We start from the raw sequence: 57,671 nt of genomic DNA, 5'->3' as shown, positions 1-57,671 counted from the left end.
CATTCCATATCACGGGCAGATCGGATGATGTCATTAATACAGCAGGTAAACGCATTGGTCCAGCTGAAATTGAATCCATTCTTACCTGGCATCCAGCCGTACATGAGGCTGCTGTGATTGGAGTAAAGGATGAGGTGAAGGGAGAAGCACTAGTTTGTTTCATTGTGGCCAGTTCACAGACTTTTGAAGAAGCAGCACTCATTCAAGAGCTCAAAATACATGTTGGTTCATATGCGGGAAAAGCGCTCACACCAAAGGAAATTCATCTCATTTCAGCTTTACCGAAAACAAGAAACGGAAAAATCGTCCGGCGTTTATTAAAAGGAGCTTATGAACAGCAGCCTTCACCAGATCTTTCGTCTCTAGATAATCCTGATGTGTATAACAGCATTTGCGAATACTTGAAAAGAAAACAAAGTCCATAAAAAAAGACAGGAGAGCGTCCTGTCTTTTTTATTGCACATGAAAATTCGTGCCATCTGTTGTTTCTTTTACAATACCTGCCCGAATCACAAAATCACCGAAATGTTCATGTTCCGCGCGTTCTTTTGCATAGCGGGGGAGTAGAGAGCCAAGCTCGTTTAAAATGTCTTCTTCTCCTACATTTTCTCGGTACAGTTTACTTAATCTGCTGCCATCAAACGCAGCGCCAAGATACATGTTGTATTTACCAGGTGATTTCCCGATAAAGCCAATTTCACCAAGCGCATGTCGGGCGCATCCATTTGGACATCCAGTCATACGAATCGTGATTTCTTTATCACTTAAGCCATTTTCTTCGACAATCTCTTCAATTTTGTCAATTAAGCGCGGGAGGTAGCGTTCTGCCTCTGCCATCGCTAAGCCGCATGTCGGAAGAGCAACACAGGCCATTGAACTGCGGCGCAGTGCAGAGTGCTGCTGTCCATCTGACAAACCAAACTCCTGAATGAGCTGCTCGATTTGTTTCTTTTTATGAGATGTGACGTTTCCAATGATCAAATTTTGATTCGCTGTTAAGCGGAAGTCACCTGTATGAATCTTTGCGATTTCACGAATGCCTGTCATCAGCGGATAATCATCGTAATCCGTGATACGTCCGCCTTCTACAAACATTGTATAATGCCATCTGCCATTGATTCCTTTTACCCAGCCATAGCGGTCACCGTTATGATCGAAGTGATAATCTCTTGCGTCTAATAGGGTAAATCCAAGGCGGCGCTCAAGCTCTTCTTTTACATTCTCAAGACCGAGGCGGTCCACTGTATATTTAAAGCGGGCATTTTTTCTCACCGAACGGTTTCCGTAGTCCCGCTGGATGGTGATCACTTGTTTGGCAATCTCTACAACTTGTTCCGGTGTACAAAAGCCAATTACTTTTGCAAGCTGTGGATAGGTCGCTGTATCACCATGAGTCATGCCCATTCCACCGCCAATCGCGACATTAAAACCGACTAATTGATCATTTTCAATAATCGCAATGAAGCCTAAATCCTGCGAAAAAACATCAATATCGTTAGCAGGAGGGACCGCCACACCAATCTTGAATTTTCTTGGCAAATAAAGTGGACCATACATCGGCTCAACCTCTGTATCAGGCGTTGCTGCTACCTTTTCCTCATCAAGCCAAATTTCATGATACGCTCTTGTTTGCGGAAGCAGGTCATCACTTAATTTTTTGGCGAGCTCGTATACATCATGGTGTACTTCTGATTGATAAGGATTTGACGTACACATGACATTACGGTTCACATCGCCGCAAGCAGCGATCGTATCAAGCATAGTAGAATGAATGTCTTGAATGGTCTTTTTCATGTTCCATTTTAAAATACCGTGAAGCTGAAAGGTTTCACGAGTTGTCAGCTTTAACGTACCGTTTCCATATTTATGAGCAAGCTCATCCATCACAAGCCACTGTTTGGATGTAGCGATTCCGCCAGGCAAGCGGACGCGCAGCATAAATTGATAGGCAGGCTCAAGCTTTTGTTTTTGCCGTTCATTTCTCAGGTCACGATCATCCTGTAAATAACTGCCGTGATGCTTCATCAGGCGGTTGTCATCATCAGGAATACCCGCTGAAATCGGATCAAGCATCACTTCTTTTAATGTACCCCGTAAATAATCACTTTTTTCTTTGATTTCCTCTACGTCGCTCGGAGGTCCATCCGGCGCTGTTAATGCTGTCTTCACCATGTAAGTAAAAGCTCCTTTCTTTCAAGCATTCAATCAATATACGTCACGCTGATAGCGTTTTTGCTGCTGCAAGTTGGCTACATAGCTTTCAGCTTTCTCTTTGCTCATCGCACCTTCTTCTTGGATGATTGATAGAAGGGTATCATGAACATCATGCGCCATATGTTTTTCATCTCCGCAGACATATACATAGGCACCTTGCTCCAGCCATTCGAATAATTCTTTACTTTGTTTCTTCATTTGATGTTGGACATATACTTTTTCCTCTGAATCTCTTGAAAAAGCCACATCCATTTTTGTTAACACACCATCTTTTAACCACTTTTGCCATTCGGTTTGATATAAGAAATCCGTCACAAAGTGCTGATCACCGAAGAACAACCATGACTTTCCATCTGCACCGACTTCCTCACGCTCCTGCATAAAGGAACGGAAAGGGGCGATGCCTGTGCCTGGTCCTACCATAATGATCGGTGCATCAGGGTTTTCAGGAAGCTTAAAGTTTTGATTGTGCTGAATATAAACAGGCAGCTTATCACCTGGTTCTAAGCGCTCCGCACATAAGATTGAGCAGACACCTTGACGTTCTCTTCCGTGAGCATCATATCTCACAGCACCGATCGTCAAATGAACTTCTTCTTCATTTGCTTTCAGGCTGCTTGCAATGGAATAAAGGCGAGCCGGAATTTTTCTTAAAATGGCAGTGAAGTCTGCCGCTGTTCCTTCAAAAGGACCGAAATCACGAGCAGCATCTACTAAATCTCTTCCTGCTATATATGCTTTTAACTTTTCTTCGTTTCCTTCTTCTAAAAGGACCTGCAAGGCTTCGCTCTTTGTAAAGGACGCCATCTTTTGAAGAAGAGGTTTTGTTAAGACGGTAATCTCAAAATGAGAGGTGAGTGCTTCCTTTAAAGGAAGCGTGTCGCCGTTTTTATGAACGGTTACGGCTTCCTCTGCATTCCATCCGCAGGCTGTAATCAATTCATCAACAAGCGCTGGATCATTTGTTGGATAAATACCAAGGCTGTCACCCGGCTCATAAACAAGCCCTGATCCTTCAAGAGAAAGCTCCAAATGACGGGTTTCTTTGTTAGAACCGCGGCCATTTAGGTTGATATTTTCAAGCACTTCAGCATAAAAAGGATTTGTTCTTGAGTATTCAGATGCAGTCGTTTGAGTGTTTGCTACCGCTGATTCCTGCGGGGCTGCTGCGGCTCCGCCTTCGCTAAGTGAAGATGCCACCCCTTGAAGCCATTCAGAAAACGGCTCATCATAATCAAGATCACAGTCCACTCGATCGAAAAGACGCGTTCCGCCAAGCTCTTTTAAACGCTCATCAAATTCTTTACCTGTTTGACAGAAGAATTCGTAGGAGCTGTCACCAAGTGATAGGACAGAAAAGCTTAAATGATCAAGCTTTGGTGCACGTCTGCCGTGAACATATTCATGGAAAGAAAGGGCATTATCAGGCGGATCTCCCTCGCCATGTGTGCTGACGATGATCAGTAAATTGTTTATTTTTTTCAGACTATTTGGTTTAAAATCTGACATAGAAGAGAGCGTCACTTGAAAACCTTTCTCTTCAAGATGCTGCGCTGTCTTTTTTGCTAACCCTTCAGAATTGCCTGTTTGTGAGCCATAAAGTACGGTCACATCTTTGCTGACAGGCTGCGCTGGTGCTGCGGCAGAAGGAGAAGGGGCTAGGGCAGTATTTTCTGATCCGGCTAAAGCTGCCTGTGCTGATAAATAACCGGTAAGCCAAATTTTTTGCTGATCTGTTAAAGTCGGAAGCAGCTGATTAAGCAGTTCTGCCTGCTGCTGACTAAACGGACTGTTCAATACATGAAGTTGCAACGATATCCACCTCACAAGGAATATAAACATAGATTAATTCGATAGGAATTATATATATAGGTTCAATTTGAACTTTACCGAAAGTTTGCCATTAAGTAAAATATATAATATTGATTGTCATGATTAAGATTTCTAATACCTTTGCAAGGTGAAATTACTTTATTCAGTCAAGGAGGTAATATGAGTATTATTAGAGATTTGGAAGATCCAAAAGTTAAGTTTAAATTAATAAAAAATGTATCTATCCAAAGACAGGAACTAGAAAAATTAAATCTGAGACAAATTGCAGATCTTCGAATTTATGCCAAAGATAAATACGAGAGAGCTGCCAACTTTTCCACAAAAGCTTCTATTATAACAATAACAATTGTGCCAGCATTTTTATTTTTGAACTCTTACTTTAATTCATATTTTAACTATGGATTAGATGTTATTACTAAAAAGCACAAAACTAACGATTCGAAATTGCAAAATGCTTTCGATGAAATTTCAATAAATATAATGGATACTTATCTGAATATCGCTTTAAGTATATTGTTATGTGTTTTTATTGTTCTTCTCAGTAGAAGAATTGATGTTTCCAAAACAAATAAACTTTTCAATTTAATTGATGAAGTATATGACATGAAATTAAAACGAGAGGAAAAATTTCAAGAGGATTATAAACAAATGCAAAAGAGAAGAGCTATGAATTGGAAGGTAATTTCTTGTGTTCATTATTCTGACCGTTTCGAGATTTTAATGAAATCTCCAAATCGAAAAGAAGCTGAATTTTTTATGTTCTATGAATTAGATCATATTAAAGAGGTTGAAGTAATTTTTGGGATTAGTGGAAAAGTGAGTTCACGATCATTATTATAGGCACCACTTTAAACCACAATGACTTTTTTATGTTCTGATTTAACAAAAGTAGATTCTAAAAAGCTGTCACAGGGTCAAACGATTGAGGTTTGGTTTGATGAGTTACAAGAATCGTTTCCTCCTAAAGCAACGGTCGAAAAATATCACATCATGATGGATAAGTAGGGAGCAGGTGGCAGATTCTTTCTATCATGAAAAAGGAGAAAAACCTCAAGGTTTTTCTCCTTTCCCAAATTATGCTGTTGGAAGTCCCATCACAGCTTTCACTTCTAAATATTCCTCGATTCCGAAGTCTCCCCATTCTCTTCCGATACCAGATTGCTTAAAGCCGCCAAATGGGGCAAAGTAATCTGTTTCGGCGTTGTTAATGGTAATTTGACCGGCACGAATATGTTCAGCTACATATTTTAATGTTTTTTCATCTTTTCCAACCACATAGCCAGCAAGACCGTACACTGTATCATTGGCAATTTCAAGGGCATGATCCAGGTCCTTATATGTGATTACACTCATGACGGGTCCGAATATTTCCTCTTGCGCAATGGTCATATCATTTTTCACATTTGTGAAAATAGTATGCTTAGCGAAATAGCCCTTGTCTAGTCCGTCCGGCTTCCCAGTTCCCCCAGCAAGCAGGTGAGCACCTTCTTCAATTCCTTTTTCAATATAAGACTGTACGGTATCCCATTGCTTTTTGGAGACAAGCGGGCCAGTGGCGTGATCTTCTCGCGGATCACCAACTGTAAACTTCGGCAGGGCATTCAGCAGCGCTTTTTCAAATGTGTCTTTCATTGATTCAGGAATCAGCACACGTGTAGCTGCGGAACACACTTGACCTGTATTCATCGCAATATGATGAACGGCTGTTTCGGCTGCCTCATCCACATCTGCATCATCTAAGACGATAAGAGGGGATTTCCCGCCAAGCTCAAGAGCCACTTTCTTAATATTGTCTGCAGCATTTTCCATTATTTTAGAGCCGACAGCACCTGATCCCGTAAATGAAACAAAGTCAATATCAGGGTGTGAGCTAATGCCGTCACCAATGACATCACCAGTTCCGTTTACTAGGTTGAAGACGCCTTTCGGTACGCCTGCTTCATCAATGATGTCTGCAAGAATCATTGCGGCAAAAGGTGTAATTTCCGCAGGCTTTAAGACAACTGGTGAGCCTGCTGCAATGGCACCCGCGATTTTAAGTGATGTTTGATTCGTTGGGAAATTCCAAGGTGTAATCAATCCACTGACACCAATCGCTTCTTTTATAATGGTATGCCCGCCGCGATTCTCAGTAAATGTATACGATTTAAGTGCTTCCGCTGCTTTAGAAAAATGTTCATGTCCCATTTTGTAATGAACCTCTTCTGATACTTTCAGCGGTGCACCAAGCTCTTGTGTCATGACTTCTATTAGTTCATCCTTACGCTTTTCGTAGCCGCGCACAATGTTTTCCAGCATCTTTATGCGTTCATTTCGAGATGTTTTTGAGAAAGAAGGAAAGGCGGCACGAGCGGCTTTAACTGCCTTATCTAAATCTTCTTTTGTACCTAAGCTAATGGTGCCAATGACTTCCTCTGTAGCAGGATTGATGACCTCCGTCGTTTCGTTTCCTGTTGATGCGATCCATTCTCCGTTAATAAAATGTTTCTCTTGTTTTCTCATTCTGACATGTCTCCTTTTTATATGTGATTCCAATCAATATTCTGTTTTCAGGTGATATAAAACTGTACCCACTGTGAAAAATCTAAAACGATGAAACTGCAAAAGAAAAAGTTTCTGATATAATACGCAAAGTGGGACATATGTCCTTTTCAACATGAGGGCATCTATCTTTTAATGGAACTAGACTGAAAAAAGAAGGAGCATTTGAACGAATGAAAGGTGTTATTTTCGCTTTATTAGGAGGCGCTTGTATTACACTGCAAGGCGTAGCAAACGCAAGAATCAGCCAGGATATCGGGACATGGCAGGCGGCAACCATCACGCAGCTGACCGGTTTTATTATTGCACTGATCATTTTACTGATTGTACGTGAAGGACACTTCAGGGAATATCGAAAGGTGCAGCCGCTTTATTTAGTAGGCGGTGCATTTGCAGCCATTATTATTTTCAATGAAGTGACTGCGATTCAAATGATCGGTGTCACACTGACCATTGCTGCTTTGCTCATTGCACAGCTTGCTTTCACCTTTGCAATTGATGCAAAAGGATGGTTTGGTGTACAGAAAAAGAAAATGAAATGGCCGCATTATGCAGGAATTCTATTGATGATCGCAGGCGTCATCATTTTAAAGCTATAAAGGAGGACGTCAGATGGAGGAGCTCCATGATGAATCTCTATTTTCCTCTTATCTCAAGGCACATGAATTAGAAAACGTCTTTCATCAGAAACTCATATCACACGTCAGCTTATGGCGCTATGAGCAAGGTGAGCTGATTTGTTCAAAGGGAGATCAGAGGGAGCACTTGTACTTGTTAGTAAAAGGAAAATTAAAGATTTTCACCACCACAAAAGAAGGGAAGACCTTTATTCTTTGTTTTAAACATCCTCTTGAAGCGATTGGAGATATTGAATACGTTCAGCAGACAGATATGGTCAATACAGTGGAGGCTGTCACAGAAGTACATATGCTAAGGATTTCTCATCAAGCGCTCATGCGCCATGCGAAGGATGACCCCCGCGTGTTAACCTTTTTACTAAAGGGCATCACAAACAAATTTTATACGAAATCAAACGATTTGAGCTTCCATCTTTTATATCCTGTAGAGGTCAGGCTTGCAAGCTACTTATTGTCTGTGTTAACAGGGAATAACAGCGCGAGCGCACTTCGTCTTACTGATGCGGCGAGCTTAATTGGTACAAGCTACCGTCATATTAACCGGGTGATTCAGCAATTTTGTAAAAAAAGGCTGATAGAGAGGCGAAGAGGGAAAATTACGATTCTTGACCGGGAAGGACTCTTAGAAATAGCGGAGCGAAACATTTATGAATAGAAGAAATGAAGGGATTCAGACATGATCATAGGAATAGGATTAGCCATTACGGCTGGCGCACTCGTCAGCTTACAAACCATTTTTAACAGTAAGGTCAATGAGCAGACAGGCTCTTGGTCAACGACCACTCTCGTTCTAGGTATGGGCTTTATTGCTTCACTTTTGATGGGTCTTTTGCTAGAAGGAACCGGCATGTTTCAATTAAGACATATGGAAGCGTGGTACTGGATGAGCGGAGCCATTGGAGTAGGGGTGGTCATCTGCCTCGTTCAAAGCATCAAACGTCTCGGTCCAACTTATGGAATCTCGATTGTCCTGATTTCACAGCTCGGCTCTGCGCTTTTGTTCGATTCGCTTGGCTGGCTTGGGTTAGAGAAAGTGGAATTTTCTCCCGCAAAACTATTAGGAGTCATTGTGATTGTTGCGGGGATATTGGTATTTAAATTGACCAAATTGGAGTCAGCAGAAGAGGATCAATCAGAAGAAAAAGGGCTGCCACAAGAGTAGCTGCCCTTTAGATCAACCGCCGCCATAGAACGGTTATCGCGGATAGCCCATTTAAAAGGAGCCTTTTCATCAAAGGCTTTTTTTTCTGCCCATAGGACGCCGCTTTATAGGCTGCTTTGTCCTTTGCGACGAGAATACTATAGGCTATTTTACGTTCTATTGCCTGAGTAAGTGATAGCGCAAACGGGGCACTATCAATGACCAAAATCGACTCTGTATTTAAAAAACTAGACCTCGCATCTAAATTATATGTCCCGATAATACTTAAATAATCATCAACGACCATTGATTTCGCGTGAATAGAATATGGACCTTCATATTCATATAAATGAACACCAGTTTTCATCAGTTCCTTTTTCGTGCTTAAATATCCTGCAAAAGCTAACGGATTTGGCGTCGCTGTAAGAGAATTCGTAACAACTGTCGTTTGAATCTCGCTAGCTAATGGAGTGAGGCCGTCTTTCATGGGTCGTGTCGGGATAATATAAGGCGTCTGTATGAGCACAGAACGCTTTGCTCGGTGAGCAAGATCGTTTAGTTTTTTGAGCACAAGAGGACGCTTATTGAAGCGCTCCACAGGATTAGTAAAAAATGCAATCTGCTTTACTGAGGTGCCATCTGCTGCCCAATTAAAGGACGACATCACAAAAGGTTCTTTCGCATGCACTGCCTCCTGATAGGATCTAAGCAGGTTCTTTCTTAGTTTTAAGCCTTTCTTTGCTTTTTGTTTGGAGAACACAGCTTTTGTTCTTTTCGTAAAGTCATGATTCCATAAATAAACGAAGTATTGCTCCATTTCATCTAATACTTTTCCTTTTTTGTTGTTATAAAGCAGCACATCGCGGTCAAATGCAAAATCTTTTGGGGGCTGATCTGCAAAGTATTTATCACCGATATTTCTTCCACCCATCACAGCCACTCTGCCATCTACCAGCAGCAGCTTATCATGAAGGCGGTTATGCCACGTCCATGGCTTAAATAACCGAAAGGGCTCATAAAAACGAATGGCCATGTTCGGGTGATTTGCCACGGCATACTGTAAATGCTTCAGCGGTCCACGCAAACTGTGGCAGATGCCGTCTAAAAGCAGCTGAACCTTTACCCCTCGATCAGCTGCTTCAATTAATGCACCTAGTACCCATTCGGCTGTTTTTCCCTTTTGAATGGAATAATAACTTAGGCGGATCATTCTCTTTGCCTCACGAATCATTTGAATTCTGGCCTGGCCAGACTCAAATCCATCATCAAGAAGCATCACTTGATTTATGCCTTGATCGTCGCCTGAGATCGAAGAGGCTTTATAGATACAATGTTCTTTGCATGTTTTTTGGATCGGTAAATAAAACAAAACAAATGCGGTCAAAAAGACATAAACGACATAGAGAAGGATCAGAAAAAACAAAAGATGAAGCATTCGGATCAGCTCCTTTCACATAGACACCACTTTTCCTTAGTTTATGTCAAAAATAAAATTTCACTCATTTTCGCCTTTCATCTAAATACATGACAAAAGAATCATCTTGTTTTTATTGGGCATTTAATTATAGTATGAAATGAATAAGGGGGAATCGAATTGAATGAATCATTATTTAACATCCCAAGTGATGTATATCAAACGTTAAGTGAAACAGAACGATATTTACTCAATTATATTCACCAGCATTTAGAGGATATCTCCACCTTATCCATTGTCACTTTAAGCGAAAGAGCGAATGTATCGACTGCCACAATAGTCAGACTGATGAAAAAAATTGGTTATAACGGCTATACATCCTTTAAATATCGATTAAAACAAGAAAAGAAAATGACAGATGCAAGCGACCAGCTCAAAAATATTGATGAAGACATCAAACTAGCAATTCGGAAAAATGAAGAAGAGGTTTTAAAAACGATACAGCTGCAAAGTATTGGACAAATTGAAGATGCCGTTCAAAAAATACATAATGCAGACAAAATTTATATTTTCGGCAGGGGCTTCTCAGAGATGATCGCCAAAGAGATGACCATCAAATTACAGCTCATCGGGAAAACATGTGAAGTACACGACGATCCGAATATCATTCGGCTGAAATCGCGAGACATTGAAAAAAGTGAGCTTGCCATCTTTGTTTCATTAAATGGCGAAACAGCTGAGCTTGTTGAAGCGTGTCAAAACCTCAGTATGAAGCAAGTCACAACTATTACAGTTACAACAAGAATAGATTCTACATTAAGCAAAATATCAGATATGACACTAGTCGGATATAAAGGGGAACAATCTTTCTTCCCAGATTATGAAGTCAGATCCCGCCTGTCTCTTCATGTCATTGCCCGCATTTTACTTGATGCTTATGTGATCCGAATGAAATAACCAATAAAAAAGCCTTCGAGACTTTGATCTGGAAGGCTTTTTCTCATGAAAACCTTTACACATTCTGAAAACATTTTCACTGAATCGTATGAGATACTTTCTTTAGAGAAAAGAAAGAAGGTGAAACCAATTGATTTATACCTGCACCTTAAATCCTGCTATTGACCTATATATTGCATTAAAAGAAATGCGGGCAAATGCAGTCAATCGCACAGAAGATGAAGATTATCAGCCGAATGGAAAAGGCGTGAACGTGTCGATTATGCTAAAGAAATATGGCTTCACCAGCACTGCATTAGGATTTATTGCTGGGTTTTCAGGGTCTTATATTGAACAATCCTTAAAGGATCTCTCCATTCAGACCGATTTTATCTCGGTTGAAGGAATCACACGCATTAATGTTTTTATCAATACGACAGAAGAATACAAGCTCGTGAACCAGGGCCCTGCAATTGAAGAAAAAGCGCTTCACGCCTTTCGTGAGAAAATTGCGGCTATCCCGCAGGGAGGCACCCTCATCATGTCAGGCAGTCTGCCAAAAGGCGTTCCTGTCAGCATTTTTTCAGAAGTAGCAGCTATTTGCGATCAACAGAAGGTCAAGTTCATTTTAGACACAAGCTCCGCAGCGGTTCTTGAGACGCTTCAATACAAACCTTATTTATTAAAACCGAATGAAGAAGAAATCGCTGCTTTTTTCGGCAAAACACATCCTTTGTCAGAAAAAGAACTCATTCAATCAGGAGAAAAGCTCATTGAGATGGGTGCAGAGCAAGTGCTTATTTCCCGAGGCGAGGAAGGGGCTTTATTTATTACGAAGGACGCAGCGTTTAAAGGAAACGCACCAACAGGCACTGTCGTAAACACAGCTTGTTCTGGAGATGCGATGCTCGCAGCTTTTCTTAGTAAACACCTTGAAGGACACTCACCTGAAGAGTGCTTACGCTACGGCATTGCAACGGGGGCCTCTACTGCGTTTTCAAAAGGCTTAAGTGATTTACATGATATTGATTCATTGATTGAGCAAGTACACATTCAGAAGATATAAGGGGGAATAACACATGAGCCGCAAAAAAATTGTCGCTGCAACCGGCTGTCCAACAGGCATTGCACACACATTCATGGCAGCTGAAGCATTAAAAATCGCTGCTGAGCAGCTAGGGGTCGACATTAAAGTCGAAACGCATGGTCAAGTAGGAATTGAAAACGCTTTAACTGATCAAGACATTATGGAGGCAGATGGGGTCATTGTGGCAGCCGATAAAGATGTGCATACAGACCGTTTTCATGGCAAACCACTTATTGAAGTGCCTGTAGCCAAAGGTATTCGCACACCTACTGAGCTGATTCAGAGCATTATAAATGGAGATGCTCCCGTTCATCAAGTGAAAGGAAGAGCTTCTGGAACAGAGAAACCATCTGCTCCTTCATCCTCTCAACAAAAGTCGGCAAATAAATGGATACACACCATTTATAAGCACTTAATGAACGGTGTATCACACATGCTGCCATTTGTCGTTGGAGGCGGGGTCTTAATTGCCCTTTCTTTCTTATTTGGTATCTACTCTGCTGATCCTAAGCACGAAACGTATCATCCGTTTGCTGCCTATTTGAAAAGCATTGGCGGACTTGGCTTCAGCTTAATGGTACCAATTTTAGCAGCATTTATCGCTGATTCGATCGCTAGACGCCCAGGGATGGTCGTCGGATTTATAGGTGGTCTCCTTGCAAATGATGGAGGTGCTGGTTTCTTAGGCGGTATTATCGCAGGTTTTGCAGCAGGATATATCATTTTATTGCTTCAATTCTTGCTTCAAAAATTACCAGCATCACTTGATGGATTAAAATCGATCTTCATCTATCCTGTCATCGGTATTTTCTTAATTGGGGCTGTCATGACCCCGTTGTTAGTTCCAATCACAGGGCTAAATAATTCCTTAATGGACTTTCTTTCATCTGTACAATCCACAAATCCGCTGCTTTTAGGCTTAATTGTTGGAGCAATGTGTGGATTTGATATGGGCGGACCCTTTAACAAAGCAGCCTATGTCACAGGAACGGCTTTACTTGCAGAAGGTAACCTTTACTTCATGGCAGGTGTATCAGCAGCATGTATCACACCGCCGCTTATCATTGCGATTGCCACAACGATTTTCCGAAAACATTTCACGCCACAAGAACGAAATGCAGGGGCAATTAACTATATTCTAGGGGCGACACATATTACAGAAGGAGCCATTCCATTTGCGGCCAAAAACCCGGTCGTTGTCCTGCCAATTATCATGTTGGGCTCGGCCATCTCTGCTATATTGACATATTTGTTTGGCGTACAGGTTCCAGCTCCGCACGGTGGATTCCTAGTTCTGCCGGTCGTCACAGGCGCATTCCAATGGGTGCTTTCCATACTAATCGGCTCACTCGTAGGTGCGATTCTCTACGGACTTTACCGTAAAAAAATAGACAAACCAGCAGTTTAAAAGGGAGGAAGAGAAATGATGGAACATATCTATATGAATCTTCACGAAACAGCTTCTTCACAGGCTGGCGTGTTCGCAGCCATTGCAGACATTGCCTATAAAGCAGGTATTTGCACCTCACCAGAGGATGTCAAAAAAGGCTTAGCGGAAAGGGAAGCACTTAGTACAACCGGATTTCAAGATGGATTTGCCATTCCGCATACACAAACAGAAGCCATCACGAAACCAGCACTTGTGATCGTCCGCACGGAAACAGGAATTGAATGGGACGCTTTTGATGGGAAGCCTTGCTTTTTCTTCTTATCCTTACTGATCCCTAAAAGTGAAGCAGGGACGACTCATTTAAAAGCTCTTTCAGCCCTTTCACGAGGCTTAATGGATGAAACGAAACGTCAAAAACTGCTGGAAACAAGAACAAATGAAGACATGCTTGCTGTATTAGAAACGGATATTTTAACTAGAGAGGATGTTTGATCATGCCTTTACTTTCAACAACACCGATGCTTGAGGCTGCGAAAAAAGAACAATACGGAATTGTGGCATTCAATGTACACTCCTTTGACAGTATCTATTGGGTGCTCGAAACTGCTGCAGAATTAAAGTCACCTGTGATTTTGCAAACAACAGTTGGAACGGTTCAATCTCTTGGAGCAAAAGCGATTGCAGATACAGTGAAGGCGGCGGCTGATCAATATCAAATCCCAATCGGTCTTCACCTGGATCACTGCACAGACTTTGATGTGATTCTCACCTGTATCAGGGCCGGGTATACATCCGTTATGATTGATGCATCCATGCACTCATATGAAGAAAATGTACGCCGGACAAAAGAAGTCGTGGATCTTGCCTTAAAAGTAGGTGTAAATGTCGAAGCAGAGCTGGGCAAGGTAGGCGGCGTAGAAGATGATATCGTCGTCGACGAAAAGGATGCTGAAAAAGCCGTTCCATCAGAATGCCGCCAATTTGTAGAAGAAACTGGGGTGCCTACTTTAGCGCCTGCGATTGGTACTGCCCATGGCATTTATAAAGGGGTGCCGGATATTGACTTTGCCCGCATTGAACAAATTGCAGCGCTGGTTGATGTACCACTTGTCCTGCACGGTGGTTCCGCTGTACCAGATGAGGATGTCAAGCGATGCGTTGCACTTGGTATGGCAAAGGTGAATGTCTCAACTGAACTGAAAAATGCGTATTCCGAAGCAATACGTGATCATTTCTCAAACGAACCTGAAAGCTTAGATCCGCGTATGTATTTACAAAAAGCAAAACAAGCAGCAAAAGACATGGTCCAATCGAAAATACGAATCGTGGGCAGTGAGGGCAAAGCCCATCCGTTATATCAATAAGAAAAAAAGCAGAGCCGCTATCGCTCTGCTTTTTCACATTATTCGTTTTCTTTCATTTCATTAGATGTGCGTACCCGTGCATTTCCCATAAATACGACCGTAATCGCCGCAAGTGCAATCGGGAATAATGCAAGCAAAAATACGTACGTAATACTTTGTGACATGGCATCGATGACTTTATTTAAAATATCAGTCGGAATTTGTGAGCGAGCACCTTCTTGGAAAATAGCCTGTGGATCGCTTATTTGAGAAGGGGCTCCTTTCATGCCGCTAAAGGCATCAGCTAAACGATTTGTCAGAACATTGGTTTGAATCGTTCCGAAAATTGTTACACCGAGCGTCATCCCAAGTGATCTCATAAATGAATTGGTCGAGTTTGCACTGCCTCGGTAGCGCGGCTCAAGATCATTCATTGAAGCTGACGGCAGAAGGGAGAAGCTGAAGCCAACGCCAAAGCCTGATATCATCATAAAGAGTGTGAGCCACAGTCTTGCTGTATCTGGTGACATATTGGCAAGCAGCAGCATCCCAGCGAAAAATGAAATGACAGAAATGGTCATAAGACGTCTGAAAGGCACTTTCGTCTGCATCGTTCCGCCAATCATACTGCCAATGACTGATCCAATCATCATTGGTGTTAAAATAAACCCTGCACTTGTCGCAGATTCACCGTACACCGCCTGCACGAAAATAGGAATAAAGACAGCAAGAATAATAAATGTTCCGCCATATAAAAATGCCAAAATTTGAGATGTTGCAAATAATCGATTTTTAAACATCCAAAATGAGATAATCGGCTCCTCCGCTTTACGCTCAACAATAAAGAAGATCGTACCGAACACAAGGAACACAGCAAAAAGTGTGAGGATTTGCACCGAATCCCAAGCATAAGATTTACCGCCAAGCTCAAGAGCGAACATTAAGCTGACAACCGCAACGACAAGTGTAATGGCACCTGACCAGTCGATTTTCTGCTTACGATGTTCAAGCGATTCCTGATAGTATCTGGCGATCAAGAAGACACTGACAATACCAATTGGCACATTAATATAGAAAACCCAATGCCAGCCGATCGAATCCGTAATAATAGCACCTAAAAGCGGTCCGAGTACACTTGATAAACCAAAGACTGCTCCAAACATACCAGACATTTTTCCGCGCTTTTCAGGCGGGAAGATGTCAAAGATAATCGTAAATGCGATTGGAAGAAGTGCACCGCCCCCAAGCCCTTGAATGGCTCGGTAAATAATGAGCTGATCCATCGTTTGTGCGATACCGCACAGTGCTGATCCAATTAAAAAGAAAATAAGTCCAAACAGAAAAAAACGCTTTCGACCATACATATCAGAAAGCTTTCCGTAAATAGGCATTCCCGCCATCACTGCCACCATATAAGAAGCCGTTACCCAAGCAAATTTATCAAAACTGCCTAAATCTGCTACGATGCTTCCCATCGCTGTTGCAACAATGGTATTGTCCATCGCTGCCATAAAAATCCCTAACAGCAAACCGATGACAACAAAGCGAGTGGATGCCTTTCCTTTATCCACATGATTCATTTCATTTACCTCCTGCTTACGTTCTCTCATTATTTTTGCTATGATCAACTTAACCATAAAGTAAGAGAACATTTATCTTGATGATCAAGATAAATTGATTTTAAAGGGAGGAGAACAAGTTGTCAATAAAGAACGAGGCTGAAGACAGAGCAGCCCAGATCATATATACAATGAGGCGCCTCGCCACACGAACCGTTTTGTTCCACCAAGCGGCCGCTCAATCGCTCGGCCTTTTTCCAACAGATCTCAAATCCGCCGATTTATTAAACGAACTCGGCCCCCTCACAGCAGGGGAATTAAGTGAAAAAACAGGCCTTAGCTCCGGTGCAGTCACAGCACTCATTGACCGGCTTGAAAAAGCGGGCTACGTCAAAAGAGAAAAGGATCCAAAAGACAAACGAAGAGTCATCATTGTTCCCCTAACAGCGGGGAAATCACAGGTAAAAGAACTCTTTCGATCCTTATCAACATCAACGAAGGAACTCACAAATGAATACAAACCAGAAGAATTAGATTTAATTATTCAATTTATAACTGAAGCAGCAGATATCATGGAGCAAGAGCTGCAATTGCTTAAGTCTAAATCGTAAAAAGTACACTGATGCGGGTGTGCTTTTTCTAAGTGCATTCCTAATTCATGTAGGGATGTCCTCGACTAGTGACATCTTCCTTACCATGGAAGTGCTCTATAACAATTTTATAATGAAGTAGCTTAAAAAAATTTTTATTTAAAAGATGTTCTAAATATCGCATCATAATTATTACTGACAAAAGTGGAGCTAAAGTATTCTATTGAAACATTGTTCATTTACATAATAAGTACTGTTTTTTGTATCAATATCCCCATTTAATGACAAAATTTTTATTGGTAAAATTGACCTTGTCAATGAATAGGAAGGAGTGAATTCTTCTGGGCAAGATACTTGATGCAAAAGCACTAACAAGTGCCATGGACACAAGGGCAAAACACTATCAGGAACTCCGCGAACAAATGGTAGATTTAAAAAAGGCATTACAAGGTGTGGCCAACCTCGGTGATGACTTCACTGGGAAAGGTGCTGATAATATTAAAAGTTTCTATAAAGAGCTTGCTGGAAATGTAGACATGTTTATCAGCTTCATTGATAAACAAAAAGCCTTTCATGAAGGTGTTTCTGGGACACTGGATGATACGAGCTTTGGCGGCGATACCTTTGTAGAAGAACACTTTTTAGACAACTCAGTACATATGGGCATCAAGAATGCCAAAAGCATTGTGAAGGATCAAAAAAAGGCACTCAAAACGATTTTTCAAGATATTGATGACCTCATTTCTCTAGAGGTATTTGATAGTCAAACCTTTGATGAAAAAATAGAGGATGCGGAAGATGAACAAAAAAAGACGGTCAAAGATCTGAGAGAGCTTGATCAAAATTTAAAAGATGAATATGCTTTGTCAGAGACGGAGCAGCAAGCTACAATGGCATTGTATGCTGAAATGATCAATGCGACAAATGACGGAAAAGCGATTTCGCCTATGAATTTTGATAAGAAAGCGTATCAAAATAGCGAAATCTACAAGGCAAAAAGCGATATTGAGAAGCAAACTTCTGAATATCTGAAAATCAAAAAAGAACAAGAAGAAGCCCGAAAGATTGCGAAGGAACAAGAAGCGCTCGCCAACCGTCCTTGGTATGAAAAAGCCCTCGATTATGGCGGGAATATCGTGAATGAACTGACTGGCGTGAACGATGCAAAACGTGCCGCAACAGGCGTTGATCCAATCACAGGCGAAGAGCTCACCGCAGGCCAGCGAGTCGCCGCAGGCGGCATGGCAGCCGCAGGCTACATCCCAATCGTCGGCTGGGCAGGCCGTATTTTCAAAGGCGGAAAAGCTGTCTATAAAACCACCCAAGCCACATCAGCTGCAGTCAGGGCAGTCGACATTTACAAGACATCACAAAAATCCTTTGACGCCCTAAAGACATCCCAAAAAGGTTTATACGGCCTCACCGCCACCAACGGCTTCAGCGAAGCGATCACAGGCCGAGACATGTTTGGAAATAAGATCTCCAAAGAACAGCAGCAAGCGAGTATGAATGCGGCGCTAGGAATGCTTTTGCCGATTGGGGCGAAGAGGTTTCATGGGAAGATGGGGATTAGGGGTATAGATGATGCTTCTTTAACCAACAAAAGTAATTTATATAGAGGGGATAGTTTACTACACTCTCCAACTAGACCAAATGGAATTGGTAAACCTCATATATCAAGTTCAGGTGATTTAGTACCAGCTAGTAAAGAAGGTTTATATAAAGGACGAGAAGTGACTGTTACAGAGCATATACTTGGAGGTTATAGAAAAGGAGCTAAATCTAATAGCCCTTATACTAGTTTTACAAATAACAAAAATGTTATTGGAAATTATGGAGAAAATGCAATTGAACTAAACATATCAGCTTTAAGGAAAGATATACAGTCTGGAAAGCTAAAAGGTGTTGTTATACTTTCTCCAAAACAAATTCAAAAGTTGATTGAAAGAGATGTTACTTGTTCTGATTTTTGGAAGAAAAGAGCGATTAATTGGACTAAAAGGGATAATGAGTATTTGATTAAAGGGGAAGTTCCAAGCCAATATATTAAGGTTTCACCTAAGGAGTGAGAATTGTGAAATTATACTTTCTAAACGAGTTTTTAGGAGATATACGCGATATTAATGTTGATGGTATGTGGGTTAATGGTGAGATTACCCCTTCAAATAATATAGAAAAATTTAATGATTTTTTCGCAGCACTTGTTGATGAAGAAAATGATTTTGTAGAAACAAATTTTAACGAAGAATGGTTAGAGGATAACAATTGGTACATTATTGATGATGAAAATAAAAGAAGGGGGATATATATACCTGCAGTTTATCCTGATAGGGAAATTAGCTGGCGGTGGAGATGATTTACAGAATTTATAGATTATATAAAACCTTGATGGGCTAATGCCTTTCAAGGTTTTTGGTGTTTATTGGACTCTGGACTCCTATCCGAGAAAAAACCGACCAAAAGGAGAATGGGAATCTTTTTTCCTGTGTGGGTCACGTATGATAGAGACAAGCAAAACTAGGCACTCACAGCTTTTATGGTGATTGTTTTTGAATGAGGGATACTTCACATCATTTTCTTTGAATATAGATCTGAAAAAAGTATAAATGTCAAACAATGAAATAGCAGGACATTTATATAAAAGACTAATCGCAAGCCATTTTAACGACGAACTTTTTCATAAGAAAATGAAGTTGGTACAATAAACAGAAAAACATCCTCTAATAATGCATAGAGAATGCTGCTCTGTTTAGAAGGGGGAAATAATTTTAATTTATTTGTTTAATCAGATTCACAAATTCGAGTTCAATATTCCCCTTTAATTTTAAAAAATGACCCACGAATCGTTCCAGCTAGTTTAGACTTCTGCCTAGCAAATTTAAATTTCCCTTCTAATTCCTTTGGTACTTCCATCCCTTCAGAAAGCTTAAAACCAACAGCGCGTTTTTTCGGGTCATCCAATGTATACAGGACGTTAATTGCAAGACCATCCTCATAAAAGACGTAAGTCCATTTGATATTTTCTACTTGAAAACTTGCCGTTTCTAAAGGCTTGGCTGCAAACTCTAGTTCACGTTCTTCTTTTAACACTCGGTTCACATAATCAAGGGTATCCTGACTTTCGCTGGCAGGTAATACTGTCAATTCATGCTTATATTTGTTCATAAAGTAACGAGCCTCATTCGCTCGTAAGCCAGCAAGTGCTTCTGCTACAGGTGAAGACTCTAAACCAATAGTAGACACATTTTTAAAATCAACGATATAGGCCATTTCTATCCCTCCATATCCTTCTTATTTCCGTACAACAGGAATCCACATCTCACCAAGTAATAAGCCGTTTCGCTGTCCCATTTCTACCACTGCATTTGGTCCACCAACATAGGCGAAATTCTTTGCTTCAGGCAAGACTTGACCAAATGCAATACCAGTAAGCGTTTGATGCAAGTCATCAGCCGTTTTAGCTTCCCCTTTAACGATTAGATATTCCCCTTTAGGAAATTGAATCACTCTGTCCGCTTCTGGTAACGATTCCTCTGTCATGACCCCGACATAATGCATCAGCTTGTTATTTATCGCTTCGTTTACGATAAAAATATAGTCATTTGTGGCAATGGCTTTTAAGGTGTCAAGCTTACCTTCTTGTGTGACTGCTTGCCAAAAGTCTGCTTTTTCCTTCGTGATGCCCGCATAGTCTGTGTAATGACTCTTAAGTTCAGTTCCAATACCTAACACGTGAAAGCTGTCTTTTTCTTCTAGTATATAATCTGTCATATTCTACACATCCATTTCAAAAATTGATCAAATGTTTTTTCTTTTCACTTGATAAATATATAATAGGCTTAAACCATGTCAAAAAATGATACTGTTTAGGGGGGACCAGATGAAAAAAGTTGAACGGATTAATACCATCATGCGGTATATTAACAACCGCGCCAACTTTACAATTTCTGAAATCATGAGAGAATTTAATATCTCTCGTTCGACAGCAATTAGAGACATCAGAGAAATTGAAGCTATGGGGATGCCGCTTGTCGCAGAAGTCGGAAGGGACGGGGGATATTTTGTGATGAACAACTCTGTCCTGCCAACTGTTCGTTTTACCGATAATGAGATTAAAGCTCTTTTTATTGCCTTTATGGCCACGAGAAACCAACAACTTCCTTATTTAAAGAGTCGCCAGTCTTTAGCTGAAAAATTACTAGGACTCATCTCAGAAACCCAGCAAGATGACCTTGTTCTTTTAAATCGCCTCTTACTATTTGAAGGGACTAATCCGAATAATCCTGATCTGCTTGATTTGACAGATCTCCCTCATCCCATATTAGAAAAATTAATCCAACTGCTTATTTTGGATCGATATTTACTGATTACCATGAGAGAGGAGAACGTGATAAAGTCCTATCCTATTTACCTCTTGAATCTTTATCGTGAAAAAAGCCTGTGGCTGATTGAAGGCTTTGATTTAAAGGAGGAGAAGAAACGGATTTTGCCTGTCGACCATCTCACAGATGTAGAACCATGCTCTACAAATATTCGATTAAGCAGGAAAAAGATTTTAGAAAAACTAATTAAACAGGAAGAAGTAATTAACCTTGTCCTTGAACTTGGTCCAAAGGCAATTGCACAGTTCAAAAAATACCATCCTTTCAAAATGTCAATTTCTTATACGAATCCTTATCAAACTACAGCCATATTAAAGACTTTTATCGATGTTAATCATTCAGAAGAAATAACGGAAATGACAAATTGGCTATTTTTCCTAGGCGATGATATCAAGGTCCGGGAAATGCCTGTAGAAATCTTGGAAGGGTTACAAGAGAGACTACTCCTATATTGTCCATAATCAATGCTGGTTAGACCTCATGGTAACCGTACCATAAGTAAATAGGTTTTTTAGAAAGTGCCTCTTCCTTAACTGGGAAGGCATTTTTATATTGTAGAGGGATCTAACTCCTTCATATTAGTTTGAACCATTATCTCTAGAGAATTTATCTAATAGTCCGTGCTTAATTAGCTAAATGTTTACATAGATAAACCTATTAATAATTGCAAGTAATCAACAGTTATAAACAAAATTTTAAATTGAATTAAAAAAACATATATTTCACTTATGGCTATATCTTCTTTAACATTAATGTACAGTCACATTTATGTTACCAAATAAAGTCAAGGAGGAGTAGCTGAGTGAATAACTCATATGATGTTATCGTTGTTGGCGGGGGTAATGCGGCTTTGTGTGCTGCTATTAGTGCACATGAAGGAGGGGCAAATGTACTTGTTCTTGAAAGGGCACCTATTGAAAAACGTGGAGGAAATTCATATTTCACAGATGGTGCAATTCGAGTAGCCTATAACAGATTAGATATGTTAAGAGAAGTACTTCCGGATTTGACAGATTATGACTCAGAACATATTGTAATGCCTACTTATACAGAGGATGATTTCATGAATGATTTGATGAGAGTGACTTCTGGTAAAAGTGATAACAAATTAGCCCACCATTTAATTTCAAAATCTTTTGAAACTATTAAGTGGATGTATAAAAACGGAGTAAAATTTGAATTAAATTATGATAATCAGTCATATGAAAAAGAAGGAAAGCGGCATTTTTGGGGTGGTTTACCTCTTAAGACTTCTGGAAAAGGTGTTGGCCTCATCAAACAACTTTATCAGCGTGTTGATCAATTAGGAATAAAAGTGAAGTATGATGCCAGAACGGTTGATTTAATTAGTGTTGATGATGGGGTAACGGGTGTAGTAGTCGAAAAGAACGGTGAGTTAGTTCAAATTTATTCTAAAACCGTCATTCTTGCATGTGGTAGTTTTGAAGCAAATAAAAAGATGAGAATCGAATTCCTGGGTAAGGAATGGGAAGGTGCGATTGTCAGAGGTACGGAATATAACACTGGAGACGGCTTGGATATGGCAGTGAAAGCTGGTGCTTCTAAATATGGAGATTGGAGCAGCTGCCATTCTATAGGCACTGATTATAATGCTCCAGCGGTTGGTGATTTTAACAAGCCTGGCGATATTTACAAGAAATCCTCTTTTCCACTTGGCTTAATGTTTAATTTGGAAGGGAAGAGATTTGTAGATGAAGGAGCAGATTTTAGGAATTATACGTACGCTAAATATGGAAGAGAAATCCTCAAGCAGCCCGGTCATAAAGCATTTCAAGTATTTGATGCCAAAGTACATCCATTATTACGCGATGAATATACTTTGGACGAAGCTACCTGCTATCAAGCTGATAGCTTAGAAGAACTTGCAGACCTTATGAAAATCAGTAAAGAAGTGTTTAAAGATACGATACAAGAATATAATTTGTCCGTGCAAGAAGGAGACTATAATCCTTCCATTAAGGATGGAAAGGGGACTGTAGGGATAACGCCACCAAAAACAAATTGGGCGCTGACAATAGATCAAGCACCTTATTATGCTTATCCGGTAACATGCGGTGTTACCTTTGCATTTGGCGGTCTTCGAGTGAATACAAATGCAGAGGTTTTAAATTCTAAAAATAAACCTATCAAGGGTTTATACGTAGCTGGTGAGATGGTAGGGGGTATTTTCTATGAGAACTATCCAGGTGGTTCAGGTTTAATGTCTGGTTCAGTATTTGGAAAAACTGCTGGTTTCAATGCTGCATCATTTCTAAAACAACATGCATAGAAATAGGGCTATAGGGTAAGGGGGGACTCTTAAAGAGTCCCCCTTACCTATTTGATATGCTCTCTGCATGTAAATCAGTACGTATACTTCGTGTTATAAGGTTCGTGTAGGATGTACAAAATAAAGTATTATTCAATTTAACAAGAAAACATCTATAATTATAATAAACTTAGAAAGGATGACCACTATGGATGAAAAAGATTGGATTTTACTTGATATCCTTTACAATGAGCAAAATTTAACAAAAACAGCGGAAAAATTGTATACATCTCAGCCCTCAATTACTTATAGAGTAAATAAGATTGAGGAAGTTTTTGAGATTAAATTGTTTAACAAAAGACATAAGGGAATTACCTTTACTGTAGAGGGAGAGCATTTAGTTTTCTATGCACGAAGAATGTTAAAGGAACTGCAGGATACCAAGGATAAAATCGTTAACTTAGGAAAAGAGATACAGGGACACTTAAGACTTGGCATTTCCAGCAATTTCGCACAATATAAGCTCCCTAAATTACTTAGAGATTTTTCTAACATATATCCCAATGTCCAATTTAGTGTGCAAACTGGATGGAGCACTGATGTCATGAAGTTATTAGATGCAGGTATTGTACAAGTTGGAATAATTAGAGGGGACCATCGATGGAAAGGAGAGAAGGAGAGGCTTACAAAAGAAAAATTACTAATCATCTCTAGAGATCCCATTAATATAGGACAGCTTCCTTTGTTACCATTTATAAAATATGAGACTGATAATTCTTTAAAGACTATTCTCGATGATTGGATGTACGACAATCTAGTCCTGCAACCAAACATAGCTATGAAAGTTGATCGACATGAGACATGCAAAGAAATGGTGAAGCAAGGGCTTGGGTACTCGATAGCACCCGAGATTTGCTTAAGAAATTCAGATAAACTATATACAATGGAAATATATGATACTAAGAAAAAGCCATTAACTAGAGATACTTGGCTCATGTATGATCAGAAAACTACAGAGACTAAATCTGTTAAAGCATTTATTGAATTCCTAAGAGGAGAACAAGTTTTATCTGTATTATGACATCATTTTATATTTGTTCTTAAAAGACATTCTTTTTTGAAATCGCATTCACTCGATGCAACGGTATGCATGGGCAGTAGCCAAGGGAAAAGAAATCAAAAGATGATAAGAAGTGAAAAAACCTTGGCTGGCTTTATATCATTCAAGGTTTTTTGCGTTTATTGGTTCGCAAACACGCAAAAGAAGGCAAAGAACTCTTTGTATACAAGCCTGAAAGCACACTCAAATGGTGTGTTTTTCTTATGAAAAAAGCACACAATCGCTGCACAGCACGTGCTGAAGACATTTGGACTTCTTTGATGCATATGAGTTGATTAGACTTATAAGCAAAGGGAAGAAAGGAGGAATTCCAACTGTACTTAACCAAAAGGGGCACGACGTTACTATCTATGCTGCTTCATACGACATCTTATCTATCAATAGAAGATTTACAGAATCGAATGAATGTCTCAACTCGAACCGTTTACGCTGAAATCAAACGAATGAACAGCTGGCTGGAAACTCATCAGCTTAGTGGTGTGCAGCGAAAAGGCCATCTTGGCTATTATTTAAATCCTCATGAAAAAGAAGTCATTCTTCAAAAAGCTGATACCATTCTTGTTGGTCACGATTATGAACCATGTGTAAAAGAACGAAGGGCTATCTTGCTTTTATCCATTGCATGCAGCGAGCATTGCCTAAGAATTGATGATTTTATGAAGATGACAAAGGTGAGCCGAAATACATTGCTTGAGGATATGAAACAGCTAAAAGAAGCGCTTTTCAAGCAGGAGATCACACTCCGCTATCAGGCAGCAAGCGGCTATGCCATTTCAGGAGACGAAAGAGCCATTCGATTGGCACTCAAACCTTATATACATTTCATTCGCACCATGATAAAAAACGAAAAAACGTTTCCGTCGTTTTGGTTAAAGGGACCTATTTCATCCAAACGAGTACACCATCTCCTCCAGCAGTCAGAACAAGAACTTAAGCTTGAATTTGCAGATGAGATGCTGGATCAGCTCTCTTTGGATCTCTTTTTCTACTTCAAGCGGATGAAGCTAGGGCATGCTGTACACATTTCAAACGAAGAAAAGCGAACATTGCAGGAAACAGAGGAATGCTTGGCTGCTATTCGTTTCATGGCGCAGATTCAAAAAGAGGCCGGTCTCATTGTTCATGATGATGAGATCTATTTTCTTAGCACCTTATGGCTCAGTGCCAAAAAACAAAAACTTCCATCAATTAAAAAACCAGAAGAACATCTCATTCGCACCATCGCCAGACAAATGATATTGGACTTTCAGAGATATGCTTGTATTTCCTTTCAAGAACCAAAAGCATTGGAGCAAAACTTAACAATGCATTTAATTCCAGCTTATTACAGGCTCATCTATCACATTGGTATGATCAATGAATTGACGGATTCTATAAAAAAAGCACAGCCAGAAGTGTTTGAAATCACTCAAAAAGTTGCTTGCCATTTAGAAAAGGCGGCCTGTTCAAAGTTGAGTGACCATGAAATTGCATATCTCACCATGCATTTTGGCAGCTGGATGAGAAGAGAAGGAATTTCATCCATTGTAAGGCGTTCTGTATACATTGTCTGCGGGGAAGGAATTGGCACAAGTAACATGCTGAAAACTCAGCTTCTCGAATTAATCGGCTACATTGAAGTACGCGGACTGTTATCAAAGCGTGCATATGAAGAATTAGCAGCAGTTGATGCAGATTTCGTTGTGTCCACAACACCTATTTCGTTTAAAGGAAAACCAGTTCATCTCGTTCATCCTATTTTAACTGCCTATGAGAAAAAAACATTACTTCAATACGGAAAAGGCGTAGAAACGAAGAGTGACGAGGGGCATGTAAACGCTTTATTCAACATCATTCAGCAGCATACCATCGTACAAAATAAACAAGCACTGCTTCATGACATTCGGGAGCTGCTTCATCCCACATATGTATCCTATCAGAAAGGGTGGAACCCAGTGTTAAATGATTTATTAACAGAACAAACCATCAAGCTCCACCAAACAGCAGACACATGGCAAAAGGCGATTACAAAAGCGGCGCAGCCTTTACTTGATCAAAATGCTATTAAACCAAGTTATGTAGAAGCCATGATACAGTCTGTTCATCAAAATGGTCCTTATATTGTCATTGCACCACAAGTGGCCATCCCACATGCAAGGCCCGAGGATGGCGTGAACAAATTGAGCATGACGCTCATGTCATTCAACCAGCCCATTTCGTTTTCAAAGGATGGAAAAAAGCAGGTGCGGCTCGTCATTGTGTTAGCCGCTATTGACAGCATGAGCCACTTGAAAGCACTTAAACAGCTGACCATGCTGTTAAGTGAAGAGAAACGCACGAAACAATTGATTGAAGCAGAAGATTTAGCATCAGTTCAAAAACTAATTGATCAATTTTCAGAAGTATAAAGGGGGAGTAAGAAAATGAAAAAAATTCTTGTTGTATGTGGAAACGGGTTAGGAAGCAGCTTTATTGTAGAAATGAATGTCAAAAAAGCATTAGAAGAATTAGGTCTTAAAGCTGAAGTAGATCATACCGATCTCAGTACAAGTAAAAATGAACAAGCAGACCTTTATATCGGCGCAGCTGATATTATTGACCAGCTGAATGACGGCACAAGAAATGTGGCTGGCTTAAATAATTTACTAGACCAGAAAGCCATTAAAGACGTGCTTCGTCAACACATTTAAGTCATGAAAAAGGGGGATTCACATCATGATAGAACTGATCATGAACGATATATTGGGCACACCTGCCATTCTCATCGGTTTGTTTGCACTAGCCGGTTTACTTTTGCAGAAAAAATCAGCCGCAGACACTGTGTCAGGCACCTTGAAAACAACCATGGGTTTCTTAATATTAGGAGCGGGCGCTACAGTCGTCTCTGATTCACTTGGGGTTTTTCGAAAGATGTTTGAAGCATCCTTTCACATTCAAGGGGTTGTCCCAAATACAGATGCTATGGCCGCCATTGCTCAAAAGGAATTCGGTACACAGACAGCACTCATCATGATTTTTGGTATGCTGGTCAATTTGTTACTTGCAAGATTCACACCCCTTAAATACGTCTTTTTGACTGGTCACCACACGTTGTATATGGCGGCGATGCTCGCCGTCGTTCTCTCGACAGCTGGCCTGCACGGGTGGCTGCTCATTTCCACTGGCTCAATGATATTAGGTGCAGCTATGGTCATTGCACCCGCAATCCTTCAACCGTTTACGAGGAAAGTCACCGGAAGCAATGATCTCGCGCTCGGACACTTCAGTACTTTCGGTTATTTTACTGCGGGAATGATCGGCAAATGGGTTGGATCTCCAGAAAAATCAACGGAAACCATTCAAGTGCCTAAATCACTCGGTTTTCTAAGAGATACATCTGTTGCCATTTCGATTACGATGGCTTTGCTGTTCTTTGCGATTGCACCGTTTGCAGGAATTCCTTATATAGAACAAATTAGCGGGGGCACGAACTTCGCTGTCTTCATTCTCATTCAGGCGATTACGTTTGCTGCTGGTGTGTACATTATTTTAGCAGGGGTACGGATGGCCATTGGCGAGATCGTGCCTGCGTTTAAAGGAATTGCCGATCGATTCGTGAAGGGGGCAAAGCCGGCACTTGATGCGCCAACCGTTTTTCCATTTGCGCCAAATGCGGTCATTATCGGTTTTTTATGCAGCTTTGCAGGAGGCATTGTATCCATTTTTCTTTTACCTTTGTTTGGTTTAACTGTCATTGTCCCTGGTCTTGTCCCGCACTTTTTTTGCGGTGCTACAGCAGGAGTGTATGGCAATGCAACAGGAGGGGTAAGAGGTGCTGTCGCTGGGGCCTTTGTAAATGGATTGCTTCTTTCCTTTTTACCTGCCTGTTTATTACCTGTGTTAGGAGCCCTTGGCTTTGAAGGGACAACGTTTGGAGATACAGACTTTGGTATCATCGGAATCTTGATTGGATTGATCAAGTTTTTATTTCAGCTGTAAAAAGGAGGAGCCTGAGAATGACAGCCATTTTTTCACCTTCACTGATGTGCATGGATCTAACGCACTTCCGTGAACAAATTCATCTTCTCAACACAAGAGCAGACCGGTACCATGTCGACGTGATGGATGGACATTATGTGAAGAATATTACGTTATCACCCTTTTTCATTGAACAGCTTCGGAAACTGACAAATTTACCGATTGATGTTCATCTAATGGCCGAACACCCGCAGGAATTTTTAATCGATGCATGTATTGATGCAGGCGCAACGATGATTTGTTTACACCCAGAAGTCGTGCAAAAAGATGCTTTTCGAATCATCCGGCATATTCATCAAAGAAAATGTGAGGTTGGCTTTGTTCTAAATCCCGCCACACCAGTTGCGGCGCTAGATTCCTTTATTCATTTAATAGACAGAGTGACGATCATGACGATCGATCCAGGCTTTGCCGGACAGCCTTTTATTAAAGAAATGCTTCAAAAAATTAAACAGGTGAGAGATATCAAAAAAAACGGAGGATACTCGTTTTCAATTGAAGTAGACGGCTCTTGTAATGAGAGCACATTCCGGCTGCTTGCTGAGGCTGGCAATGAGATCTACATCATCGGCACCTCAGGTTTATTTGGACTTCATAAAGAACTCGACACTGCTTGGGAAACAATGAAGCAAATATTTGCAAAAGAAACAGCCTCAATTGAATCACGTTAGTAAAAAAGAGGATGAAACCCATCCTCTTTTTTACGAAAATTTTACTAAAACACAATTCACTCACCAAAACTTACCCAAAAACAAAGTAAAAATCACAAATTCACAATTGAAAGCGCTTTATTTATATGTTATCCTTCAAATATCTTTAGTAAATATTTAGTCAAATAATAATGAGGAGTTTGCCTATGACCACACTCAAAGATATTGCTCATGATGCAAAAGTGTCCGTTTCCACTGTATCCCGTGTGTTAAATGGCGATCAAACACTGGCCGTTTCACACGCAACGAGACAAAACATCCTCGACATTGCTAAGAAGTTAAACTATACCCCAGTGAGAGCAAGAAAAGCCGATCAAGCAGAAGAAAAAAGGCCATCTGAATCCCCAGTCATCGGTGTCGTTGTCGCTCAATCCATTGACGAAGAATTAAATGATCCCTTTTTTTCATCGATTCGAAAAGGAATTGAAAAAGAATGTGCCAAACAAGACTTGTCCACTCTCCATACCTTTCGCCTAAGAAGCATGGATAAAGGGGCGATGCTAAAGGATATTGACGGTTTGATTGTCATTGGACGAATTAGCCCCGATACGGTTGAAAAAATGACAAATCGAATGGAACACATTGTTTTTATCAATCATTATGCAGATGAAGATTTGTATGATTGTGTACATGTGGACTTTGTCAGAGCGGCAGATCGTGCCATTCGTCATCTGCAATCTCTCGGCTATACACATCTAGGCTATATTGGCGGGAAAGAGCGGGAGCATTATTTCGAAGGTAATGCTGTGATTGAGGACGAAAGACAAACGACGTTTATGAAAAGAATGCAGGAGGCGGGAGCCCTTCATATGGAAGACATCCACATTGGTGAATACTCCATGCAAGAAGGCTATACGCTTATGCAGCAAGCGATCAAAAAGGGAAAACTGCCGCAAGCCTTTTTCATTGGAAGTGACTCTATGGCAATCGGCGCAATGCGCGCTTTGCATGAAGCCGGTCTACACGTACCTTCAGATGTATCCATTGTTGGGTTTAATGACATTGAAGCCGCGTCATTTTCAAGCCCGCCGCTTACGACCGTCAAAGTATATACAGAAGAAATGGGGGAAGTCGGTCTGAAGCTTTTGCTTGAGAGAATAAACGGAAGAAAACTTCCTCTAAAAGTCGTCGTGCCAACAACACTCATCGAGCGAGGCAGTACATGTCTCATCCATGAAAGGGGGTGAACCATAGATTTCAGCACACAAAAAAGAGACAAAAAAGCAGAAAGCAAGCTGCATAGCATGATGGCCAGATCATGCTGAACACAAGGCAGCCTGCCGGTATGCTCTCTTATCTCTTTGAAAAGAATAGAATTCCAGTATAATGGACTTCCTTTGTTTCCGCAACTGCATGAATTCTACCGATTATCGTCTGAATTTTCAGTGATTAAAAGGAGGAAACCATGAATAAAAAAATCATGCTGCTGACTGCAGCCATGTTCTTGACCATGATTTTGTCTGCTTGCGGTAATAACAGCTCATCTGAAGCAAATGGAAAGGTCACCTTGACGCTATTTTCAACGATGAGCAACAGCGGGGAAAGAAAAGCGTTTGAAGAAGTCATTCGCGAGTTTGAGAAGGAGCATGAGCAGATTCGAATCGATGCTAATTTCCCAGGCAACAGCTATGAAGATATGATCCGCGTCAAAATGGGAGCAAACGATATGCCAGACCTGTTTGATACACATGGCTGGGCCAAACTGCGCTATAGCGAGTATGTGGCTGATTTAAAAGAGATGGATTGGGTCAAACAGCTTGATCCTTCACTCGACCAGATTTTAAAAGACCAAGATGGGAAAGTGTACGCTTATCCGCTGAATCAAGCAAAAGACGGGCTTAGCTTTAATGCCAATCTATTAAAGGAATATGGTATAGAAGTCCCTAGAACACTTGATGAATTAAAATCTGCTTTGCTGACAGTGAAAGAAAAGAGCAAAGGAGAGGTTGTGCCGCTCTGGATACCAGGAGGAGATAACTCAAATATTGCCCAAGTCTTTGATGAGCTGGCGACGCCTTTATTAATCACCGATCAAAAGCATCAATACGGAAAGGAACTTGAAAACGGATCATTTGATTGGTCTCTCTATACACCGCTTGCACAATTCATGAAAGATCTGAAGGATCAAGACCTTTTAAACAAGGATGTCCTGACAGCGAAACTCTCTCAAGCGCCTGAACTCATGGCACAAAACAAAATCGCCTTCACCTTTGTCGGTGGATCTTTAGGACCTGAAGCAACAGAACTGAATTCATCGATCAAAGTAGGTACGATGCCTGTTCCAGCCATTCATGAAGGAGATGAACAAAGCTGGATTGGCGGAGAACGTTTTACTGTTGCTGCTTGGAAAGACTCTAAGCATATAAAAGAAGCAAAACAATTCATCGATTTTTTAGCAAAACCTGAAAACGCAAAAAAAATCGCAGAGGGCACATCCTCTGAAACAGCTCTAAAACAAGTGAAAGCGAAAAACTATTACTCTACATTTTACGATCAATACGAACAGGTGAAGATTGAACCGTATTTCGATCGAAAATACTTACCAAGCGGAATGTGGGCAGTCATGGCAACAACGGGTCAAGAATTATTAGCAGGCTCCATCACACCAGAACAGTTATCAAAGAAAATGGAAGAGGAATATAAGCGTCTGAAAAAACAATAGCTGATGGATGCTGAAACAGGAGTGAAGCCAATGAATGACATCACAAAAGCAAAGCAGCCAGCCGCATTCACCTCTTTACCAAAACAAAAGATACAAAAACGCCAGAATTCCTCACTTTGGTGGATGTACATGCCAGCTGTTCTCGTCGTCAGTACCTTTATCATTTATCCTTTTTTGAACGGCATTCTGCTTTCTTTTACAAATTGGAACGGTTTCTCACAAACTTATCAATGGATTGGTCTTGAGCAATATGAGCGGCTGCTTCAGGATCAAGCGACATGGCTTGTTGTCAAAAACACGCTTCTCTATGGAATTGGGAGCACCATCTTGCAAAATATCATCGGACTTGGATATGCTCTTTTATTAAATCAAAGCTTAAAGATGAAAGCCATCACAAGAACGGTCATCTATTTACCTGTCATGATCAGCCCGATTGCGATGGGCTATATTTGGTATTTTGTGTTTGCTTACCAAGGCGGTGCCTTAAATGATGTGGTGACACTTTTTGGATTTGATCAAATAAATGCGCTCGGCAACCCGGAATTAAACACATGGATCATTGTGCTTGTCAACACATATCAATTCGTCGGGATTGCCATGATCATTTATTTAGCAGGACTTCAAAGTATTCCTAAGGATTATTATGAATCGGCGCAATTAGACGGCGCATCGAGCTTCCAGCAATTCAGGCGGATTACATTGCCGCTGCTTATGCCGTCGATCACCATTAATGTTGTGCTGAATGTCATTGGCGGGCTCAAGCTCTTTGATGTCATTGTGGCACTCACGGGCGGCGGACCTGGAGATTCCTCGCAATCCATGTCGACCTTTATGTATGATCTGTATTTCAAACGTCAGGATGCAGGCTATGCAGCGACGCAAGGGGTATTCATGGCGGTCATCATCCTTGTCATTAGTGTCGCAGCGCTGATTTATTTCAAACGAAAGGAGACCGAGGTGTGATGGATAACGCCTATAAACGCAAGAAAAGATGGTACTCCGTCCTCGCACTATTGATCACATTGCTGCACCTCATTCCATTTTATATTTTGGTGACGACATCATTAAAGGGGATAGGAGATTTTAGTTCAAAATGGCTGTTTCCAAAAACGCTGCATCTTGAAAACTTCCGCACAGCATGGACAGAGGCTCAGCTTGGCCAGTCCTTTTTGAATACAGTGATCATTACGTTCAGTTCCGCTGTATTGCTCATTATCTTTGGATCTCTTGCAGCCTATCCGCTTGCAAGAAGGAACACAAGGCTGAATAAAGCGGTCTATGTTTTATTTATTGCCATTATGGTCATTCCACCACTCACAGCCCTTGTCCCGCTCTATAAAATGGTCGTTCAAATCGGGATGATGAATACCTATCAAATTGCTATTTTAAATAATGTCGCTGCTTTTTTGCCGCTGACAATTTTCTTATATGCAGGCTTTATCCGGTCGACAATTCCAAAGGAGCTTGAAGAAGCTGCCCGTATTGATGGAGCAGGGACACTCAGAGTTTTTTTCACTGTCGTTTTTCCGCTTCTGAAGCCCATTACCGCTTCTGTATTAATCATTGCCTGCGTGTATATTTGGAACGACTATCAATTTGCTATCTTCTTTTTGCAAGATAAAGAGATGCATACACTCACAGTCGCCTTATCCCATTTTTTTGGTCAAAATCAGCATCAGCTTCAGCTCGTTGGGGCAGCTGCACTCATTGCGATGCTGCCAATGGTCACGATGTTTTTACTTTTGCAAAAATATTTTATCGCAGGGCTTTCACAAGGCTCTGTCAAAGGCTAGCCCAATATGGATGTAAAAAGGAGAGTGTCTATGTCTAAAATTACATTTATCGGTGCAGGGAGTACCGTGTTTGCTAAAAATATATTAGGAGATTGTCTGTTTGTTCCCGCCCTTGCAGGCTTTGAATTTGCATTATATGATATCGACCACAACCGGCTGAAAGAATCAGAAACAATGCTGTCGCATTTAAAAGCAAATTACGGTGCAAACGTGACCATCCAGTCCTATCACAACCGGAAAGAAGCCTTACAGGATGCGAAATATGTCATCAATGCCATCCAAGTTGGAGGCTACCGTCCAAGTACTGTCATTGATTTTGAAATACCAAAAAAATACGGATTAAGACAAACGATTGCGGATACGGTAGGGATCGGTGGTATCTTCCGTGCCCTTCGGACGATTCCTGTCATGCTGGAATTTGCAAAGGACATGGAAGAGGTTTGCCCAAATGCTTTATTGTTAAATTACACGAACCCAATGGCCACTCTGACAGGTGCGATGCTGCGCTATACTCAGGTTCAAACGATTGGTCTCTGTCATAGTGTGCAAGTCTGTACAAAGGACCTATTTGAATCTCTTGAAATGGAACATGAAGGCATTGAAGAAAAAATTGCCGGCATTAATCATATGGCATGGTTATTAGAGGTAAAACGAGACGGAAAAGACTTGTATCCAGAAATCAAAAGACGAGCAAAAGAAAAGCAGCAATCGCGGCATCATGATATGGTTCGTTTTGAACTGATGGATAAATTCGGCTACTATGTCACAGAATCCTCAGAGCACAATGCCGAATACCATCCATATTTCATCAAATCAAGGTACCCAGAACTAATCGGTCAGTTTAACATTCCGCTCGATGAATACCCGAGACGCTGCGAGGAACAAATCAACAATTGGAATACAATGAAGCATGACCTTGTGGGAAACACACAGATCACACATACCCGGTCAAAAGAATATGGTTCCCGGATCATTGAAGCGATCGAAACGAACGTTCCTTTTAAATTTGGCGGAAATGTTCTGAACACTGGCAGGCTCATTGACAACCTGCCTGAAAAAGCCTGTGTAGAAGTACCGTGTGTGGCAGATCGAAGCGGCATTATGCCTTGCTATGTTGGAGAAATACCTGAACAATTGGCTGGACTCAATCGAACGAATATCAGCTCACAGCTGATGACAATTGAAGCAGCAATCAGCGGTAAAAAAGAACACATTTATCAAGCGGCTTTACTGGATCCACACACTAGCGCTGAACTATCAATTGATGACATCGTGAATCTTTGCGACGACCTCATTGAAGCGCATGGGGATATACTGCCAGCCTACAAAGGGACTACACAGTATAGCGCTTCATCATCATCGTCAAATTAATCATGTCAATCAATCTTTTTTAAAAAAATAGGAGTCGGTGAAAATCACAGGAAAAAGAGACAAATGAATGAATTGAAAGTTTGTTGACGCTTTCATCTGTTTTGCAAATAAAACACACTGTCTTCATAATGAAAGAATCCGAAAAACGAAGGAGTCATTCATTATGAAAACATATGCGAAAAAGTTTATTGAAGAACTAAAAGAATCCATGAAGCATTACGGTGAATCTATCATTAAAATTAAGTCAAATCTATAGAATAAGGAACAAGACCTGATGTGCAAATGCCATCAGGTTTTTTTATACAAAAAATCACAAATAAATAGAAAAAATTCAGAAAAATAATTGACTGAAAGCGCTTTTAATATTATGATTACCTCAAACTTAACCATTAGTTACCCAATTAATCACCACTACATTGGTTAACTCGTGATAAAGTTTGGTGGAAATAAAGATGATGAATAAAAGGATGGTGACAAACAACGTGTCTAAAGAAGAAATTTTATGGGGCATCGCGCCTATTGGATGGAGGAACGATGACATTCCAGCACTTGGCGCTGAAAACACACTATCTCATTTATTAAGTGATATTTGTGTCGCTGGTTTTGAAGGAACTGAAGCAGGTGGTTTCTTTCCAGAACCAGCTGTCTTGAATAAAGAACTAAAACTTCGCAATTTAAAAATAGCTGGAAAATGGTTTAGCAGTTACATGATACGAGATGGTTTAGCGGCTTCAATACAAGCATTCAAAAAGCATTGTCAGTACTTGCAAGACATTCATGCTAGTGTAGCTGTAGTCTCAGAGCAAACGTATTCCATTCAAAAAGAAAACATCAACATCTATCAGCATCAGCCATCTTTCACAGGTGAGGAATGGGCTCTGCTTTTAGAAGGTCTCAATGAATTAGGTCAAATAGCAAACAGTTATCATCTCAAACTAGTCTATCATCATCATCTCGGAACAGGGGTACAAACCTTATCAGATGTCACACGTCTTTTAGCTGGAACAGACCCTCGGTATGTTCACCTTCTATATGATACTGGACATATTTACGTATCAGATGGCGATTATTTATCCTTGCTCAAGCTGCATATCGACCGTATCCAGCACGTGCATTTTAAAGATGTGAGAAAAGAAGTGATGGAAAGCTGTCGTCAAAAAGAATTGTCTTTTTCAGAATCTTTCTTAAATGGACTGTTTACAGTACCTGGGGATGGCTGTATCGATTTTAATGAAGTATACCGTTTGTTAATCAGTCATGGCTATAAAGGGTGGATCGTCATTGAAGCTGAACAAAATCCTGCGATTGCCCATCCTTTAGAATATGCATTAAAGGCTCGTCAGTATATTGATGAAAACTTGGCTATTCATTCTTAAAGAGAACAGGAGAAAAGACCATGAACAAAAGTCAACAAACCAATTTAAGATCTATTATCCTAATTTCGACCTTTGGAGGACTTCTTTTTGGTTATGACACTGGTGTATTAAATGGTGCATTACCTTACATGTCTTTACCGAATCAGTTAAATTTAACAGCATTGATGCAAGGGATTGTGACAAGTGCATTATTATTAGGTGCAGCATTAGGTGCAGTCATATGCGGACGTTTATCAGACAGGTTCGGACGCCGTAAAACTATTTTTTACTTAGCCGCTCTATTCTTTTTTTCTACATTAGGATGTACTGTATCACCAAACGCTGAAGTAATGGTCTTATTCCGATTCTTATTAGGGCTTGCAGTTGGAGGAGCTTCAGTCATAGTTCCAGCCTTTTTAGCTGAAATCTCTCCAGCAGAAAATCGCGGAAGAATCGTCACACAAAATGAACTGATGATCGTATCCGGTCAATTACTTGCTTTTACCTGTAATGCATTGATTGGAAATTTATTTGGAGAGAACCCGTATGTATGGCGCATCATGCTACCAATTGCGGCGATTCCAGCCATTATTTTATTCTTCGGTATGCTAAAAGTGCCAGAAAGCCCAAGATGGCTTGTAACAAAGGGGAAAAACAAAGAAGCACTTCAAGTACTTCACCGCATTCGCTCAAAAGGAGCGGCGAAAACAGAGTTGCTCGAAATAGAGAACGCTTACAGGGAAGAAGTGAATTTAGATAAAGCGACTTTAAAAGATTTATCCACGCCTTGGATTAGGCGGCTTGTGTTTATCGGCATAGGAATTGCGGTTGTACAGCAGTTCACAGGAGTTAATTCCATCATGTATTACGGAACAGAAATTTTAAAAGATGCAGGTTTCGAAACGAAAGCAGCTCTAATTGGGAATATCGGGAATGGTGTTATCTCTGTCCTTGCTACATTTGTTGGAATTTGGCTGCTTGGCAAAATAGGACGTCGCCCTATGTTAATTTCAGGCTTGATTGGAACAACCTTCACATTACTGTCTATCGGCATTTGCTCTAATCTTTTTGCAGGAACAGCCTTTCTTCCATATTTGATTTTATTTTTGACGATTACATTTCTTGCATTCCAGCAAGGCGCCATCTCTCCTGTCACTTGGCTCATGCTGTCAGAAATTTTTCCTCTTCGGCTGCGGGGGCTTGGTATGGGGGTAAGTGTATTTTGTCTATGGATGGTGAACTTTTTAATTGGTTTGACGTTCCCAATATTACTTGCTCAGATCGGCCTCTCGATGACTTTCTTCGTTTTTGTCGCTTTCGGAGTCCTGTCTATTTTGTTTGTGGTGAAGTGCTTACCGGAAACAAAAGGGCTGACACTTGAAGAACTAGAAATGAATTTTCGTAAGCACGATCAAACATCAATTGACATCACAACAGATCATCAAACACTGTCTTAAATAAAAGGGATGAAAACAAAGATGGTGTCGAACCAATTTGTGAAAATGGAGTTTCAACAGTAAGGAGTGTTCAATAGATGACCGTAATAGATTCAAAGCTCATTTCAATGAAAAGCATACTGCATGAAGCAAAACAAAAACAATATGCAGTAGGACAAATGAATATCAATGGTTTGCAATGGGTGAAAGCCATCTTACTTGCGGCAAAAGAGGAGCGATCTCCTATCATTTTAGCAGCATCTGACCGGCTCATTGATTATTTAGGCGGCTTTCACACGATTGTAGGCATGGTTGAAGGGTTAATGAAAGATTTGGAGATCAGTGTCCCAGTTTCTTTACATTTAGATCATGGCATGACTGTCTCTCGGTGCAAAGCTGCCATTGATGCAGGATTTAGCTCAGTCATGATAGACGGCTCTTCCTATCCTCTTTCACAAAATATTGCCATGACAAAAGAAGTTGTTCATTATGCCTCTAAAAGAGGTGTATCTGTCGAAGCTGAAGTTGGCTCTGTTGGAGGAATGGAAGATGGCTTGGTAGGAAATATCATCTATGCTGATCCATACGAATGTGTGCGCCTTGTTAGAGAAACAGGAATTGATGCCTTGGCCGCAGCACTCGGTTCAGTGCATGGCCCTTATCAAGGAGAACCGAAGCTAGGATTTGATGAGATGAAGCAAATAGCTGAACTCACAGACGTTCCGCTTGTCTTACACGGCGGTTCAGGCATTCCTGTTGATCAGATTCAAAGGGCTATCTCACTTGGTCATGCAAAAATCAATGTCAACACTGAATGCTTGGAAGCTTGGAATCAAGCTGTCCGAGCTCAACTAACTAAAAACAAAGCAACCAATGATCCACAAACAATTTTAACACCTGGTACAGAAGCCATTAAACAAGCTGTCAAGATGAAAATCCAACAATTTGGATCAAGTCAGCGTGTTTGATCACATCTAGCAGACACTCCCATAGATAAGATGAAAAGGAAGATGAAGCATGATAAAAACGAAAAGAATCCAGCAAATAAAAGAATATGTGATCCAACATCAGTCTGTCTCGTTAGATGATCTTGTCACAACCTTTGGGGTGTCAAAAAATACGATTAGGCGAGACGTTCAAAAGCTCGTTGAAGAAGGACATATCCAAAAGGTTTATGGGGGAGTAGCAGCCAATCATGCAAGGCTTGAATCATTTCATGACAGACAAACACGAAACCAACTTCAAAAAAGATGGATTGCAAAAGATGCGGCTCAATTAGTAGATGATGGCGATGTCATTTTTATTGACTCTGGTACCACAACATTAGAAATGATTCATTTTATAAAAGAAAAGGAATTAACGGTTGTCACGAACAACTTAGACTTTATTGTACAAGCATTGCCTTACACTCAGCTTCAAGTCATTTCAACTGGCGGCCTATTAGAGCGGAAAACGAAATCATTTTCCAGCATTACTAATACAAATGATGTACTTCAATACAACTTCGATAAAGTGTTTATGGCCTCAACAGGGGTCTCTATTTCAAATGGAGTAACAAATTCATCGCCAGTAGAAACAAGCATGAAGGAAATGGTCGTCAAAAAAGGGAGAGAAGTGATTCTATTAGTAGATCATACAAAATTCAATAAATATGCGATGTTGACATATTGCCAGCTGGATGAAATCGACTACTTAATCACTGACGATTCTCTGGATACCTCCTACACAACCTTTTTCAAAAAGAATCATATCAAATGGATCGTTGCTCCTTCGCAAGATGAAAGTCAGCAAACTTTAACATGAAGGAACATATCAAAAATATTTTCAGATAAGGCAGGGGAAAAAATGGACACAATCAGATTAACGGTGAGTCAAGCATTGGTCAAATTTTTAAATGCCCAGTACGTTGAATATGACGGTGAAAAAAAGCCTTTTATCAAAGGAATCTTTACTATTTTCGGTCACGGTAATGTGTTGGGGCTCGGTCAAGCCCTTCAAGAAAACCCTGGAAGGCTCGAGGTATATCAAGGAAGAAATGAACAAGGGATGGCACATGCTGCAACGGCTTTCGCAAAACAAAAGCAACGTAAACAAGTAATGGCCTGCACCTCATCCGTTGGGCCTGGCTCTGCCAATATGATCACAGCTGCTGCAACGGCAACAGCGAATCAAATTCCACTTTTGCTTTTCCCAAGTGATGTCTTTGCCACACGACAGCCAGACCCAGCACTTCAGCAGATTGAGCAAACATATGACTTGAGTTTATCGACGAATGATGCCTTTCGGGCTGTGAGTAAATACTGGGACCGGGTTTCAAGACCAGAACAGCTCATGTCCGCACTGATTAACGCCATGCGTGTTTTAACAAATCAAGCAGATACTGGTGCGGTCACAATTTCGCTTCCTCAAGATGTTCAAGGAGAAGCATGGGATTACCCGCTGTCTTTTTTTCAAGAGCGGACGCATTTTTTAGACAGATATACACCTTCAGCAAGAAGTATTCAAGAAGCAGCGGCACTCATTCGTAAGAAAAAGAAGCCTTTCTTGATTTTAGGCGGAGGGGTGCGTTACTCAGAGGCGGCTGACGAGTTTGTCCAATTTGCTGAAACTTTTCATATACCCTTTAGTGAAACACAAGCTGGTAAAAGCTGTGTTGAAAGCAGCCACCCATTAAATGTGGGCGGACTTGGTGTCACTGGCAATAGCGCTGCCAATGAACTCGCTCAGAAGGCTGACCTTATTATTGGCGTCGGCACTAGATTTACAGACTTTACAACATCATCTAAACGGCTATACGCAGACAGTGATGTTTTAACGATCAATCTATCCGATTATCATGCATCTAAATTAGATGCAACAACAGTCATTTCTGATGCGAAGATGGCACTCCTTGCATTAAAGGATGAACTAGCAAACTATCAAACAGGTTATCAAAATGAAATCAAAGAAGCAAAGCAGCACTGGGAACAAGAATTACATCGGCTTCATCATATTCAGTACACTGAAACAGGCTTTACACCTGAAATCAAAAGCCACTTTGATCATGAATTAGATGAATATAAGGAAAAACTTCATACAACGCTACCTCAAACGACTGTACTTGGCTGTTTAAACGAATGGATTCCATCTGACGCCATTATTACATGTGCTGCAGGCAGTCTCCCAGGAGATTTACAGAGAATGTGGGTGACAAAAGAGCGAAACACATATCACCTTGAATATGGATACTCTTGTATGGGCTACGAAATTGCTTCTGCACTTGGAGTGAAAATGGCTGAACCAACTAAAGAAGTGTATGCCTTAACAGGTGATGGCAGTTATTTAATGCTGCATAGTGAACTTGTCACAAGCATTCAAGAGGGCTATAAAATGAATATCATTCTTTTTGACAACTCCGGTTTTGGCTGTATTAATAATTTGCAAATGGGCCATGGAATGGACAGTTTTGCGACTGAATTTCGAAAAAGAAACAAGAAAACAGGACAGCTTGATGGAGAGATTATGAGAATCAATTTTGCACAATCAGCAAAAGGTTATGGAGCAAAAACATATGAAGTTCATACACTCGATGAACTGAAATCTGCGCTTGAAGATGCTAAAAAGCAGACAGTCAGTACCCTGATTGATGTGAAGGTACTTCCAAAAACTATGACAGCAGGTTACGGTGACTCATGGTGGAACGTAGGTATCTCAGAAATCTCTGATAAAGAACAGATCAAAAAAGAATATGAAGAAAAACAGCAAAAATTAAAACAAGCAAGACAATATTAAGAAGAGCTACATGAAAGGTGTGTGCATAATGGCTGATTTAATTGTACCGAAACAAAAAAGAGACAAAGAGGGAAAGGTGCTGAGCATCACACCTCAATCAGCAGGTTGGACCTATATTGGCTTTGAGGTGTACACATTGGCAAAAGGGGAAAACCTTCGTAAAAAAACAGGTGAAAATGAGGTGTGCATTGTCATTCTCTCAGGTAAACTTCATCTCCAAACGAAAGAAAAGACATGGAAAGAAATTGGGGAACGAATGAATGTTTTCGAGAAAACACCTCCTTTCTCCATTTATATACCAAACGATGATCATTACGAAATTGAAGCCATAACAGATATTGAGATTGCCGTTTGTAGTGCACCTGGAAAAGGAACATATCCAGCTCGTCTCATTCTTCCTGAACGAGTAGAGGTTGAACATAGAGGTGCTGGTAATATTGCAAGACAGGTTCACAACATTTTACCTGAACATGAACCAGCTGACCACCTGCTTGTTGTGGAAGTATTTACACCGGAAGGAAACTGGTCGAGCTATCCGCCGCATAAACATGATCAAGATAATTTACCGTACGAATCTTATTTAGAAGAAACGTATTATCACAAAGTAAACCCAGAACAAGGTTTTGTTTTACAAAGAGTATATACAGATGATCTTTCACTAGATGAGACAATGGCTGTAAGAGATAGTTCCGCCGTTCTTGTACCAAAAGGATATCACCCTGTGTCAGCACCACCAGGCTATGAAATCTATTATTTGAATGTCATGGCAGGTCCAGTGAGAACTTGGAAGTTTCATAACAATGCTGAACATGAATGGGTGATGAAAAACAAATTGAGTATGAAAAGGGAGGGACGCTGATGCTAGACTTAACATTTAAACAAGATCGGCAGCTTGATGTTATTGCAATGGGAAGATTATGTATTGATTTAAATGCGAACGAACTGAATCGGCCGATGGAAGAGACGATGACTTTCACAAAATACGTCGGGGGGTCTCCAGCCAACATTGCCATTGGTTTAGCAAGGCTCGGTATGAAATCTGGATTCATTGGAAAAGTCGCTAACGATCAGATGGGACGTTTTGCAACAAGCTACTTGGAAAAGAACAACATCAATACAGACGGCATTGTCATAGATCAATCTGGTGCTGTCACGGGTCTTGCTTTTACTGAGATTAAGAGTCCCGAAGAATGCAGTATTTTAATGTACCGAGACAATGTAGCAGATTTAAAAATCGATGTCCAAGAAGTATCTGAACAATATATCAAAAAGGCGAAAGCCTTACTCATCTCAGGCACTGCGCTAGCAAAAAGTCCATCAAGAGAAGCAGTATTTGTGGCACTTGATTATGCACGTAAGCATCACGTAACTGTCTTCTTTGACCTGGATTATCGTCCATACACTTGGCAAACCGAGCAAGAAACAGCGATTTATTACAATTTAGCTGCTGAAAAATCAGACGTGATCATCGGCACAAGAGAAGAGTTTGATATGATGGAAAAACTCATAGCAGATGGACCGTCAAATGATGAATTAACCGCCAAAAAATGGTTTTCACACCATGCCAAAATCGTTGTTATTAAACATGGGGGTGATGGTTCCATCGCTTATACGCCGGATGGACAGTCATATCGAGGCGGCATCTTTAAAACAAAGGTCCTCAAAACATTCGGAGCGGGTGATTCATATGCTTCAGCCTTTATTTATGGACTGATGAACAACATGTCCATTGAAGAAGCTATGCGTTTTGGAAGCGCTTCTGCCTCCATCGTAATTTCTAAGCATAGTTCATCAGATGCCATGCCCACAGTTAAAGAAATCAAAGACTTTATGATCGAAACAAAAGTTGAACAATCACAACCAATTTAATCGTAGAGGAGAGAATACCATGGCTAAAACAACTGTCAAAACATTAAAAAATTATATTGGAGGAGAATGGGTAAATGCTGAAACAAGTCAAACTGAACCCGTTTATAATCCAGCAACAGGGAAAATCATTGCAGAAGTTCCCCTATCAACAAAAGGAGATGTAGAACGAGCAGTTCAAGCAGCAAAAGAAGCGTTTTCCAGCTGGTCTAAAACCCCTGTACCAAGACGTGCACGTATTCTCTTTAAATATCAGCAATTATTAGTCGAAAAATGGGAAGAATTAGCCGAACTGGTTACGCTCGAAAATGGAAAAAGCTTAACTGAAGCACGCGGAGAAGTACAGCGAGGCATTGAATGCGTCGAATTCGCAGCCGGTGCCCCAACTTTAATGATGGGAAAACAGCTGCCAGATATTGCGACTGGACTTGAATCAGGCATGTACCGCTATCCTATTGGCGTCATTGGCGGCATTACGCCATTTAACTTTCCAATGATGGTTCCTTGCTGGATGTTCCCGCTTGCCATTGCCTGCGGAAATACGTTTGTCTTAAAACCTTCAGAACGTACGCCTGTTCTTGCGGCACGGTTAGCAGAGCTATTTGAAGAAGCGGGTCTTCCAAAAGGTGTTCTTAACATAGTCAATGGGGCTCACGATGTCGTTAACGGTCTGCTTGAACATCAAAAGGTCAAAGCCATATCGTTTGTCGGCTCTCAGCCAGTCGCAGAATATGTCTATAAAAAAGGAACAGAGCATGGCAAACGTGTCCAAGCACTTGCAGGGGCTAAAAATCACTCCATTGTCCTAAAAGACGCAGATATAGATGCAGCCGTCAAACAAATTGTTGGTGCTGCCTTTGGCTCTGCTGGAGAAAGATGTATGGCTGCAGCTGTTGTCACAGTAGAAGAAGATATCGCTGACGAGCTCATTCAAAAATTAATCGCTGAATCCAATCAGATGGTCATTGGAAATGGTATGAATGAAGATGTTTTCCTCGGCCCGGTCATTCGGGAAAGTCACAAAGAACGAACGCTTCAATATATTCAATCAGGTATTGAAGAAGGAGCGAGTCTCATTCGTGATGGCCGCAAAGATCGTGAAACAGAGGGAGAAGGATACTTTATCGGACCGACTATTTTTGATCATGTAACAAAAGAAATGAAAATTTGGCAGGACGAAATTTTCGCTCCCGTTTTATCCATTGTTCGCGTTTCATCGCTTGCTGATGCTATTGAAATTGCCAATGAGTCTAAATTTGCAAATGGTGCCTGCCTTTACACTGATAGTGCATCAAGTGTGAGGGAATTCCGCGAGAATATTGATGCAGGCATGTTAGGTATTAATGTCGGTGTTCCAGCACCAATGGCATTTTTCCCATTCTCAGGTTGGAAAGATTCATTCTATGGCGACCTGCACGCAAATGGCACGGACGGTGTTGAATTTTATACTAGAAAGAAAATGGTCACCGCTCGTTATATGTAATACAACATACTCCTATCAACTTCAAAACAGCTGTGCGAAAAAGCACAAATACAGGAGGTAACAAGATGGAATTAAAGATTGGTGTTATTGGTATAGGTGCCATTGGTCAAGATCATATGAAGCGAATTACAAATACGCTGTCTAAAGGAAGAGTGGTGGCTGTTACTGATGTGAACAGACAGCAGGCAAAAGCCATCGTAGATGCATTCAGCCTTGATGCACGTATTTATGAGGATGGCCATCAACTCATTCAATCAAATGAGGTAGATGCCGTTATCGTCACATCATGGGGGCCGACACATGAAGAATATGTGTTAGCTGCTATTGAAGCTAATAAACCTGTTTTTTGTGAAAAACCACTTGCAACCACAGCAGAAGGCTGCATTCGTATAGTCGAGGCTGAAATGAAGAAAGGGAAATTACTCGTACAGGTTGGATATATGCGCCGGTACGATTCGGGATATCGCGCTTTAAAACAAGTACTGGATGAAGGACAAGTAGGTGAACCATTAATAATTCATGCTGCACATAGAAACCAAACCGTCCCTGACACATATACAGGAGATATGTCAATTGTCGATACATTCATTCATGAAATCGATGTCCACCGCTGGTTACTAAATGATGAATACGTATCCGTACAAGTCATTGCACCTAAAAAAACGCAGCAAGCTGCTGAGCACTTACAAGATCCTTTAATAGTGATTATGAAAACGCAACAAGGAACCATCATCAATGGCGAAATATTCGTTCATTGTCAGTACGGCTATGACATTCAGTGTCAAATTGTCGGTGAAAAAGGGATTGCAAGTCTGCCTGATCCTGCCAGTGTCGTTTTGCATAGTCAGGCAACACGATCTACAAATATCTTAACAGACTGGCAGCATCGATTTAAAGCAGCCTATGACGAAGAATTGCAGGATTGGATCAATTCCTCCTTAAAAGGAGAAGTAAATGGACCTACTGCTTGGGATGGATATGTAGCTGCCGTAACAGCAGATGCTTGTCTTAAAGCAAAGGCAACTGGTGAGACAACACCAATCCATCTCCAAGAACGTCCAGCCTTTTATCATCAATCATTTGTCCCTGAAAAAGTATAATCAATTCAAAAGAAGAGGCTGCTGAAAGCAGTCTCTTTTTCATTCCAAAAAAGAAAAAATGCAGCTCCATCATGGGAGACTGCATTTTTTGTTGTCTTCTAGTCAAAAAGTAAGGGTTTTCATCGTGATTCCAGCAAGGATTTGCACTAGAAATCATTCTTTCTATTCATTCTTCATCAGTACCTATCAACATATTTTGAAATTGGGCCTAAACCCCAATATTAGGAAGATGAAAACAGGAGGAAATGAAACGATGAGGACGAGGATGAAGTGCGGCGTTGGTTTATTGATTTTTGCTTTGGTACTGAGTTGTTTACCGGTATATGATGCGAGTGCGGCAAGCACAACAATTGCAAAACGTGTAGGAAATGCAAACCCGCTCATAGACCACCACTTGGGCGCTGATCCGTTTGCGCTCACCTATAACGGAAGAGTGTACATTTATATGTCGAGTGATGACTATGAATATCACAGCAACGGAACGATTAAGGATAATTCTTTTGCCAATTTGAATAGGGTCTTCGTCATCTCTTCAGCAGATATGGTGAATTGGACAGATCATGGCGCGATTCCAGTAGCCGGTGCAAATGGAGCAAATGGCGGCAAAGGGATCGCTAAATGGGCAGGTGCTTCCTGGGCTCCATCAGCGGCAGTGAAAAAAATCAATGGGAAAGATAAATTTTTCCTTTATTTCGCGAACAGCGGCGGAGGGATTGGTGTTCTGACAGCAGACTCCCCAATCGGCCCATGGACAGATCCTATCGGAAAAGCGCTCGTCACGCCAAATACACCAGGAATGTCTGGGGTTGTATGGCTGTTTGATCCAGCCGTTTTTGTAGATGATGACGGCACTGGGTATTTATATGCCGGTGGAGGTGTACCAGGCGGTTCTAATCCAACGCAGGGACAATGGGCCAATCCGAAAACAGCAAGAGTCTTAAAACTAGGGCCTGATATGACAAGTGTTGTGGGCAGCGCCTCGACCATTGATGCTCCTTTTATGTTTGAAGACTCAGGGATGCATAAGTATAACGGAACCTATTACTATTCCTATTGCATCAACTTTGGCGGCTCCCACCCAGCAGATAAACCACCTGGTGAGATCGGTTATATGACGAGCTCAAGTCCGATGGGTCCCTTTACGTATAGAGGGCACTTCCTGAAAAATCCGGGTGCATTTTTCGGTGGAGGCGGTAACAACCATCATGCTGTGTTCAATTTTAAAAACGAGTGGTATGTCGTGTATCATACCCAAACGGTCAGCTCTGCCTTATACGGGGCAGGAAAAGGCTACAGATCTCCACATATAAATAAGCTTGTGCATAATGCTGACGGCTCCCTTAGAGAGGTTGCAGCCAATTTTGAAGGGGTCAAACAGCTTTCCAACCTGAATCCTTATCAGCGGGTAGAAGCTGAAACATTCGCATGGAATGGACGCATTTTGACAGAGGCCTCTTCAGCTCCAGGCGGACCGGTCAATAACCAGCATGTCACAAACATTCAAAACGGAGATTGGGTTGCAGCCAGTAACGTCGATTTCGGATCAAACGGTGCAAGAACATTTAAAGCGAATGTAGCATCAAATGCAGGCGGAAAAATAGAAGTACGCCTCGGAAGCCCTGACGGCAGACTCGTCGGGACACTAAATGTCCCTTCCACAGGCGGAACAAACAATTGGCGAGAAGTAGAAACGACAGTAAACGGAGCAGCTGGCGTGCACAACGTATTTTTTGTCTTTACTGGAACAGGTTCAAACCTATTTCAGTTTGATTCCTGGCGGTTTACTCAATAACAAAGGATGACAAAATGATAGGAGAGTGGAAAAATTTGATGTCAATGATCAAAAAACCAATCTGTACTTTATTGATCTGCTTCACCATGCTGTCTGTCATGTTCATCGGACCTGGCGTCACTGAAGTTTCAGCAGCAGATGCCAATATTAATATCAATGCAGAAAGACAAGTGATTCGCGGCTTTGGCGGAATGAACCACCCGGCTTGGATTGGTGATTTGACCGCACCTCAAAGGGAAACCGCTTTTGGCAATGGGCAGAATCAATTAGGGTTTTCCATTCTAAGAATTTTTGTAGATGAGAACAGAAATAATTGGCACAGAGAGGTCGCCACAGCCAAAAGAGCAATAGAGCATGGAGCTTTAGTGATCGCTTCACCTTGGAATCCTCCAAGCCATATGGTCGAGACTTTCAACCGTAATGGTACAACTGCAAAGCGTCTGAGATACAATCAATACGCTGCATATGCTCAGCATCTGAACGATTTTGTGACGTATATGAAAAATAATGGCGTCAATCTCTATGCGATATCCGTACAAAACGAGCCCGATTATGCACATGAATGGACTTGGTGGACTCCTCAGGAAATCCTGCGTTTCATGAGAGAAAATGCCGGCTCCATTAATGCCCGCGTGATTGCACCAGAATCCTTTCAATACCTTAAAAATATATCAGATCCTATCTTAAATGATCCGCAGGCGCTAGGAAATATGGACATTCTCGGAGCCCATTTGTACGGAACCCAAATCAGCCAGCTTCCGTATCCTCTGTTCAAACAAAAAGGAGGGGGGAAGGAGCTTTGGATGACAGAGGTCTACTACCCGAACAGCGATAACAATTCAGCGGACCGCTGGCCTGAGGCATTAGGGGTTTCAGAGCATATTCACCATTCGATGGTAGAAGGGGACTTTCAGGCATATGTTTGGTGGTACATCCGCAGATCCTACGGCCCTATGAAGGAAGATGGCCTTATCAGTAAACGCGGTTACAACATGGCGCATTTCTCCAAATTTGTACGCCCAGGATACGTCAGAATTGATGCAACGAAAAGTCCTGAACCAAATGTTTTCGTATCTGCCTACAAAGGAAACAATCAGGTCGTCATTGTCGCGATTAACAAAAACAATACAGGAGTCAATCAGCACTTTGTGATGCAAAATGGAACTGCTTCACAAGCATCAAGATGGATTACGAGCAGCAACAGCAACCTTCAGCCGGGTACAGACTTAAATATATCAGGTAATCAATTTTGGGCTCATCTCCCGGCTCAAAGTGTGACAACATTTGTAGTCAAACGCTAAAAAATCAATTGAATCACCAAAAGCCAATTTTCTCATTTCAAAAGAAAATTGGCTTTTTTTATGCAAATAGGAAGTTGATTTTCTCACTATGTTCTTACATTGGGTATAATAATGGCAATGACTTCAGGAGAGTGATCAATGTATGCCAAAGCATCAAAGCAAAGTATTAATGATCGATGACGAAAAAGAAATTTTGGAATTAATCAACACAGTATTAACAAGAGAAGGCATTGATCGCGTTATAACAGCTTCAACTGCCCGTGATGGGCTCACGAAATTTCATCAAGAACAGCCCGATCTTGTCATACTTGATATTATGCTGCCAGACGGTGAAGGCTATGATATTTGCAGACAAATCAGAGAGACCTCCCATGTTCCGATTATCTTTTTATCAGCAAAAGGAGAGGAATCAGACAAAATTGTAGGACTTGCTATCGGCGGGGATGACTACATTACAAAACCGTTCAGCCCAAAGGAAGTCGCCTACAGGGTGAAAGCGCAGCTGAGACGGCTCTCATACTTGCAGTCATCTCAAGCCGATCCCGTGATCAAAAAAGGGCCGTTTGAATTAAACGAGCAGCAAGCAGAACTGACGAAAAACGGCGCGGTCATTGAGCTCACGCCGAAAGAACTTCTGCTGATGACCTACTTCTTGCAGCATCCGAACCGCATCATCAGTAAAGAAACACTTTATCAAACTGTTTGGGGGGAAGACTTCTTCGGTTCTGACAATACAGTGATGGTTCATATCCGAAGACTTCGGGAAAAAATAGAAAATTCCCCGTCAACACCAGAGTTTCTCGTCACAGTCAAAGGGCTTGGCTATAAATTTGTTGTAAAGGATGCGTAAGGATGAAATGGCGATTAACAGGCAGATATATGGTCTCTGTCATTATCGTGACCATAATCACGGTCTTTATCAACTTATTCGTATTTATGATTTGGCTCGTACTTCAGGCAAACAGCCAGCATAACGAGGAAAATACGCCTGAAACCTTTACAAGATCATTTGAACAATACATCTCTTTTTCTGGTCAAGGGATAACCGTAAACAAAGAAGGGCAGAAAGCCTTAAAACAACAGAATGCATGGATTCAAATTTTAGACGAAAATGGACAGGACGTGTATCATGCGCAGGCACCTAAAGGATTAAAGAATAAATATACACCGATAGACATCGTGAACTTACATAAATATAAAGATAAGCAATTATTATCGACTATTTATGCTGGCGGAAAAAAAGTAAAGGGCAAAGAATACAGTTACTTTATCGGATTTAAAGACCCTTCCATTGGAAAATACCTATTCTCGTTTGACACGAAGGATTTAGTAACAAGATTCAATATCGGGACGATGATTTTATTATCAATTGATGCCATTATAGCGTTACTCATTGGTTACTTATTCAGCCGGCAGCTCACAAAACCGCTCGGCCGTGCCATTCATAGCATCCAGCGGCTGGCAAACGGAGATTACACGACAAATCTGCCTGCTAAAGGAATTTATAAAGATGTCTTCTATAATGTCAATCACTTATCAGAGCAGCTCGCTTCAAGCAAAAAAGAAAAAGACAAACTAGAGCAAATGCGTGAAGAATGGATCAGCCATATTTCTCATGATATTAAAACGCCGCTCGCTTCTATTCAAGGCTATGCAGAAATCATGAAAGACCCAAAGTATCCTCTTTCAAAGCAAGACATCAGACATTACGCGGGCATCATTGAGAATAAATCATTGTATATCAAAGATGTCATGGAGGATCTGAATTTAACGACAAGGCTGAAAAATAACGGCGTCATGCTCAATAAAGAGCTGGTCAACATTGTGTCACTGCTGCGGGAAACGTTAATTGATATTTTGAACGATTCAAGATATGTGGATCAGACGATTGAGCTTCAAACGAATGAAGACAAACTCATGCTGAATATTGATAAAATCCTCATTCGAAGAGCGGTCACCAATCTGATTTTAAATGCCCTCGTTCACAATGATCCTGATGTGACGATCATTGTACAGCTTGAACAAAAAGAAAAAACCCATATCACGATTAAAGACAACGGCAGAGGAATAGAAGAGGCAGAGCTGGAAAAAGTGTTTGACCGCTATTACAGGGGGACGAATACAGGAGTTTCACATGCTGGCTCTGGTCTTGGGATGGCCATTGCAAAGGATATTATCGTCAAGCACGGCGGGGACATCACGATCCGCAGCAGTGTAGGGAAAGGAACAACAATTGATATCCAAATACCAGCATAAAAATAGACAAAAAAACGGTTCTGATCAACAACAGAACCGTTTTTTTCACCTATATTATTTATTCTGAAAATACTTTGATGCCTTTCACAATGTTCCAAATGAAGAAGTAGATGGCAACAAGGAATGTCACTGCATATGTCGCAATTAAGAAAGGCCCCGCATGGCTGATATCTTTCATACCAAGTAAACCTGAACCAAGGATGCCAATACCAAAAATCAAATAAGGGATGACATGCGTCCATAATGATTTTTTCGCATGATATTTCACTTCGTCCTGACCTAAGAAATAGACGATAATTGGGAACAAAAATGGTGCGAAAAAGATACTGAAGTAACATAATGATGACAAGACTTTATTTCCTTTCATAACGTTTCACCTCTATGATTTATTCACTACAAACACATTGTACTACCTCAACCTTAATCCGTATTAATCTGAACCTTACAGCAACCTTAAAAATGTTTACCTTTTAAAATAATTTATAAACGACATACTTTAATATAGGTATTTAAATCTATTTTACCGAAAAAAATAGTTGACTTTGGTTTATCCTGTGTTTACAATAAAATCGTAACCGATGCAGGAGTGTTACTGATATCATCAGGCACCACCAAGTCAGGTAAACATGTTGTACATTTGTACGTTGTTTGCTGAGATTTTGGTGTTTTTTTTATGCTTTTTTAGCAGTTTTAGGTAAGGTGGGATGAAGATGTTCACCGTCGTTAAAGTTTTAAACAATAATATCGTATTAGCTCTAACAGACACTCAAAATGAAGTAGTTGTTTTTGGTACAGGAATAGGCTTTAAGAAGAAAAAGGGTGATACACTTGATGAGAGCGCTATCAGTAAGACATTTTATTCTGATCAGACGTCTCCATTAGAATCTCAACTTGCCGCTATCCCAACTGATATTCTTTTATTAACTGAAAAAATCATTCATATGGGCGAAGAGATGTTGAATAAAAAATTAGGTTCTAGCATGCTGTTTTCGCTATCTGATCATCTTACCTTTTCAATTCAAAGGCATCAAGAAAAAATGGAATATGAAAACCCTATTGTGTGGGAAATTCCACATCTATATTATCAAGAATATCAAATTGGGAAAAAAGCACTTAAAATTATCCAAAAAATGATGGGGATTACTTTTCATGATACAGAGGCTTCACTCATTGCCCTTCATTTTGTAAACGCTCAAATAGATGGTCAGTCTATGGGAGATACGATCAAAATGACCCATCTCACGAAGGAAATCGTTAAGATTATTCAAAACATTTTCGAGATGGTATTAGATAAATCATCGATAGATTATTCGAGGTTTATCACTCATTTGAGATATTTTATTGTCAGACAAGAAACAAATCAACCGCCGCAGCAAATGGATGATTCATTAAAAGAATTAATTCAGGATCGGTATATGAAGAGCTATGCATGCGGTTTAATTATTAAAGAAATGTTAAAGCGGGAATTCAATTGGAATGTCACGGAAGACGAACTTGTTTTTCTAGTCATTCATATTGAAAGAATTACAAAGAAACATCAACAAAATAAATGATTTCTTTTAGGCGTGTTATGAAAAAGCATTAACCTAAACAAATCTCCATTTAGAAGTCTTTCTAATGGTGGATTTTGTTTAGGTTTTTTTTGTGAAAATGAAGGGGTGAAGACATGGGAAACAAAGAATTGGCGCAAGAAATTATTAAATTAATCGGTGGAACCGGCAATATATCTCAAAGCTGGCATTGTATTACGAGGCTGAGATTTAATATCAACGATGAAAAACAGGTAAAAGTAGATGAACTAAAAACAGTAGACGGTGTGCTGGGAGCACAATTCCAAAGCGGACAGTTCCAAGTCATTATTGGAGCAAAAGTCGCAGAGGTCTATGAGGAAATTGACCATCTGATTGGTGAGCGCAGCAATGATTCTCCTCCTGACAAAAATACGTCAAAGATGAATCCAATCGAAGTCGTATTCGATGTCATTAGCGGAATTTTCACACCGATTTTGCCAGCGATTGTTGGTAGTGGATTGATTAAAGGGATCATGGCTTTGTTCGTTAGTTTAGGCTGGATGACGGAAAAAAGCTCTACCTATGCTGTACTTCAAATCTTTTCAAATGCTGTCTTTTACTTTTTACCTTTCCTCATTGCGTATTCTGCAGCGAAGAAATTTAAAACACGAGAATCTCTTGCGATGGCACTCGCTGGGATTTTATTGTATCCAACGATGGTGGAAGGTGCAGCAAAAGGGGCTGATCCACTTAGTTTTTTAGGATTGAGTATTCCATTAAATAATTATACTTCTTCAGTCCTACCGATTATTTTAGGCGTGCTGCTCCTTAGCTTTATCGATAAGTGGATAACGAAAGTGATTCCAAAATCCTTAAGCATCGTGTTTACACCGGTACTGAGCTTAATGATCACGGCGCCTCTTACACTAGCTTTCATAGCGCCTATTGGAAACGTTTTCGGTCAGTATTTAGAGATCTTTTTCACTTCTTTATTCCATTTTGCTGGACCGATTGCAGGTTTATTAATGGGAGGCCTCATGCCTTTAATTGTGCTAACTGGGATGCATTACGCATTCTTCCCAAGCACGTTTGCCAGCTTTGAAAAAGTTGGTTACGATGTCATGCTGCTTCCGATGAACTTTATTGCCAATATGGCACAAGCAGGTGCCGTTTTAGGTGTCATCATTCGCACAAAACGAGTAGAAACAAGGTCTTTGGCGTTATCAACATTGCTTCCGAGTTTCTTTGGAATTACAGAACCAGCCATTTATGGAGTAACACTGAGACTGAAAAAGCCTTTCTATGCTTCATTAATAGGCGGCGCAGCTGGCGGATGTTTTTATGGTTTATTCTCAGTTAAAACGACAGCATTTTCAATTCCAGGTATGACATCTCTGCCAACCTACATTATGAAAGGCACGAACAATTTCCAGCTGGCTTTAATTGGAATAGCGCTGAGCTTTTTGGTCTCACTGATTGCCACTATGTTTCTTGGCTTCAATGAACCTGCCACAAAGGATGAAGGTCAGCCGGAAAAACAGGAAAAGCCATCTAAAAATCCAGAAAATGCAGTCAATCAACAAGCTGCCAGACAAGTAAATCCTTATGAAGTACAAGCACCTATAACTGGTAAAGTCGTTCCTTTATCTGACGTAAATGATGCCGTCTTTTCAAGCGAAATGATGGGCAAGGGAGTAGCGATTATACCTGATAAGGGGGTGGTACAAGCGCCGTTTTCCGGAAAAGTAGTGACCGTTACACCTACTAAACATGCAATAGGTTTGGTATCAGATGATGGGGTTGAATTATTAATACATGTAGGGATTGATACCGTCAGCCTAAATGGTCAATTCTTTGAGGTATTGGTGGAAGAAGGAGATGAAATCAACATCGGGGATCATTTATTATCATTTGATATAGAAGGAATTCAATCAAAAGGATTAGATATCGTGACACCTATGATCGTCACTAATTCCTCGAAGTACCTGGATGTTATCTATACAGGTGACTCTTATGTCAACGCAGGAGAAAATAAACTCTTAATGCTTATTCATTAATCATAATAGAAGGGATGATTGAAATGAAAGAATTAAAAAAAGGATTTTCAGATAATTTTCTATGGGGTGGCGCAACCGCTGCCAATCAAATAGAGGGTGCATATTTAGAAGACGGAAAAGGGCTGTCAACTTCAGACTTTGCTGCATATAAAGATCCTTATGCACAAGGAAAAGTGAACAACTTTACATTCGATGTGAGTTCAGCTGAACTAAACAAGTACAAGGAAAATCCTGAGGCATTTGATTTCCCAAAAAGACGCGGAATTGATTTTTATCATCGTTATGAAGAAGATATTGCACTGTTTGCAGAAATGGGATTTAAAGTATTTCGTTTGTCTATCTCATGGGCAAGAATCTTTCCAACAGGCTTAGAGGACAAGCCGAACGAAGAAGGATTGGCTTTTTACGATAAAGTATTTGATGAATGTGCGAAATATGGAATTGAACCGCTAGTAACGATGTCTCATTATGAAATGCCAATTACTTTAACAGAAAAATATAATGGATGGATGAGTAGAGAGCTTGTCCCATTGTTCGAAAAATACGCACGTGCGATTTTAGAAAGATATAAAAACAAAGTGAAATATTGGATTACGTTTAATGAAATGAATATGAACCTTAATAGCCTTTATACAGGTGCAGGAATTTTAGAGGATCTAGTAGACCATAAATTACAGGCTGCTTACCAAGCATCTCACCATCAATTTGTGGCGAGTGCATTAACAGTGAAGGCAGCGAAGGAAATCATTCCAAATGTCCAAATTGGCTGTATGATTAACCAAATTGAAGCCTATGCAAAAACAACAAAACCAGAGGATCAGCTGCAGGCAGTTAAATCGAATCAATTGAATATGTTCTATCCTGATGTTCAAGCTAGAGGCGAATATCCAACATACATGGTGAAATACTTTGCTGATAATCAAATCAAGCTGGATATTAAAGAGCAGGATGAACAAATTTTAAAAGAGGGCACTGTTGATTTTGTTGCGATCAGCTACTATATGTCCCATGTAGCAGAAGCACGTGAAGATGCTGCTGAGCTAGCGGGTACGTTTGACAGTCCGATTAAAAATGAACACTTGGAATTATCACAATGGGATTGGCCGATCGATCCAATGGGTCTGCGCATTTCATTAATTAAACTGTATGATAGATACCAAAAGCCTTTATTTGTTTGTGAAAATGGACTTGGTGCAAGGGATACATTGACACAAGACGGAAAAGTACACGATGATTATCGAATTGATTATTTGAAAAAACATATTGAACAGATGAAAGAAGCCGTAAAAGAAGGTGTTGACTTAATGGGGTATACACCTTGGGGCTGCATTGACTTAATCAGCTGCGGAACATCTCAAATGACTAAACGCTATGGTTTGATCTATGTGGATCAAGACGACCTAGGAAATGGTACACTGAATCGTTACCGCAAAGACTCATTCTTCTGGTACAAAAATGTAATCGCATCAAATGGAGAAGACCTATAAAAGCAAATTGAATGATGTAAAACACCATCTCAGGGCGCCTTAACCGGCTGCATGCGATGGTGTTTTATTTTTCACGAAAACATATCTTGACCTTGAAGTATAGTTCAACCTTTATAATATAAATATAGAAAGACAAAATCACGGAAAAGGAGTAACGACGGAGTTGATGACTAGAGGAGAACTTGCCAAACAAACAGGAATAAGTCCTGCCGCAATTCGTTACTATGAAGAACACAACATTTTACCTGTCCCGAGACGCCGTTCGAACGGTTATAGACGATACACAGAAGATTATATTGTGAAAATTCAATTGATCAAAGATGCCAAATCATTGGGTTATTCACTAAAGGAAATAAAAGAAATATTGGAAATGCTGAGTCAAGACATAGAAATAGATACTTTAAAAAGAATTGTACATCAAAAACATGAAGAAATTGAAAAGAAAATTAACAATCTTCGTCTCATTCAAGACCTTCTATCTAACTTATTAAAGACTCCTGAGAAAGAAGTACAAGTGTATCTCAAATCATTTCATGTGATGAATCAAGATGACGAATAAACATATCTGCTTAAAGGAGAGAAAACAAAATGAGTGTCGACATTTTTAATGGAGAACGTTCTGAAGAGAGTATTCAATTTGAAACATTATTCACGTCCCAAAGTAATAAAGAAAGTTTTGCTAGTGTCGAAAAAACCAAAAATCTTCTGTCTCAAATAGAAAATATAAAGCCTTATGCAATCGGAAACGATGTGAAATTAAAGAGTGAGATAAAGGAGCAGACTTTCGAAGGAATGCAGGTTTTCACATTGAATGACCAAATGTCGCAAAAGCAAAAGGTGATTTTATATATACATGGTGGTGCCTGGGTAAACCAGCCTCTCAATTTCCATTGGTGGTACATGGATAAAATGGCTCAATCCCTTAACGCCAAAGTGATCGCTCCTATTTACCCTAAATTACCTCATTACAGCTACCAAGATACCTATCCAAAAATCCTAAATCTATATAAAGAAATACTAAAAACGGTTGAGAGTACCGATCAATTAACGATCATGGGTGATTCAGCGGGCGGAAATATCTCTCTTGGCCTTGCGCACCTCTTAAAGATGGAAGGTCTGCCGCAGCCGAAGGATATCATTTTATTATCTGCCTGTGTTGATATGAGTTTAAGCAATCCTCTTATATTTGAATATGCCGATAAAGATCCCATTCTAGCCCCTGAAGGAATAGATGTCATTACAAAAATGTGGGCAGCAGATAAAAAGG

At 40.5% G+C, this 57,671-nt stretch carries 52 protein-coding genes (2 of these 52 cut by a window edge); 44 read left to right on the top strand and 8 right to left on the bottom strand.

Going from position 1 to position 57,671, the window contains the following annotated elements:
- Positions 1 to 425, top strand: the final stretch of a protein-coding gene (locus BAE31_RS06070; RefSeq protein WP_076839797.1) for an AMP-binding protein. The gene continues 1,510 nt to the left of window position 1, outside the view; the window shows 425 of its 1,935 coding nt (coding positions 1,511-1,935); its start codon lies beyond the left edge, outside the window; the stop codon is at positions 423 to 425.
- Between the two features lie 28 nt (positions 426 to 453).
- On the opposite strand, the gene cysI is transcribed toward BAE31_RS06070, so the two are convergent.
- Positions 454 to 2,172, bottom strand: coding sequence for an assimilatory sulfite reductase (NADPH) hemoprotein subunit (gene cysI / locus BAE31_RS06065; protein WP_025093176.1), 1,719 nt, complete (start codon positions 2,170 to 2,172; stop codon positions 454 to 456).
- Between the two features lie 33 nt (positions 2,173 to 2,205).
- Positions 2,206 to 4,026 (bottom strand): assimilatory sulfite reductase (NADPH) flavoprotein subunit, encoded by a 1,821-nt coding sequence (locus BAE31_RS06060; protein WP_076839796.1) that lies wholly within the window; start codon positions 4,024 to 4,026, stop codon positions 2,206 to 2,208.
- Positions 4,027 to 4,206: 180 nt separating this feature from the next.
- Here BAE31_RS06060 and BAE31_RS06055 point away from each other — a divergent pair, with 180 nt between their 5' ends.
- Positions 4,207 to 4,887, top strand: a complete 681-nt coding sequence (locus tag BAE31_RS06055; RefSeq protein WP_076839794.1) for a hypothetical protein — start codon at positions 4,207 to 4,209, stop codon at positions 4,885 to 4,887.
- Positions 4,888 to 4,905: 18 nt separating this feature from the next.
- Positions 4,906 to 5,052 carry a DUF3221 domain-containing protein gene (locus BAE31_RS20120; RefSeq protein WP_083703977.1) on the top strand — a complete coding sequence of 49 codons (147 nt, stop codon included), beginning with the start codon at positions 4,906 to 4,908 and terminating at the stop codon, positions 5,050 to 5,052.
- Positions 5,053 to 5,121: 69 nt separating this feature from the next.
- Here BAE31_RS20120 and BAE31_RS06045 read toward each other — a convergent pair whose 3' ends face one another.
- On the bottom strand, positions 5,122 to 6,549 hold the full coding sequence (locus BAE31_RS06045; protein WP_076839792.1) for an aldehyde dehydrogenase family protein: 1,428 nt from the start codon (positions 6,547 to 6,549) through the stop codon (positions 5,122 to 5,124).
- A gap of 212 nt (positions 6,550 to 6,761) precedes the next feature.
- Between BAE31_RS06045 and BAE31_RS06040 the strand changes: the two genes are divergently transcribed.
- Genes BAE31_RS06040 through BAE31_RS06030 form a run of 3 tightly spaced genes read left to right on the top strand, consistent with a single transcriptional unit; the run spans position 6,762 to position 8,388 of the window.
- Positions 6,762 to 7,187 (top strand): DMT family transporter, encoded by a 426-nt coding sequence (locus BAE31_RS06040; protein WP_076839790.1) that lies wholly within the window; start codon positions 6,762 to 6,764, stop codon positions 7,185 to 7,187.
- Between the two features lie 13 nt (positions 7,188 to 7,200).
- Entirely contained in the window at positions 7,201 to 7,881 is a 681-nt protein-coding gene (locus BAE31_RS06035; protein ID WP_076839789.1) for a Crp/Fnr family transcriptional regulator, read from the top strand.
- A gap of 21 nt (positions 7,882 to 7,902) precedes the next feature.
- Entirely contained in the window at positions 7,903 to 8,388 is a 486-nt protein-coding gene (locus BAE31_RS06030; RefSeq protein ID WP_034284003.1) for a DMT family transporter, read from the top strand.
- A 7-nt stretch (positions 8,389 to 8,395) separates the two neighbouring features.
- Here the strand turns inward: BAE31_RS06030 and BAE31_RS06025 are convergent, their stop codons facing one another.
- Positions 8,396 to 9,802, bottom strand: a complete 1,407-nt coding sequence (locus tag BAE31_RS06025; RefSeq protein WP_076839787.1) for a phospholipase D-like domain-containing protein — start codon at positions 9,800 to 9,802, stop codon at positions 8,396 to 8,398.
- Positions 9,803 to 9,961: 159 nt separating this feature from the next.
- Here BAE31_RS06025 and BAE31_RS06020 point away from each other — a divergent pair, with 159 nt between their 5' ends.
- The 5 genes from BAE31_RS06020 to BAE31_RS06000 all read left to right on the top strand — a co-directional run bounded on the left by BAE31_RS06020 (position 9,962) and on the right by BAE31_RS06000 (position 14,558).
- Complete coding sequence (locus BAE31_RS06020; RefSeq protein WP_024425669.1) at positions 9,962 to 10,738, top strand: MurR/RpiR family transcriptional regulator; 777 nt, start codon at positions 9,962 to 9,964, stop codon at positions 10,736 to 10,738.
- 130 nt (positions 10,739 to 10,868) lie between these two features.
- Entirely contained in the window at positions 10,869 to 11,783 is a 915-nt protein-coding gene (gene pfkB / locus BAE31_RS06015) for a 1-phosphofructokinase (protein ID WP_076839785.1), read from the top strand.
- Between the two features lie 13 nt (positions 11,784 to 11,796).
- Positions 11,797 to 13,212, top strand: a complete 1,416-nt coding sequence (locus BAE31_RS06010) for a PTS fructose transporter subunit IIC (protein ID WP_076839783.1) — start codon at positions 11,797 to 11,799, stop codon at positions 13,210 to 13,212.
- A gap of 15 nt (positions 13,213 to 13,227) precedes the next feature.
- Positions 13,228 to 13,686, top strand: a complete 459-nt coding sequence (locus BAE31_RS06005; RefSeq protein WP_024427781.1) for a PTS sugar transporter subunit IIA — start codon at positions 13,228 to 13,230, stop codon at positions 13,684 to 13,686.
- 2 nt (positions 13,687 to 13,688) lie between these two features.
- On the top strand, positions 13,689 to 14,558 hold the full coding sequence (locus BAE31_RS06000; protein ID WP_041109336.1) for a class II fructose-bisphosphate aldolase: 870 nt from the start codon (positions 13,689 to 13,691) through the stop codon (positions 14,556 to 14,558).
- Between the two features lie 38 nt (positions 14,559 to 14,596).
- Here BAE31_RS06000 and BAE31_RS05995 read toward each other — a convergent pair whose 3' ends face one another.
- The gene (locus BAE31_RS05995; protein ID WP_056766947.1) at positions 14,597 to 16,117 is read right to left on the bottom strand and encodes an MDR family MFS transporter; all 1,521 of its coding nucleotides are present in this window, start codon (positions 16,115 to 16,117) and stop codon (positions 14,597 to 14,599) included.
- Positions 16,118 to 16,287: 170 nt separating this feature from the next.
- Between BAE31_RS05995 and BAE31_RS05990 the strand changes: the two genes are divergently transcribed.
- From BAE31_RS05990 to BAE31_RS05980, 3 genes are all read left to right on the top strand, one after another.
- A complete protein-coding gene (locus tag BAE31_RS05990) occupies positions 16,288 to 16,707 on the top strand; it encodes a MarR family winged helix-turn-helix transcriptional regulator (RefSeq protein ID WP_052462979.1) in 420 nt (139 codons plus the stop codon).
- Between the two features lie 359 nt (positions 16,708 to 17,066).
- Positions 17,067 to 18,755: a ribonuclease YeeF family protein gene (locus BAE31_RS05985; protein ID WP_083703976.1), complete on the top strand. Its 1,689-nt coding sequence runs from the start codon at positions 17,067 to 17,069 to the stop codon at positions 18,753 to 18,755.
- A gap of 5 nt (positions 18,756 to 18,760) precedes the next feature.
- Positions 18,761 to 19,042 (top strand): hypothetical protein, encoded by a 282-nt coding sequence (locus tag BAE31_RS05980; protein WP_076839782.1) that lies wholly within the window; start codon positions 18,761 to 18,763, stop codon positions 19,040 to 19,042.
- 449 nt (positions 19,043 to 19,491) lie between these two features.
- On the opposite strand, the gene BAE31_RS05975 is transcribed toward BAE31_RS05980, so the two are convergent.
- Positions 19,492 to 19,956: a phage tail protein gene (locus BAE31_RS05975; RefSeq protein WP_076839780.1), complete on the bottom strand. Its 465-nt coding sequence runs from the start codon at positions 19,954 to 19,956 to the stop codon at positions 19,492 to 19,494.
- Positions 19,957 to 19,977: 21 nt separating this feature from the next.
- Positions 19,978 to 20,457: a GyrI-like domain-containing protein gene (locus BAE31_RS05970; protein ID WP_076839778.1), complete on the bottom strand. Its 480-nt coding sequence runs from the start codon at positions 20,455 to 20,457 to the stop codon at positions 19,978 to 19,980.
- Positions 20,458 to 20,566: 109 nt separating this feature from the next.
- On the opposite strand from BAE31_RS05970, the gene BAE31_RS05965 reads away from it, so the two are divergent.
- The 25 genes from BAE31_RS05965 (at position 20,567) to BAE31_RS05845 (ending at position 51,349) form a co-directional block, all read left to right on the top strand.
- Positions 20,567 to 21,529 (top strand): helix-turn-helix transcriptional regulator, encoded by a 963-nt coding sequence (locus tag BAE31_RS05965; protein WP_076839777.1) that lies wholly within the window; start codon positions 20,567 to 20,569, stop codon positions 21,527 to 21,529.
- Positions 21,530 to 21,870: 341 nt separating this feature from the next.
- A complete protein-coding gene (gene tcuA, locus BAE31_RS05960; protein WP_076839775.1) occupies positions 21,871 to 23,358 on the top strand; it encodes an FAD-dependent tricarballylate dehydrogenase TcuA in 1,488 nt (495 codons plus the stop codon).
- Between the two features lie 187 nt (positions 23,359 to 23,545).
- The gene (locus tag BAE31_RS05955; RefSeq protein WP_076839774.1) at positions 23,546 to 24,418 is read left to right on the top strand and encodes a LysR family transcriptional regulator; all 873 of its coding nucleotides are present in this window, start codon (positions 23,546 to 23,548) and stop codon (positions 24,416 to 24,418) included.
- A gap of 353 nt (positions 24,419 to 24,771) precedes the next feature.
- The gene (locus tag BAE31_RS05950; protein ID WP_283936066.1) at positions 24,772 to 26,844 is read left to right on the top strand and encodes a BglG family transcription antiterminator; all 2,073 of its coding nucleotides are present in this window, start codon (positions 24,772 to 24,774) and stop codon (positions 26,842 to 26,844) included.
- Positions 26,845 to 26,859: 15 nt separating this feature from the next.
- The gene (locus tag BAE31_RS05945; protein WP_039179043.1) at positions 26,860 to 27,126 is read left to right on the top strand and encodes a PTS sugar transporter subunit IIB; all 267 of its coding nucleotides are present in this window, start codon (positions 26,860 to 26,862) and stop codon (positions 27,124 to 27,126) included.
- Positions 27,127 to 27,151: 25 nt separating this feature from the next.
- Positions 27,152 to 28,414 (top strand): PTS ascorbate transporter subunit IIC, encoded by a 1,263-nt coding sequence (locus tag BAE31_RS05940; RefSeq protein WP_076839771.1) that lies wholly within the window; start codon positions 27,152 to 27,154, stop codon positions 28,412 to 28,414.
- 17 nt (positions 28,415 to 28,431) lie between these two features.
- Positions 28,432 to 29,124: a D-allulose 6-phosphate 3-epimerase gene (gene alsE, locus BAE31_RS05935; protein ID WP_076839769.1), complete on the top strand. Its 693-nt coding sequence runs from the start codon at positions 28,432 to 28,434 to the stop codon at positions 29,122 to 29,124.
- Positions 29,125 to 29,309: 185 nt separating this feature from the next.
- Positions 29,310 to 30,350, top strand: coding sequence for a LacI family DNA-binding transcriptional regulator (locus tag BAE31_RS05930; protein WP_076839767.1), 1,041 nt, complete (start codon positions 29,310 to 29,312; stop codon positions 30,348 to 30,350).
- A 218-nt stretch (positions 30,351 to 30,568) separates the two neighbouring features.
- Positions 30,569 to 31,825: an ABC transporter substrate-binding protein gene (locus BAE31_RS05925; protein ID WP_076839766.1), complete on the top strand. Its 1,257-nt coding sequence runs from the start codon at positions 30,569 to 30,571 to the stop codon at positions 31,823 to 31,825.
- A 30-nt stretch (positions 31,826 to 31,855) separates the two neighbouring features.
- Complete coding sequence (locus BAE31_RS05920) at positions 31,856 to 32,788, top strand: carbohydrate ABC transporter permease (RefSeq protein ID WP_041109782.1); 933 nt, start codon at positions 31,856 to 31,858, stop codon at positions 32,786 to 32,788.
- Entirely contained in the window at positions 32,788 to 33,618 is an 831-nt protein-coding gene (locus tag BAE31_RS05915; protein WP_076839764.1) for a carbohydrate ABC transporter permease, read from the top strand. Before BAE31_RS05920 ends, BAE31_RS05915 begins: the two co-directional genes overlap by 1 nt.
- A gap of 30 nt (positions 33,619 to 33,648) precedes the next feature.
- Positions 33,649 to 34,989 (top strand): alpha-glucosidase/alpha-galactosidase, encoded by a 1,341-nt coding sequence (melA, locus tag BAE31_RS05910; RefSeq protein ID WP_076839762.1) that lies wholly within the window; start codon positions 33,649 to 33,651, stop codon positions 34,987 to 34,989.
- Positions 34,990 to 35,471: 482 nt separating this feature from the next.
- On the top strand, positions 35,472 to 36,365 hold the full coding sequence (gene iolE, locus BAE31_RS05905; protein ID WP_025093201.1) for a myo-inosose-2 dehydratase: 894 nt from the start codon (positions 35,472 to 35,474) through the stop codon (positions 36,363 to 36,365).
- Between the two features lie 20 nt (positions 36,366 to 36,385).
- The gene (locus tag BAE31_RS05900; RefSeq protein WP_041109309.1) at positions 36,386 to 37,801 is read left to right on the top strand and encodes a sugar porter family MFS transporter; all 1,416 of its coding nucleotides are present in this window, start codon (positions 36,386 to 36,388) and stop codon (positions 37,799 to 37,801) included.
- A gap of 77 nt (positions 37,802 to 37,878) precedes the next feature.
- Entirely contained in the window at positions 37,879 to 38,748 is an 870-nt protein-coding gene (fba, locus tag BAE31_RS05895; RefSeq protein WP_041109307.1) for a class II fructose-1,6-bisphosphate aldolase, read from the top strand.
- Between the two features lie 49 nt (positions 38,749 to 38,797).
- A complete protein-coding gene (locus BAE31_RS05890) occupies positions 38,798 to 39,583 on the top strand; it encodes a DeoR/GlpR family DNA-binding transcription regulator (RefSeq protein WP_041109305.1) in 786 nt (261 codons plus the stop codon).
- Between the two features lie 42 nt (positions 39,584 to 39,625).
- Positions 39,626 to 41,551, top strand: coding sequence for a 3D-(3,5/4)-trihydroxycyclohexane-1,2-dione acylhydrolase (decyclizing) (gene iolD, locus BAE31_RS05885; RefSeq protein ID WP_076839760.1), 1,926 nt, complete (start codon positions 39,626 to 39,628; stop codon positions 41,549 to 41,551).
- Positions 41,552 to 41,579: 28 nt separating this feature from the next.
- Entirely contained in the window at positions 41,580 to 42,410 is an 831-nt protein-coding gene (gene iolB, locus BAE31_RS05880) for a 5-deoxy-glucuronate isomerase (protein WP_076839759.1), read from the top strand.
- Positions 42,410 to 43,420 carry a 5-dehydro-2-deoxygluconokinase gene (iolC, locus tag BAE31_RS05875; RefSeq protein WP_041109301.1) on the top strand — a complete coding sequence of 337 codons (1,011 nt, stop codon included), beginning with the start codon at positions 42,410 to 42,412 and terminating at the stop codon, positions 43,418 to 43,420. The genes iolB and iolC overlap by 1 nt, the downstream gene beginning before the upstream one ends.
- Positions 43,421 to 43,439: 19 nt before the next feature.
- Positions 43,440 to 44,900 (top strand): CoA-acylating methylmalonate-semialdehyde dehydrogenase, encoded by a 1,461-nt coding sequence (locus tag BAE31_RS05870; RefSeq protein ID WP_076839757.1) that lies wholly within the window; start codon positions 43,440 to 43,442, stop codon positions 44,898 to 44,900.
- A gap of 65 nt (positions 44,901 to 44,965) precedes the next feature.
- A complete protein-coding gene (iolG, locus tag BAE31_RS05865) occupies positions 44,966 to 46,000 on the top strand; it encodes a bifunctional inositol 2-dehydrogenase/D-chiro-inositol 1-dehydrogenase (protein ID WP_076839755.1) in 1,035 nt (344 codons plus the stop codon).
- A gap of 253 nt (positions 46,001 to 46,253) precedes the next feature.
- Entirely contained in the window at positions 46,254 to 47,792 is a 1,539-nt protein-coding gene (locus tag BAE31_RS05860) for a glycoside hydrolase family 43 protein (RefSeq protein ID WP_076839754.1), read from the top strand.
- Between the two features lie 35 nt (positions 47,793 to 47,827).
- On the top strand, positions 47,828 to 49,093 hold the full coding sequence (xynC, locus tag BAE31_RS05855) for a glucuronoarabinoxylan endo-1,4-beta-xylanase XynC (protein ID WP_025093211.1): 1,266 nt from the start codon (positions 47,828 to 47,830) through the stop codon (positions 49,091 to 49,093).
- A 142-nt stretch (positions 49,094 to 49,235) separates the two neighbouring features.
- On the top strand, positions 49,236 to 49,943 hold the full coding sequence (locus BAE31_RS05850) for a response regulator transcription factor (protein WP_041109294.1): 708 nt from the start codon (positions 49,236 to 49,238) through the stop codon (positions 49,941 to 49,943).
- A 2-nt stretch (positions 49,944 to 49,945) separates the two neighbouring features.
- Complete coding sequence (locus BAE31_RS05845; RefSeq protein ID WP_076839752.1) at positions 49,946 to 51,349, top strand: sensor histidine kinase; 1,404 nt, start codon at positions 49,946 to 49,948, stop codon at positions 51,347 to 51,349.
- 58 nt (positions 51,350 to 51,407) lie between these two features.
- Here BAE31_RS05845 and BAE31_RS05840 read toward each other — a convergent pair whose 3' ends face one another.
- Positions 51,408 to 51,716 (bottom strand): magnetosome magnetite crystal formation protein family, encoded by a 309-nt coding sequence (locus tag BAE31_RS05840; RefSeq protein ID WP_041109292.1) that lies wholly within the window; start codon positions 51,714 to 51,716, stop codon positions 51,408 to 51,410.
- Between the two features lie 343 nt (positions 51,717 to 52,059).
- On the opposite strand from BAE31_RS05840, the gene BAE31_RS05835 reads away from it, so the two are divergent.
- The 5 genes from BAE31_RS05835 to BAE31_RS05815 form a co-directional block, all read left to right on the top strand.
- On the top strand, positions 52,060 to 52,902 hold the full coding sequence (locus BAE31_RS05835) for a PRD domain-containing protein (RefSeq protein WP_076839751.1): 843 nt from the start codon (positions 52,060 to 52,062) through the stop codon (positions 52,900 to 52,902).
- Positions 52,903 to 53,015: 113 nt separating this feature from the next.
- On the top strand, positions 53,016 to 54,917 hold the full coding sequence (locus BAE31_RS05830; protein ID WP_076839750.1) for a beta-glucoside-specific PTS transporter subunit IIABC: 1,902 nt from the start codon (positions 53,016 to 53,018) through the stop codon (positions 54,915 to 54,917).
- 23 nt (positions 54,918 to 54,940) lie between these two features.
- Positions 54,941 to 56,404: a glycoside hydrolase family 1 protein gene (locus BAE31_RS05825; protein WP_170871275.1), complete on the top strand. Its 1,464-nt coding sequence runs from the start codon at positions 54,941 to 54,943 to the stop codon at positions 56,402 to 56,404.
- Between the two features lie 166 nt (positions 56,405 to 56,570).
- Positions 56,571 to 56,963 (top strand): MerR family transcriptional regulator, encoded by a 393-nt coding sequence (locus tag BAE31_RS05820; RefSeq protein ID WP_076839846.1) that lies wholly within the window; start codon positions 56,571 to 56,573, stop codon positions 56,961 to 56,963.
- Positions 56,964 to 56,992: 29 nt separating this feature from the next.
- Positions 56,993 to 57,671, top strand: partial view of an alpha/beta hydrolase fold domain-containing protein gene (locus BAE31_RS05815; protein WP_076839746.1) — the 5' portion only. It continues 242 nt past the right edge of the window; the window shows 679 of its 921 coding nt (coding positions 1-679); its start codon is at positions 56,993 to 56,995; its stop codon lies beyond the right edge, outside the window.

Origin of the sequence: Bacillus sp. I-2, assembly GCF_001974945.1 — a bacterium.
GTDB classification, from domain to species: Bacteria; Bacillota; Bacilli; order Bacillales; family Bacillaceae; genus Bacillus; species Bacillus safensis.
The sequence above is the reverse complement of the archived record's forward strand: the minus strand, read 5'-3'. Positions and strand labels throughout refer to the sequence as shown.

Bases quoted from the DNA above. Each gene is read 5' to 3' on its own strand.
- cysI (WP_025093176.1), bottom strand. From the start codon at position 2,172: ATGGTGAAGACAGCATTAACAGCGCCGGATGGACCTCCGAGCGACGTA.
- BAE31_RS06055 (WP_076839794.1), top strand. From the start codon at position 4,207: ATGAGTATTATTAGAGATTTGGAAGATCCAAAAGTTAAGTTTAAATTA.
- BAE31_RS20120 (WP_083703977.1), top strand. From the start codon at position 4,906: ATGACTTTTTTATGTTCTGATTTAACAAAAGTAGATTCTAAAAAGCTG.
- BAE31_RS06045 (WP_076839792.1), bottom strand. From the start codon at position 6,549: ATGAGAAAACAAGAGAAACATTTTATTAACGGAGAATGGATCGCATCA.
- BAE31_RS06040 (WP_076839790.1), top strand. From the start codon at position 6,762: ATGAAAGGTGTTATTTTCGCTTTATTAGGAGGCGCTTGTATTACACTG.
- BAE31_RS06035 (WP_076839789.1), top strand. From the start codon at position 7,201: ATGGAGGAGCTCCATGATGAATCTCTATTTTCCTCTTATCTCAAGGCA.
- BAE31_RS06030 (WP_034284003.1), top strand. From the start codon at position 7,903: ATGATCATAGGAATAGGATTAGCCATTACGGCTGGCGCACTCGTCAGC.
- BAE31_RS06025 (WP_076839787.1), bottom strand. From the start codon at position 9,802: ATGCTTCATCTTTTGTTTTTTCTGATCCTTCTCTATGTCGTTTATGTC.
- BAE31_RS06010 (WP_076839783.1), top strand. From the start codon at position 11,797: ATGAGCCGCAAAAAAATTGTCGCTGCAACCGGCTGTCCAACAGGCATT.
- BAE31_RS06005 (WP_024427781.1), top strand. From the start codon at position 13,228: ATGATGGAACATATCTATATGAATCTTCACGAAACAGCTTCTTCACAG.
- BAE31_RS06000 (WP_041109336.1), top strand. From the start codon at position 13,689: ATGCCTTTACTTTCAACAACACCGATGCTTGAGGCTGCGAAAAAAGAA.
- BAE31_RS05995 (WP_056766947.1), bottom strand. From the start codon at position 16,117: ATGAATCATGTGGATAAAGGAAAGGCATCCACTCGCTTTGTTGTCATC.
- BAE31_RS05990 (WP_052462979.1), top strand. From the start codon at position 16,288: ATGAGGCGCCTCGCCACACGAACCGTTTTGTTCCACCAAGCGGCCGCT.
- BAE31_RS05985 (WP_083703976.1), top strand. From the start codon at position 17,067: ATGGACACAAGGGCAAAACACTATCAGGAACTCCGCGAACAAATGGTA.
- BAE31_RS05975 (WP_076839780.1), bottom strand. From the start codon at position 19,956: ATGGCCTATATCGTTGATTTTAAAAATGTGTCTACTATTGGTTTAGAG.
- BAE31_RS05970 (WP_076839778.1), bottom strand. From the start codon at position 20,457: ATGACAGATTATATACTAGAAGAAAAAGACAGCTTTCACGTGTTAGGT.
- BAE31_RS05965 (WP_076839777.1), top strand. From the start codon at position 20,567: ATGAAAAAAGTTGAACGGATTAATACCATCATGCGGTATATTAACAAC.
- BAE31_RS05955 (WP_076839774.1), top strand. From the start codon at position 23,546: ATGGATGAAAAAGATTGGATTTTACTTGATATCCTTTACAATGAGCAA.
- BAE31_RS05945 (WP_039179043.1), top strand. From the start codon at position 26,860: ATGAAAAAAATTCTTGTTGTATGTGGAAACGGGTTAGGAAGCAGCTTT.
- BAE31_RS05940 (WP_076839771.1), top strand. From the start codon at position 27,152: ATGATAGAACTGATCATGAACGATATATTGGGCACACCTGCCATTCTC.
- alsE (WP_076839769.1), top strand. From the start codon at position 28,432: ATGACAGCCATTTTTTCACCTTCACTGATGTGCATGGATCTAACGCAC.
- BAE31_RS05930 (WP_076839767.1), top strand. From the start codon at position 29,310: ATGACCACACTCAAAGATATTGCTCATGATGCAAAAGTGTCCGTTTCC.
- BAE31_RS05925 (WP_076839766.1), top strand. From the start codon at position 30,569: ATGAATAAAAAAATCATGCTGCTGACTGCAGCCATGTTCTTGACCATG.
- BAE31_RS05920 (WP_041109782.1), top strand. From the start codon at position 31,856: ATGAATGACATCACAAAAGCAAAGCAGCCAGCCGCATTCACCTCTTTA.
- BAE31_RS05915 (WP_076839764.1), top strand. From the start codon at position 32,788: ATGGATAACGCCTATAAACGCAAGAAAAGATGGTACTCCGTCCTCGCA.
- melA (WP_076839762.1), top strand. From the start codon at position 33,649: ATGTCTAAAATTACATTTATCGGTGCAGGGAGTACCGTGTTTGCTAAA.
- BAE31_RS05900 (WP_041109309.1), top strand. From the start codon at position 36,386: ATGAACAAAAGTCAACAAACCAATTTAAGATCTATTATCCTAATTTCG.
- fba (WP_041109307.1), top strand. From the start codon at position 37,879: ATGACCGTAATAGATTCAAAGCTCATTTCAATGAAAAGCATACTGCAT.
- BAE31_RS05890 (WP_041109305.1), top strand. From the start codon at position 38,798: ATGATAAAAACGAAAAGAATCCAGCAAATAAAAGAATATGTGATCCAA.
- iolD (WP_076839760.1), top strand. From the start codon at position 39,626: ATGGACACAATCAGATTAACGGTGAGTCAAGCATTGGTCAAATTTTTA.
- iolB (WP_076839759.1), top strand. From the start codon at position 41,580: ATGGCTGATTTAATTGTACCGAAACAAAAAAGAGACAAAGAGGGAAAG.
- iolC (WP_041109301.1), top strand. From the start codon at position 42,410: ATGCTAGACTTAACATTTAAACAAGATCGGCAGCTTGATGTTATTGCA.
- BAE31_RS05870 (WP_076839757.1), top strand. From the start codon at position 43,440: ATGGCTAAAACAACTGTCAAAACATTAAAAAATTATATTGGAGGAGAA.
- iolG (WP_076839755.1), top strand. From the start codon at position 44,966: ATGGAATTAAAGATTGGTGTTATTGGTATAGGTGCCATTGGTCAAGAT.
- BAE31_RS05860 (WP_076839754.1), top strand. From the start codon at position 46,254: ATGAGGACGAGGATGAAGTGCGGCGTTGGTTTATTGATTTTTGCTTTG.
- BAE31_RS05850 (WP_041109294.1), top strand. From the start codon at position 49,236: ATGCCAAAGCATCAAAGCAAAGTATTAATGATCGATGACGAAAAAGAA.
- BAE31_RS05845 (WP_076839752.1), top strand. From the start codon at position 49,946: ATGAAATGGCGATTAACAGGCAGATATATGGTCTCTGTCATTATCGTG.
- BAE31_RS05840 (WP_041109292.1), bottom strand. From the start codon at position 51,716: ATGAAAGGAAATAAAGTCTTGTCATCATTATGTTACTTCAGTATCTTT.
- BAE31_RS05835 (WP_076839751.1), top strand. From the start codon at position 52,060: ATGTTCACCGTCGTTAAAGTTTTAAACAATAATATCGTATTAGCTCTA.
- BAE31_RS05830 (WP_076839750.1), top strand. From the start codon at position 53,016: ATGGGAAACAAAGAATTGGCGCAAGAAATTATTAAATTAATCGGTGGA.
- BAE31_RS05825 (WP_170871275.1), top strand. From the start codon at position 54,941: ATGAAAGAATTAAAAAAAGGATTTTCAGATAATTTTCTATGGGGTGGC.
- BAE31_RS05820 (WP_076839846.1), top strand. From the start codon at position 56,571: ATGACTAGAGGAGAACTTGCCAAACAAACAGGAATAAGTCCTGCCGCA.